General features: G+C 67.6%; 59 protein-coding genes and 1 riboswitch (2 of these 60 cut by a window edge). Of the genes, 29 read left to right on the top strand and 30 right to left on the bottom strand.

The annotated features are described in order from the left end of the window. Both Rhe02_RS06415 and Rhe02_RS06410 read right to left on the bottom strand, forming a co-directional pair. On the bottom strand, positions 1-412 hold the 5' portion of the coding sequence (locus Rhe02_RS06415) for a hypothetical protein (protein ID WP_203907144.1). Its footprint begins 152 nt before the window's first position; 412 of the gene's 564 nt are visible here — the first part of the coding sequence; the start codon lies at positions 410-412; its stop codon lies off the left edge, out of view. Positions 413-485: 73 nt separating this feature from the next. After that, positions 486-1,667 carry an ROK family transcriptional regulator gene (locus Rhe02_RS06410; RefSeq protein WP_203907143.1) on the bottom strand — a complete coding sequence of 394 codons (1,182 nt, stop codon included), beginning with the start codon at positions 1,665-1,667 and terminating at the stop codon, positions 486-488. 180 nt (positions 1,668-1,847) lie between these two features. Between Rhe02_RS06410 and Rhe02_RS06405 the strand changes: the two genes are divergently transcribed. Next, positions 1,848-2,582: a lytic polysaccharide monooxygenase gene (locus Rhe02_RS06405; RefSeq protein ID WP_203907142.1), complete on the top strand. Its 735-nt coding sequence runs from the start codon at positions 1,848-1,850 to the stop codon at positions 2,580-2,582. A 183-nt stretch (positions 2,583-2,765) separates the two neighbouring features. Continuing rightward, complete coding sequence (locus Rhe02_RS06400; protein ID WP_203907141.1) at positions 2,766-3,338, top strand: DUF305 domain-containing protein; 573 nt, start codon at positions 2,766-2,768, stop codon at positions 3,336-3,338. Between the two features lie 51 nt (positions 3,339-3,389). Here the strand turns inward: Rhe02_RS06400 and Rhe02_RS06395 are convergent, their stop codons facing one another. Further along, entirely contained in the window at positions 3,390-4,787 is a 1,398-nt protein-coding gene (locus Rhe02_RS06395; protein ID WP_203907140.1) for a glycosyl hydrolase family 18 protein, read from the bottom strand. A 266-nt stretch (positions 4,788-5,053) separates the two neighbouring features. Between Rhe02_RS06395 and Rhe02_RS06390 the strand changes: the two genes are divergently transcribed. From Rhe02_RS06390 to dusB, 4 genes are all read left to right on the top strand, one after another. Continuing rightward, positions 5,054-7,546 (top strand): glycoside hydrolase family 3 N-terminal domain-containing protein, encoded by a 2,493-nt coding sequence (locus Rhe02_RS06390; RefSeq protein WP_203907139.1) that lies wholly within the window; start codon positions 5,054-5,056, stop codon positions 7,544-7,546. A 2-nt stretch (positions 7,547-7,548) separates the two neighbouring features. Further along, positions 7,549-8,775, top strand: a complete 1,227-nt coding sequence (locus Rhe02_RS06385) for a glycoside hydrolase family 16 protein (RefSeq protein WP_203907138.1) — start codon at positions 7,549-7,551, stop codon at positions 8,773-8,775. A 286-nt stretch (positions 8,776-9,061) separates the two neighbouring features. Next, positions 9,062-10,651, top strand: coding sequence for a sialidase family protein (locus Rhe02_RS06380; RefSeq protein WP_203907137.1), 1,590 nt, complete (start codon positions 9,062-9,064; stop codon positions 10,649-10,651). Positions 10,652-10,707: 56 nt separating this feature from the next. Continuing rightward, positions 10,708-11,829 (top strand): tRNA dihydrouridine synthase DusB, encoded by a 1,122-nt coding sequence (gene dusB / locus Rhe02_RS06375; protein WP_275412595.1) that lies wholly within the window; start codon positions 10,708-10,710, stop codon positions 11,827-11,829. Positions 11,830-11,841: 12 nt separating this feature from the next. Here the strand turns inward: dusB and Rhe02_RS06370 are convergent, their stop codons facing one another. Together Rhe02_RS06370 and Rhe02_RS06365 are read right to left on the bottom strand one after the other, a co-directional pair. Further along, positions 11,842-13,092 (bottom strand): ATP-binding protein, encoded by a 1,251-nt coding sequence (locus Rhe02_RS06370; RefSeq protein WP_203907135.1) that lies wholly within the window; start codon positions 13,090-13,092, stop codon positions 11,842-11,844. 121 nt (positions 13,093-13,213) lie between these two features. After that, positions 13,214-13,918 carry an SDR family oxidoreductase gene (locus tag Rhe02_RS06365; RefSeq protein ID WP_203907134.1) on the bottom strand — a complete coding sequence of 235 codons (705 nt, stop codon included), beginning with the start codon at positions 13,916-13,918 and terminating at the stop codon, positions 13,214-13,216. A gap of 100 nt (positions 13,919-14,018) precedes the next feature. Between Rhe02_RS06365 and Rhe02_RS06360 the strand changes: the two genes are divergently transcribed. After that, a complete protein-coding gene (locus tag Rhe02_RS06360) occupies positions 14,019-14,873 on the top strand; it encodes a helix-turn-helix transcriptional regulator (RefSeq protein ID WP_203907133.1) in 855 nt (284 codons plus the stop codon). On the opposite strand, the gene Rhe02_RS06355 is transcribed toward Rhe02_RS06360, so the two are convergent. Further along, on the bottom strand, positions 14,819-16,012 hold the full coding sequence (locus tag Rhe02_RS06355; protein WP_203907235.1) for an FAD-binding protein: 1,194 nt from the start codon (positions 16,010-16,012) through the stop codon (positions 14,819-14,821). The two genes, Rhe02_RS06360 and Rhe02_RS06355, sit on opposite strands and share 55 nt — an antisense overlap. A gap of 91 nt (positions 16,013-16,103) precedes the next feature. Between Rhe02_RS06355 and Rhe02_RS06350 the strand changes: the two genes are divergently transcribed. Both Rhe02_RS06350 and Rhe02_RS06345 read left to right on the top strand, forming a co-directional pair. Next, positions 16,104-17,234 carry a cytochrome P450 gene (locus tag Rhe02_RS06350; protein ID WP_203907132.1) on the top strand — a complete coding sequence of 377 codons (1,131 nt, stop codon included), beginning with the start codon at positions 16,104-16,106 and terminating at the stop codon, positions 17,232-17,234. Positions 17,235-17,384: 150 nt separating this feature from the next. Next, the gene (locus tag Rhe02_RS06345; protein ID WP_203907131.1) at positions 17,385-18,596 is read left to right on the top strand and encodes a cytochrome P450; all 1,212 of its coding nucleotides are present in this window, start codon (positions 17,385-17,387) and stop codon (positions 18,594-18,596) included. Here the strand turns inward: Rhe02_RS06345 and Rhe02_RS06340 are convergent. The 3 genes from Rhe02_RS06340 to Rhe02_RS06330 all read right to left on the bottom strand — a co-directional run bounded on the left by Rhe02_RS06340 (position 18,583) and on the right by Rhe02_RS06330 (position 20,872). Further along, complete coding sequence (locus tag Rhe02_RS06340; protein WP_203907130.1) at positions 18,583-19,059, bottom strand: hypothetical protein; 477 nt, start codon at positions 19,057-19,059, stop codon at positions 18,583-18,585. The genes Rhe02_RS06345 and Rhe02_RS06340 overlap by 14 nt on opposite strands. A gap of 64 nt (positions 19,060-19,123) precedes the next feature. After that, positions 19,124-20,314 carry an MFS transporter gene (locus Rhe02_RS06335; RefSeq protein ID WP_203907129.1) on the bottom strand — a complete coding sequence of 397 codons (1,191 nt, stop codon included), beginning with the start codon at positions 20,312-20,314 and terminating at the stop codon, positions 19,124-19,126. 30 nt (positions 20,315-20,344) lie between these two features. Continuing rightward, positions 20,345-20,872, bottom strand: a complete 528-nt coding sequence (locus Rhe02_RS06330; RefSeq protein ID WP_203907128.1) for a hypothetical protein — start codon at positions 20,870-20,872, stop codon at positions 20,345-20,347. Positions 20,873-20,931: 59 nt separating this feature from the next. On the opposite strand from Rhe02_RS06330, the gene Rhe02_RS06325 reads away from it, so the two are divergent. Both Rhe02_RS06325 and Rhe02_RS06320 read left to right on the top strand, forming a co-directional pair. Next, positions 20,932-21,537 carry a hypothetical protein gene (locus Rhe02_RS06325; RefSeq protein WP_203907127.1) on the top strand — a complete coding sequence of 202 codons (606 nt, stop codon included), beginning with the start codon at positions 20,932-20,934 and terminating at the stop codon, positions 21,535-21,537. Between the two features lie 64 nt (positions 21,538-21,601). Next, on the top strand, positions 21,602-22,210 hold the full coding sequence (locus Rhe02_RS06320; RefSeq protein ID WP_203907126.1) for a hypothetical protein: 609 nt from the start codon (positions 21,602-21,604) through the stop codon (positions 22,208-22,210). Here Rhe02_RS06320 and Rhe02_RS06315 read toward each other — a convergent pair. From Rhe02_RS06315 to Rhe02_RS06305, 3 genes are read right to left on the bottom strand one after another with little or no spacing between them, the layout of a single operon-like run. Continuing rightward, the gene (locus Rhe02_RS06315; RefSeq protein WP_203907125.1) at positions 22,207-22,950 is read right to left on the bottom strand and encodes an MBL fold metallo-hydrolase; all 744 of its coding nucleotides are present in this window, start codon (positions 22,948-22,950) and stop codon (positions 22,207-22,209) included. The two genes, Rhe02_RS06320 and Rhe02_RS06315, sit on opposite strands and share 4 nt — an antisense overlap. Positions 22,951-22,966: 16 nt before the next feature. Then, the gene (locus tag Rhe02_RS06310; protein WP_203907124.1) at positions 22,967-24,163 is read right to left on the bottom strand and encodes an MFS transporter; all 1,197 of its coding nucleotides are present in this window, start codon (positions 24,161-24,163) and stop codon (positions 22,967-22,969) included. Continuing rightward, the gene (locus Rhe02_RS06305; protein WP_203907123.1) at positions 24,156-24,593 is read right to left on the bottom strand and encodes a carboxymuconolactone decarboxylase family protein; all 438 of its coding nucleotides are present in this window, start codon (positions 24,591-24,593) and stop codon (positions 24,156-24,158) included. The genes Rhe02_RS06310 and Rhe02_RS06305 overlap by 8 nt, the downstream gene beginning before the upstream one ends. 45 nt (positions 24,594-24,638) lie before the next feature. Here Rhe02_RS06305 and pdxR point away from each other — a divergent pair, with 45 nt between their 5' ends. Next, positions 24,639-26,036, top strand: a complete 1,398-nt coding sequence (pdxR, locus tag Rhe02_RS06300) for a MocR-like pyridoxine biosynthesis transcription factor PdxR (protein WP_203907122.1) — start codon at positions 24,639-24,641, stop codon at positions 26,034-26,036. Here the strand turns inward: pdxR and Rhe02_RS06295 are convergent. Genes Rhe02_RS06295 through Rhe02_RS06285 form a run of 3 tightly spaced genes read right to left on the bottom strand, consistent with a single transcriptional unit; the run spans position 26,026 to position 28,109 of the window. Then, positions 26,026-26,859, bottom strand: coding sequence for a carbon-nitrogen hydrolase family protein (locus tag Rhe02_RS06295; RefSeq protein ID WP_239123453.1), 834 nt, complete (start codon positions 26,857-26,859; stop codon positions 26,026-26,028). The genes pdxR and Rhe02_RS06295 overlap by 11 nt on opposite strands. 10 nt (positions 26,860-26,869) lie before the next feature. Next, the gene (locus tag Rhe02_RS06290; protein WP_203907121.1) at positions 26,870-27,382 is read right to left on the bottom strand and encodes a GNAT family N-acetyltransferase; all 513 of its coding nucleotides are present in this window, start codon (positions 27,380-27,382) and stop codon (positions 26,870-26,872) included. Positions 27,383-27,410: 28 nt separating this feature from the next. Continuing rightward, complete coding sequence (locus Rhe02_RS06285; RefSeq protein ID WP_203907120.1) at positions 27,411-28,109, bottom strand: hypothetical protein; 699 nt, start codon at positions 28,107-28,109, stop codon at positions 27,411-27,413. A 113-nt stretch (positions 28,110-28,222) separates the two neighbouring features. Here Rhe02_RS06285 and Rhe02_RS06280 point away from each other — a divergent pair, with 113 nt between their 5' ends. After that, positions 28,223-30,313 carry a RecQ family ATP-dependent DNA helicase gene (locus Rhe02_RS06280; RefSeq protein WP_239123451.1) on the top strand — a complete coding sequence of 697 codons (2,091 nt, stop codon included), beginning with the start codon at positions 28,223-28,225 and terminating at the stop codon, positions 30,311-30,313. Positions 30,314-30,350: 37 nt separating this feature from the next. On the opposite strand, the gene Rhe02_RS06275 is transcribed toward Rhe02_RS06280, so the two are convergent. Together Rhe02_RS06275 and Rhe02_RS06270 are read right to left on the bottom strand one after the other, a co-directional pair. After that, positions 30,351-30,671 (bottom strand): VOC family protein, encoded by a 321-nt coding sequence (locus Rhe02_RS06275; protein ID WP_308441983.1) that lies wholly within the window; start codon positions 30,669-30,671, stop codon positions 30,351-30,353. Next, positions 30,565-31,635, bottom strand: a complete 1,071-nt coding sequence (locus Rhe02_RS06270; RefSeq protein WP_239123450.1) for a DMT family transporter — start codon at positions 31,633-31,635, stop codon at positions 30,565-30,567. Before Rhe02_RS06270 ends, Rhe02_RS06275 begins: the two co-directional genes overlap by 107 nt. 70 nt (positions 31,636-31,705) lie before the next feature. On the opposite strand from Rhe02_RS06270, the gene Rhe02_RS06265 reads away from it, so the two are divergent. Further along, positions 31,706-32,596, top strand: a complete 891-nt coding sequence (locus Rhe02_RS06265) for a LysR family transcriptional regulator (RefSeq protein WP_203907118.1) — start codon at positions 31,706-31,708, stop codon at positions 32,594-32,596. On the opposite strand, the gene Rhe02_RS06260 is transcribed toward Rhe02_RS06265, so the two are convergent. After that, entirely contained in the window at positions 32,571-33,752 is a 1,182-nt protein-coding gene (locus tag Rhe02_RS06260; RefSeq protein ID WP_203907117.1) for a trans-sulfuration enzyme family protein, read from the bottom strand. The genes Rhe02_RS06265 and Rhe02_RS06260 overlap by 26 nt on opposite strands. Positions 33,753-33,821: 69 nt before the next feature. Here Rhe02_RS06260 and Rhe02_RS06255 point away from each other — a divergent pair, with 69 nt between their 5' ends. The 3 genes from Rhe02_RS06255 to Rhe02_RS06245 are packed head-to-tail and all read left to right on the top strand — an operon-like array spanning position 33,822 to position 35,277. Beyond that, positions 33,822-34,454, top strand: a complete 633-nt coding sequence (locus tag Rhe02_RS06255) for a hypothetical protein (protein ID WP_203907116.1) — start codon at positions 33,822-33,824, stop codon at positions 34,452-34,454. Positions 34,455-34,486: 32 nt separating this feature from the next. Then, entirely contained in the window at positions 34,487-34,717 is a 231-nt protein-coding gene (locus tag Rhe02_RS06250) for an HTH domain-containing protein (RefSeq protein ID WP_203907115.1), read from the top strand. After that, entirely contained in the window at positions 34,717-35,277 is a 561-nt protein-coding gene (locus Rhe02_RS06245; RefSeq protein WP_203907114.1) for a Clp protease N-terminal domain-containing protein, read from the top strand. The genes Rhe02_RS06250 and Rhe02_RS06245 overlap by 1 nt, the downstream gene beginning before the upstream one ends. Here Rhe02_RS06245 and Rhe02_RS06240 read toward each other — a convergent pair. The 5 genes from Rhe02_RS06240 to Rhe02_RS06220 all read right to left on the bottom strand — a co-directional run bounded on the left by Rhe02_RS06240 (position 35,161) and on the right by Rhe02_RS06220 (position 38,628). Beyond that, a complete protein-coding gene (locus tag Rhe02_RS06240) occupies positions 35,161-35,649 on the bottom strand; it encodes a potassium channel family protein (protein WP_203907113.1) in 489 nt (162 codons plus the stop codon). The two genes, Rhe02_RS06245 and Rhe02_RS06240, sit on opposite strands and share 117 nt — an antisense overlap. Before the next feature lie 66 nt (positions 35,650-35,715). Beyond that, positions 35,716-36,204 (bottom strand): hypothetical protein, encoded by a 489-nt coding sequence (locus tag Rhe02_RS06235; RefSeq protein ID WP_203907112.1) that lies wholly within the window; start codon positions 36,202-36,204, stop codon positions 35,716-35,718. A 95-nt stretch (positions 36,205-36,299) separates the two neighbouring features. Continuing rightward, entirely contained in the window at positions 36,300-37,679 is a 1,380-nt protein-coding gene (locus Rhe02_RS06230) for a glycine--tRNA ligase (RefSeq protein WP_203907111.1), read from the bottom strand. Positions 37,680-37,765: 86 nt separating this feature from the next. Beyond that, positions 37,766-38,263, bottom strand: a complete 498-nt coding sequence (locus Rhe02_RS06225) for an Rv0361 family membrane protein (RefSeq protein ID WP_203907110.1) — start codon at positions 38,261-38,263, stop codon at positions 37,766-37,768. Between the two features lie 35 nt (positions 38,264-38,298). Then, positions 38,299-38,628, bottom strand: coding sequence for an antibiotic biosynthesis monooxygenase family protein (locus Rhe02_RS06220; protein WP_203907232.1), 330 nt, complete (start codon positions 38,626-38,628; stop codon positions 38,299-38,301). Between the two features lie 36 nt (positions 38,629-38,664). Here Rhe02_RS06220 and Rhe02_RS06215 point away from each other — a divergent pair, with 36 nt between their 5' ends. The 6 genes from Rhe02_RS06215 to Rhe02_RS06190 all read left to right on the top strand — a co-directional run bounded on the left by Rhe02_RS06215 (position 38,665) and on the right by Rhe02_RS06190 (position 42,498). Next, complete coding sequence (locus tag Rhe02_RS06215) at positions 38,665-38,907, top strand: hypothetical protein (protein WP_239123449.1); 243 nt, start codon at positions 38,665-38,667, stop codon at positions 38,905-38,907. 57 nt (positions 38,908-38,964) lie between these two features. Continuing rightward, positions 38,965-39,837 carry a metal ABC transporter substrate-binding protein gene (locus Rhe02_RS06210; RefSeq protein ID WP_203907108.1) on the top strand — a complete coding sequence of 291 codons (873 nt, stop codon included), beginning with the start codon at positions 38,965-38,967 and terminating at the stop codon, positions 39,835-39,837. Beyond that, on the top strand, positions 39,834-40,601 hold the full coding sequence (locus Rhe02_RS06205) for a metal ABC transporter ATP-binding protein (RefSeq protein ID WP_203907107.1): 768 nt from the start codon (positions 39,834-39,836) through the stop codon (positions 40,599-40,601). Before Rhe02_RS06210 ends, Rhe02_RS06205 begins: the two co-directional genes overlap by 4 nt. Then, positions 40,601-41,467, top strand: a complete 867-nt coding sequence (locus Rhe02_RS06200; RefSeq protein WP_203907231.1) for a metal ABC transporter permease — start codon at positions 40,601-40,603, stop codon at positions 41,465-41,467. Before Rhe02_RS06205 ends, Rhe02_RS06200 begins: the two co-directional genes overlap by 1 nt. Next, complete coding sequence (locus tag Rhe02_RS06195; RefSeq protein ID WP_203907106.1) at positions 41,464-41,811, top strand: ArsR/SmtB family transcription factor; 348 nt, start codon at positions 41,464-41,466, stop codon at positions 41,809-41,811. The genes Rhe02_RS06200 and Rhe02_RS06195 overlap by 4 nt, the downstream gene beginning before the upstream one ends. Positions 41,812-41,877: 66 nt before the next feature. After that, positions 41,878-42,498, top strand: coding sequence for a hypothetical protein (locus Rhe02_RS06190; protein WP_203907105.1), 621 nt, complete (start codon positions 41,878-41,880; stop codon positions 42,496-42,498). On the opposite strand, the gene Rhe02_RS06185 is transcribed toward Rhe02_RS06190, so the two are convergent. From Rhe02_RS06185 to Rhe02_RS06175, 3 genes are read right to left on the bottom strand one after another with little or no spacing between them, the layout of a single operon-like run. Beyond that, the gene (locus Rhe02_RS06185) at positions 42,491-44,383 is read right to left on the bottom strand and encodes an acyl-CoA dehydrogenase family protein (protein ID WP_203907104.1); all 1,893 of its coding nucleotides are present in this window, start codon (positions 44,381-44,383) and stop codon (positions 42,491-42,493) included. The genes Rhe02_RS06190 and Rhe02_RS06185 overlap by 8 nt on opposite strands. Before the next feature lie 39 nt (positions 44,384-44,422). After that, a complete protein-coding gene (locus tag Rhe02_RS06180; RefSeq protein WP_203907103.1) occupies positions 44,423-45,151 on the bottom strand; it encodes a TIGR03943 family putative permease subunit in 729 nt (242 codons plus the stop codon). Further along, a complete protein-coding gene (locus Rhe02_RS06175; RefSeq protein WP_203907102.1) occupies positions 45,148-46,170 on the bottom strand; it encodes a permease in 1,023 nt (340 codons plus the stop codon). The genes Rhe02_RS06180 and Rhe02_RS06175 overlap by 4 nt, the downstream gene beginning before the upstream one ends. Positions 46,171-46,208: 38 nt before the next feature. Next, positions 46,209-46,314, top strand: a riboswitch (TPP riboswitch). On the opposite strand from Rhe02_RS06175, the gene Rhe02_RS49660 reads away from it, so the two are divergent. The 3 genes from Rhe02_RS49660 to Rhe02_RS06165 all read left to right on the top strand — a co-directional run bounded on the left by Rhe02_RS49660 (position 46,314) and on the right by Rhe02_RS06165 (position 48,945). Beyond that, positions 46,314-46,898: an ECF transporter S component gene (locus Rhe02_RS49660; RefSeq protein ID WP_239123448.1), complete on the top strand. Its 585-nt coding sequence runs from the start codon at positions 46,314-46,316 to the stop codon at positions 46,896-46,898. (Overlaps the previous riboswitch by 1 nt.) Next, the gene (locus Rhe02_RS06170; RefSeq protein WP_239123447.1) at positions 46,895-48,229 is read left to right on the top strand and encodes an ABC transporter ATP-binding protein; all 1,335 of its coding nucleotides are present in this window, start codon (positions 46,895-46,897) and stop codon (positions 48,227-48,229) included. Before Rhe02_RS49660 ends, Rhe02_RS06170 begins: the two co-directional genes overlap by 4 nt. Then, positions 48,226-48,945 (top strand): energy-coupling factor transporter transmembrane component T family protein, encoded by a 720-nt coding sequence (locus tag Rhe02_RS06165; RefSeq protein WP_203907100.1) that lies wholly within the window; start codon positions 48,226-48,228, stop codon positions 48,943-48,945. The genes Rhe02_RS06170 and Rhe02_RS06165 overlap by 4 nt, the downstream gene beginning before the upstream one ends. On the opposite strand, the gene Rhe02_RS06160 is transcribed toward Rhe02_RS06165, so the two are convergent. Further along, positions 48,940-49,350 carry an NUDIX domain-containing protein gene (locus tag Rhe02_RS06160; RefSeq protein ID WP_203907099.1) on the bottom strand — a complete coding sequence of 137 codons (411 nt, stop codon included), beginning with the start codon at positions 49,348-49,350 and terminating at the stop codon, positions 48,940-48,942. The genes Rhe02_RS06165 and Rhe02_RS06160 overlap by 6 nt on opposite strands. 112 nt (positions 49,351-49,462) lie before the next feature. Here Rhe02_RS06160 and Rhe02_RS06155 point away from each other — a divergent pair, with 112 nt between their 5' ends. Next, on the top strand, positions 49,463-50,809 hold the full coding sequence (locus Rhe02_RS06155; protein WP_239123443.1) for an HNH endonuclease signature motif containing protein: 1,347 nt from the start codon (positions 49,463-49,465) through the stop codon (positions 50,807-50,809). A 331-nt stretch (positions 50,810-51,140) separates the two neighbouring features. On the opposite strand, the gene Rhe02_RS06150 is transcribed toward Rhe02_RS06155, so the two are convergent. The 3 genes from Rhe02_RS06150 to era are packed head-to-tail and all read right to left on the bottom strand — an operon-like array spanning position 51,141 to position 53,561. Further along, positions 51,141-51,932, bottom strand: a complete 792-nt coding sequence (locus Rhe02_RS06150; protein ID WP_203907098.1) for an isoprenyl transferase — start codon at positions 51,930-51,932, stop codon at positions 51,141-51,143. After that, a complete protein-coding gene (gene recO / locus Rhe02_RS06145; RefSeq protein ID WP_203907097.1) occupies positions 51,929-52,678 on the bottom strand; it encodes a DNA repair protein RecO in 750 nt (249 codons plus the stop codon). Before recO ends, Rhe02_RS06150 begins: the two co-directional genes overlap by 4 nt. A 1-nt stretch (position 52,679) precedes the next feature. Continuing rightward, positions 52,680-53,561, bottom strand: a complete 882-nt coding sequence (era, locus tag Rhe02_RS06140; RefSeq protein ID WP_203907096.1) for a GTPase Era — start codon at positions 53,559-53,561, stop codon at positions 52,680-52,682. 22 nt (positions 53,562-53,583) lie between these two features. On the opposite strand from era, the gene Rhe02_RS06135 reads away from it, so the two are divergent. Both Rhe02_RS06135 and Rhe02_RS06130 read left to right on the top strand, forming a co-directional pair. Further along, the gene (locus Rhe02_RS06135; protein WP_203907095.1) at positions 53,584-54,414 is read left to right on the top strand and encodes a phosphoribosylaminoimidazolesuccinocarboxamide synthase; all 831 of its coding nucleotides are present in this window, start codon (positions 53,584-53,586) and stop codon (positions 54,412-54,414) included. Continuing rightward, positions 54,411-55,186: the 5' portion of a hypothetical protein gene (locus Rhe02_RS06130; protein WP_203907094.1), read on the top strand. It continues 259 nt past the right edge of the window; 776 of the gene's 1,035 nt are visible here — the first part of the coding sequence; its start codon is at positions 54,411-54,413; its stop codon lies beyond the right edge, outside the window. Before Rhe02_RS06135 ends, Rhe02_RS06130 begins: the two co-directional genes overlap by 4 nt.

Raw genomic sequence — 55,186 nt, 5'->3', positions numbered from 1 at the left:
ACTTGGCTTTCCCGCCGCGCCCACCTTGGTCGGGCAGCACGGTGTCGGTCAGCTCACCTTTTTGAGGCCACCCGGCGACATCGGCAAGGATCAGCTCGAACTCGTCGTAGGTGAAGACGCGCTTCGCCACGTGCACGTGCAGACGCATCCTGTCACCGCCCGGATCAGCTGTTCCGTAGTAAGCGTGCGTGGTGACAATTTCAAAAGGGCTCTCCACGGAGACAGGGGTGTCCCAGGGAGGGGCAGCTTCGGTTCGGATAGACCGCTCGCCGAGCCGCGCGGGCACCTGAACCCCTTTCACCGTGGGGAAGGGGGTTGTCGATACCTCTGAGGGCCGGGCCTTGCTCGCGCAGCCGGCCATCGCCAGGGCAGTCACCACCGTCACCGCGAAGCGCACCCATCTGCTTGTCATTGCTTCCCCCGAGTCGATTCCACAAAGGAGGCAGTCTGCCCGGCGCGTAATCCCGGCGCAAGCACGGTGCTCGCTACCGCTGGGGACGGCCACCGTTGGCGAGGAGCTTGGCGACGGGCAGGGTGGCCGCGCCGAGAGCGACCGCGTCCGGGCCGAGGCGGCACAGCTCGATGGAGACCTGTTCGAAGGGCCGCCGCAACGCATGCTCGGCCGCGGCGGCGCGGATCTGCGGCAGGTGCCGCCCGCCCAGGGCGAGACCGGCCCAGCCGCCGAGGATGATGCGCTCAGGGTTGAACAGGTTGATGAGGGTGGCTATGCCGGCCCCGAGATAGCCGGCGGTTTCGGTGAGCACCACCTGCGCCGCCCGCGAGGACCCGGCGTCGGCCTCGGCCAGCAGGTTGCCGATCGCCGACTCTTCGTCCACTCCGGACGCTGCCCGGCCGCGGTTGGCCTCGCGGAACCGATCGAGGATGCCCTCGGCGCCCACATAGGCTTCCAGACAGCCGCGCGCTCCGCACCGGCACAGCCTTCCGCCGTAGACGATGGTGGTGTGGCCCCACTCCCCCGCACTGCTGCGGGCGCCCAAATAGCTCACGCCATCGGCGACCACGGAAGCGCCAACGCCGGAACCGACCAACGCGATCACCGCGTGCTGCGCGCCACGGCCGGCCCCGAACCACATTTCGGCCTGCCCCAACGTTTTCGCGCCGTTGTCGATGTGAATCGGCATCGAGATCTCCTCCCGCAGCATGGCCCGCAACGGAAGTCCTTCCCAGCCCAGGGACTGGGCGTGGACCAGCCCGTCCTCGCCCTGGTCCACCACGCCCGGCACGGCCACCCCGATGCCCAGCACCCGGGCCGCGTCGACCCCGGCCTGCGCTACCACCGCGCCGATTCCGGCCAGCACGTGAGCGGTCATCCGATCCGGGGTGAGGGTGGCCCGCTCGATCGGATATTCCGCCTTGGCCAGTGCGGCCATGGCCATGTCGAAAAGCTCCACCGACACCCGCGTCTCCCCCACGTCGACGCCGATGACGTGGCCGAAGCCGGGGCTCTGGCGCAGCAGCACGCGCGGGCGGCCACCGTCGGACTCGACCGAGCCGGCCTCCTCGACGAGGCCCTCTTCCAGAAACTCGGCGACGAGGGTGCTGACGCTGGCCGGCGACAGCGAGGTCAGCTGGGTCAGCTCATGGCGGCTGAGCGGACCATCCAAATAGATCCGTGACAGCACCATGGCGCGATTGCTCCGGCGCATGTCGCGAACAGTCGCCCGTCTTGCTCCTGACTGCCGATCCATCTATTTAGATTACAAAATAAGTCCCGAAAAAGGTGCCACCTGAAGCTTTCGTTAAGACTATTTACTGTAACGACTACTTACTTTAATATTCGTCTACATCCATCACTACATCCCGCGTCGAGAAGCGAGGAGTAGCCCATGCGAAGACGGGTAACCATTCCCATCGTGTCGGTGGCAGCAATCCTGGGTTCGTTCCTGGTGGCCACCGAAGCCCAGGCGCACGGATACATCTCATCGCCGCCCAGCAGGCAGGCGATGTGTGCGCAGGGCCGGGTCGCCAACTGTGGCGACATCATCTACGAGCCCCAAAGCGTGGAGGCGCCAAAGGGTTCCATGCAGTGCAATGGCAGCGGAAGCCGATTCGCCGTGCTGAACGACGAATCCAAGGGCTGGCCGGCCACCTCGGTCGGCAACAACGTCAGCTTCAACTGGGTGCTCACCGCCCGGCATCGCACCCTGAACTGGGAGTACTTTGTCGGCAGCACCCGCATCGCCGTGTTCAACGACAACGGCGCCCAGCCCGGGGCCACGGTGTCGCACAATGTCAGCCTGGGCGGCCGTACCGGCCGGATCAAAGTGCTGGCGCGGTGGAACATCTACGACACGGCAATGGCGTTCTACTCCTGCGTCGACCTGCAGGTAGGCGGGGGCGGAACACCTCCCACCACGCCGCCGCCGAGCAGCCCGCCGCCCAACAGCCCGCCGCCGCCGAGCAGCCCGCCGCCAGCCGGTGGGACGTGGGCGCCTAACACGGCCTACTCGGTCGGCAGCACGGTCACCTATGGTGGCGCAAGCTATCGGTGCATCCAGGCCCACACCTCCCTGCCGGGTTGGGAACCGCCCAACGTTCCGGCGTTGTGGACCAGGATCTAACACCAAACCCGGGTCCGCGCCTTGGCGCATTGGACCAAGGACCTCACCCGGCGGCCCGCCAACACCGCGGATCCGCCAAGGGAGAGCTCCAAGGTCCAGGCGCGGACCCGCCTCCTGTCCGCCAAGGACCTCACCGGCGGCCACCCGCACCGCGGATCCGCCTTGTCCGCAAGGAGATACGCGATGTTGCGACGCTCGATGCTGGCCGCGGCCGTGCTGCTGGCCCTCGCCGGGTGTGACAGCCGGGGCCCGACCGGCCAGCCCGCCGTGGTGAGCCCGGCTGTCGACAATGGACAGTTCAACGCCACCGACGTGATGTTCGTGCAGATGATGGTGGAACACAACGCCCCCGCCACCGCGATGCTGCGCCTGGTCCAGGAGCGCACGGCGAGCAAGGAGCTCAAGACCCTGGCCGCGGCGGTCGAGGTGACCCAGGCCGATGAGGTCAAGTCCATGCTCGACTGGCTGCGCAACTGGGATCAGCCCACGGTCGCGCCCAGCATGCCCGAGGCCCACTCCGAACACGCCGGCATGCCCGCCACGGGCGAAGCGGAACTCAAGGCGCTCAAGGATTCGCCCGCCACGACCTTTGACAAGACATTCCTGAACCTGTTCATCGGCCACCAGCATCAGGCGGTGGAGTTCGCCCGGATGGAGATCCGTGGTGGGGTCAGCCCGGCCGCGGTCCAGCTGGCCCATCGCGTAGACCAGTCGCGGCGCGCGCAGATAGAGATGATGCTGAAGATGGCCGCCTAACCGGCCGGGCCCCTTCCCATGGGAGAGGGCCCGGCCGGCCTGATGCGGTCGTCAGGCGGGAAGCGTCCATTGCTGGTTGGCGCTGCCGGCACAGTCCCAGATCTGCAGGCGGGTACCGTCTGCGCTACTGGGCCCGGTCGCGTCCAGACACCTACCGGAAAGCGGGTTTCGCAGGGTGCGGTTGCTTTGGTACTGCCAGACCTGGGCTCCGGTCCCATTGCAGTCCCATAGCTGAATCTTGGTGCCGTTGGCGGTGCCGGCGCTGGTGATGTCCATGCACTTGCCCAGCGCGCGGATGGTGCCGTCGGTGCCCACCGTCCAGCTCTGAGCGGTGGTGCCGTTGCAGGTCCACAACTGGATCGCGGTGCCGTTGGCAGTGCTGGCCGCCGACACGTCGATGCACTTGCCGCCGTAGCCGGTGATGGCGCCGGCACCCGGGCCGGGCCCAGGGCCGCCGCCGCCCATCACGGTCTCGAAAATGGCGCTGACGAGCGACGTGGACGTGTTGGTGTCGTTGGACAACTCCCAGTTCATCATGCCGCCGGCGTTGGCCTTGGCCCACGTCGTCTTGGACCTGATGGTGGGCAGCCCGTTGTAGCACTGCTGTGCGCCCTGGTAGGTGGTGCAGTCACGGTTGGCGTTGGCCGGGTCGGCCGCGACCAGGGTGGCGTAGGGAACGCCGCCGGGACGGCTGTAGAACGGCACACCCACCACAGCCTTGCTGGCCGGCAACCCGCGGCTCTTCCAGAAGTTGATGTTGTCGATCGTCCACTGGTAGTTGGCGTGCGGGCTGCCGCCGTCGTAGGTCATGATGTTCAGCCAGTCCACGGCGGAGAAGACCGCGGGCTGGATGCCGTTCGCCGTCCCGCCACCGGAGACGACAGCGGCCGTGAGCAGCTTGCCCCGGCTGTGCATGGCGGTGCTGAGCTGCTGCATCATGGCGGTGTAGTTGTTGCCTGACGTGCCTGGGTCCGGGTACTCCCAGTCGATGTCGACACCGTCCAACCCGTACTGGTTCACGAGGTTGACCAATGCGTTGACGAACGTGGTGCGGGCGGTGGCGTTGCCGGCCAACGCTTCGAAGGCCGAGTCGTTGCCGTCGTTCCAGCCGCCGACCGCGATCAGCACGCGCACGTTGTTGGCGTGGCCCAGCGAGACCAGCGACGAGAGCTTGGACGGGTTGTCCAGGCCCTGCAGTGTGCCGTTGGCGTTGGGCAGGATGAACGAGTAGTTGATGTGGGTGACTTTGCTGTACTGGATGCTGTTGACGCTGCCCGCCCAGGACGGCATGTAGCCAACGTTCTTGAAGCCGTTGGGAAGCACGACGGCCTGGGCGGGGGTGGCTGTAGCGAGGGCTGCTACCGAGCCGGTGGTGGCGGTGATCAGAGCCAGCACGGCGGTAGCCCAGCGGGGACGCCGCTGACGCGGCTGAGCGGGGCTTGCTGACATTGAGGGATCCTTCCAGTGGGATATTTCCATGGATGGTAAAGTTTAAGAAACCTTATTATTAGAGTCAATAAAAGTCTTGAAGGGAGCGCTCTCTCCTTTGACCTGCAAGCCTTTACCTGGCATTACTTTTTCTGCGCCTTACATTGACTTATGTACGAACTTGACAATAGGTTGGGATCGATTCCTTGCGGATGGGCGCTGACCTTATGCTCCCGCGCGCTCCGCACGCAGCCGCCCCATCCGCGCTACGACAGGAGGACTCTGCAATGGATATCCGCACTGCGAGCCACGGGTGGCGGACGCCGCGCGTGCTGGCCGGCGTCTGCGCCGGCGCGCTCGTCGCCGCGCTGTTACCGGGGCAGGCGTCTGCGGCTCAACCTGAGATCACGGTGGCTACCAACCAAGTCACCTACTTTGGCACCGAGGGTGGCTCGGCCCGCGTCGGAGTCACCGTCACCACCGGGGACGGCCAGGCGCTGGCCGTCGCCGAAACCGTTGCCTATGCGACCGGCGACGGCAGCGCGGTCTCCGGCGCCGACTACACGCCGGCCTCGGGCCAGCTGACCTTCGCCGCCGGAACACCATCGGGCACCACGAAATGGTTCGAGGTCGCGCTGCGCCGGGACGGCCAGATCGAGACGGCCGAAACAATTCCGCTCACCTTCACCCCGGCCACCGCCAAACCGGCCTCGGTCGTCATCAACGCCAACGGCATGGCCTATCTCAACTCTCGCCTTCCCGTCGAGTGGCGGGTGGCCGACCTGGTGCGCCGGATGACGCTGCAGGAGAAGATCGGCCAGATGACACAGGCCGAGCGGGGCATGGTCTTCGACAACCCCGACCTCATCGAGCAGTGGATGCTGGGCTCGGTGCTCTCCGGCGGCGGCTCCACCCCGCCCACCAACACCCCCGAAGCCTGGCTGACTATGGTCAACCGGTTCCAGGCCGAGGCGATGAGCACCCGGCTGCAGATCCCGATGATCTATGGCATCGACGCCGTACACGGGCATGGAAACGTATACGGCGCAACGATTTTCCCGCACAACATCGGCCTGGGCGCAACCCGCGACCCGAAACTGATGGAGCAGATCGGCGAGGCGACCGCGGCCGAGGTGCGCGCCACCGGAATTCCTTGGGACTTCTCGCCCTGCATCTGCATCTCGCGCGACGAACGCTGGGGCCGCACCTATGAGAGCCTGAGCGAGGATCCGTCGGTGGCCATCAAGCTGGCATCCATCATCGACGGAATGCAGGGCCGCCTGGGCGACCCGAGCCGCGTCCTGGCCACCGCCAAGCACTACGCGGGCGACGGCGACACCGAGTTCGACACCGCCGCGGCAGAGTTCAACGTCGGCCGGCCATGGTACGAGCAGCGCTACACCATCGATCAGGGCATCACCGTGACGAGCCGTCAGGACTTCGCTCGCCTGGACTTCTCGCCCTACCCGCCGGCCATCAAGGAGCACAAGGTGGGCAGCGTCATGCCCTCCTTCTCCAGCATCGACTGGACCGAGGACGGCGTGGGCAACCCCACCAAGATGCACGCCAACCGTGAGCTCATCACCGATCTGCTCAAGGACCGCACCAACTTCCGCGGCTTCGTCATCTCCGACTGGGAGGGCATCCACCAGATCCCCGACCCGGCCGAGCCCACCAACGGTGGCCTGACCGCTTACAAGGTAAGGGTGGGCGTGAACGCCGGCACCGACATGTTCATGGAGCCCAACACCGCCAAGCAGTTCGAGGATCTGCTCCTGGCCGAGGTGCAGGCGGGCCGGGTGAGCCAGTCGCGTATCGACGACGCGGTGCGCCGGATCCTGCGCAAGAAGTTCGAACTGGGCCTGTTCGAGCGGCCGTTCGCGCCGACGGACAAGGTGGGCGAGGTCGGCAGCGCCGCGCATCGCGCCCTGGCCCGCGAAGCGGTCGCCAAATCACAGGTGCTGCTGAAGAACAGCGGCGGGCTGCTTCCGTTGTCGCGCAACGCCCATCTCTACGTGGCCGGCCGCAACGCCGACAACCTGGGCAACCAGACCGGCGGCTGGACCATCCAGTGGCAGGGTGTCTCCGGGGACCCCACTGTCGGTACCACCATATTGGAAGGTATTAGGCAGGTGGCCCCAAGTGCGACCGTGACCTACAGCGCGGACGCCTCGGCCCCGATATCGGCCGGCGACATCGGCGTGGTGGTGGTCGGTGAGACGCCATACGCCGAGGGCTTCGGCGACGTTTCCGGCCCCGAATGCGGCTTCTGCACGCCGGAGCAACTGGAGGAGAAGTCGTTGTCGCTTCAGGCCGGCGACAAGGCGGTCATCGATCGGGTGTGCGGCGCGGTGAGCAGGTGCGTGGTGCTCGTGGTCTCCGGCCGCCCGCAGGTGCTGACCGACCAAATTGGACAGATTGACGCGCTCGTGGCCTCATGGCTTCCGGGCAGCGAGGGCGCCGGCGTGGCCGACGTGCTCTTCGGCCGGCGTCCGTTGACCGGCCGGCTTTCCATGACCTGGCCTCGTTCCGTGGCCCAGGTTCCCATCAACGTCGGCGACGCGTCCTACGATCCGCTGTTCCCCTTCGGGTGGGGGTTGCGGACGGGAGGACACCACGCCGTGGGCGACGACGCCCGCGACGCTGCTGAGCAAGCCGTGCTGTCCGGCCAGGCGCCCTCTGGCTGGGCAAAGCTCTTCGCCGAAGCCGATCGCGCTTCGCTCAGCGATGATCCCGCAACCGCCGTCACGCTCCTGGCGCGGGTGGCAGGAAAGGAATAACCATGAAAATCCGCTCCCTCCTCGGGGTGCTGGTGCTCGCGATACCGCTCGCGGTGACGCAGGCAGCAGCCCCGGCGGCCGCGGCGATCGGCGGACTCACCTGGTCCGACGAGTTCAACGCGGGCGCCGGGACCCCACCCAACTCCGGACGCTGGGCTTACGACGTCGGCGGCGGGGGCTGGGGTAATCAGCAGCTGGAGTACGACACGTCCAGCACCAACAACGTCGCCCACGATGGCGCGGGCAACCTCGTCATCACCGCCCGCCGCGAAAACGCCGGCTTGAACTGCTGGTACGGCCCGTGCCAGTACACGTCGGCACGCATCAAGACCCAGGGCAAGTTCACGCAACGCTACGGCCGCTTCGAAGCGCGGATGCGAATCCCGCGCGGGCAAGGCATCTGGCCCGCGTTCTGGATGCTGGGCGACAACATCGGTTCGGTCGGCTGGCCCAACAGCGGCGAGATCGACATCATGGAGAACATCGGCCGCGAGCCGAACACGGTGCACGGCAGCCTGCACGGGCCGGGCTATTCCGGCGGCAACCCGCTGACGGGCCAGTACGGCATCGGCAGCCCGTTCGCCAACGGGTTCCACACCTTCGCCGTCGACTGGGGCCCAACCTTCGTCACCTGGTACGTCGATGGCGTGGCCTACCAGACGAAGACCTCCGCACAGACCAACGGCAACCCGTGGGTCTTCGACCACCCGTTCTTCATCATCCTGAACGTGGCGGTCGGCGGGACCTGGCCCGGTTCGCCCGACGGCTCGTCGACCTACCCGCAGACGATGGCCATCGACTATCTGCGCGTCTACGCGTGGACCGATGGCGGCGGAGGCGGCGGCCGGGTCGGCCCGATCGTGGGTCTGGCCAACAAGTGTGTCGACGTCTCGGGATCCGGTACGGCCAACGGCACGGCCATCCAGCTGTGGACGTGCAACGGCACCGGCGCCCAAAACTGGACGATCGGCACCGACGGCACCATCCGCGCCCTGGGCAAGTGCATGGACATCACCAGCGGCGGCACGGCCAACGGCACGAAAGTTCAGCTGTGGGACTGCAATGGGACCGGCGCGCAGGTATGGCAATACCAAGCGAACCGAACCCTGCGGAACCCGCAGTCCGGCAGATGCCTTGACGCCACCGGCAACAGCTCAGCAGACGGCACGCGCCTGCAGATCTGGGACTGCGCCGGCAGCGCCAACCAGCAGTTCAACCTTCCGGCCTAATGGTCTGAGGTGGAGGCCGGGCTCAGGCTCGGCCTCCACATGACAGAACTGTCATCTATCAGAAAGTGATCTTCATCGAATTCTAGGGTTGGCCTGATCCCATCTCTGAGAGGAGTAGGCCTTGCCTATCGGGAGGAAGCTGGGTCCGCTGGCTCTGATCGCGGCATTGACCCTGTTATCCGGACAAGCAGTGACGGCCGCACCCGTGTCGGCCACCCCCAACGCCAAACACCAAAGGCCCGCGCCGGTCGATCCGGCCGCCCGGTCGTCGCAGCACCGTCAAGCGGTGGCTGAGGCTCCGGCGCGCAACGTGCCGAACGAACTGCTCTATGACCTGCTGCAGGAAGGCGAGGACGAGGGCAACGGCGAGGAGCCCAACCTGACCGCGCTGTGCGTGGACTATCTGGGCCATCCCAACCCCTACGGCAATCCCGCCCCCAACGTCGACATGATCCACGGTGACACCACCGTGCCCGTCGGCACCCAAACCGGGTGCCAGACCGCACAGAACGAGACATCTATAGCAGTCAACCCGTTCAATCCGCGGAACCTCGTCGCGGGCGCCAACGACTACCGGGGATTCAACTCGCGCGAGAACCGCAACGACGGCACCGGCGTGGCGTACACCACCATGGACGGCGGCAGAACGTGGACCAATGTCGTCCTGCCACATCTGACCTTCCAGACTGGCTCCTCCGGCCAGCTGGCGCTGATGGACTCGGCGGGAGACCCGGCCCTGGCGATCGGCCCGCTCAACACGGTCTACTACGCCAATATCGTGTTCAGCCGGCTTGAGGACGCCAACGGCCTGACCGTCTCCGTCTCCCACGACGGCGGCCTGCACTTCGACGAGCCTGTCATCGTGCAGCTCGACGGCGTGGCCGCGGATGGCAGCCCGGTCGACACCGACATCTTCAACGACAAGGAATGGATCGCCGCCGACCCGTTCTCCGGCACCGTCTACCTGACGTGGACCCGGTTCGACGGCAACGTCGAGTCACCGATCATGATGAAGAAGTCCACCGACTTCGGGCGCACCTGGGGACCCGCGGTGCGGGTGGCCCCCTCGCTGACCGGATTCCATGGCGGGATAACGCCTTTCAATCAGGGCTCCATCCCGTTGGTAGGCAACGACGGCACCCTCTACATCGCTTACGAGGCGTCGGTTTGCGCCACCCTCAACTGTGACAACCCGGCCGACCACGATGCGATCGTGGTGGCGACCTCCAAGAACGGCGGAAAGACCTTCAAGAATGTCGAAGTCGCGCTCGACTTCGACTTCCCGCCCAACGAGGATGTCGGCCGGTCCACGCTGACCGGGCAGAACTTCCGGATCAACAGCTTCCCGCAGATGGCCTACGACCGGGTCACCGGGCGCCTCTGGGTCACCTGGGCCGACGACCGCAATGGCACCTACTCGGGCGGCTCCTCGGTGAAGACCAACGGCGACAACTTCGTGGTCAGCTCCACCGACGGCAGGAACTGGAGCGCGCCGGTCAAGGTCGGCACCGCTGCCGACGAGGTCTACCCGGCCGTCGCCGCGTTCGCCGGACGCGTCGCGGTCTCCTACTACACCCGCGTTTACGACCCCAACGGGATCGGCCTGGACTACGCGATGAACGTGGGCTGGGGCAACGCCGTCGCCAGCGCGCCTATCCAGCGCATCACCACGGCCACGCAGAACCCGCAGGTGCAGTTCGTCGGGGTCGGCCTGGAGACCGGGAACACCCTTCAGGGCGTGTTCACCGGCGACTACACCGCCATCGCCATGGGCGCCGACTTCCAGCTGCACCCATGCTGGACGGACTTCCGCGGCAACCCCGGCCTCAACACCCCCAACCAAGACGCTTACACCCAATCGATATCGGCGTTCTGACGCACCACCACCTCGGGCGGGCGTCCCGGCCCGCCCGATGTGTCATCCTTGCTTGCGTGACTTTGACGCTGGGAACCTTCGCGGTGGATCCGCCCGTGGTGCTCGCACCCATGGCCGGCATCACCAATGTCGCGTTCCGCCAGCTCTGTCGCGAGCAGGGCGCAGGCATCTACGTCTGCGAGATGATCACCACGGTCGCCCTTGCTGTGCGCAACCCGAAAACCGACAAAATGATCGAGTTCGCGCCCGACGAGAACCCCCGCAGCATGCAGCTCTACGGCGTCGACCCGGCGATCACCGCCAAAGCGGTGCGGCGGGTGGTCGACGAGAATCTCGCCGACCACATCGACCTCAATTTCGGTTGCAGCGTAAGGAAAATCACCAGCAAGGGCGGCGGCTCTGCCATCCCGTGGAAGCGCAACCTGTTCGGCGCCATCGTCAAGGCCGCCGTCGACACGGCCGCGCCGGCCGGGATCCCGGTCACCGTCAAGATGCGCAAGGGCATCGACGACGATCACCTCACCTACCTCGACGCCGGGCGGGTCGCCCAGGAAGCCGGGGCCAAGTGGGTCGCCCTGCACGCCCGCACCGCCGCCCAGCGCTACTCCGGCGAGGCCGACTGGGAGGCCATCGCCCTGCTCAAGCAGGCCCTCGACATCCCCGTGCTGGGCAACGGGGACATCTGGGAGGCCGATGACGCTCTTCGCATGGTGCGCGAAACCGGATGCGACGGGGTCGTGGTCGGCCGCGGCTGCCTCGGGCGCCCGTGGCTTTTCGCCGACCTGCAGGCCGCCTTCGCCGGCCGCCCCTCCCGGGCGATGCCCAACCTCGGCGAGGTGGCCGCCGTCATGCGCCGCCACGCCACGCTGCTGTCGCAGTGGTGGAACGCGGAACGCGAGGGCGTCACCGATTTTCGCAAGCATGTGGCCTGGTACCTGAAGGGCTTCCCGGTCGGATCCGAGCTGCGCCGCGCCATGGCCATGGCCTCCTCACTGTCCGAATTGGACGATCTGCTCGGCAAGCTCGACCACGACGCGCCCTTCCCCCTGGCCAACCTGGGCCAGCCGCGCGGCCGTACCAACTCCCCCGGAAAAGTCTTCCTCCCCCACAACTGGCTGGAGGACCGCGACGACTGCACCGTCCCCCAAGACGCCGAACACGACGACTCCGGCGGCTAGATCGTTGGCCGCTCAGGCGCGGGCATCGGTGGTCCAGAGTGCCGATATTGGAAGGCATGCCAGGCCGTCCCCGAAACTGAGGGAATCGCTTCCGCAGTATAGGACGTAGCCGGCTCGGAAGTGCGCGCCGAGCCTTCGCTGTAGATGCCTTAGCCCATTGAAGTCCTCAGCTCTAATGGTTTCGGACGCCTTCACCTCAATGCCTATTACGTACCCAGCGTTGTCCTCCAGGATGGCGTCCACTTCGTACTGATCGCGATCGCGGTAGTGGTAGAGACGGGCTTTGGCGTTGGACCACGTCAGCTGACGGGCGAGTTCGCTTAACACGAAACCCTCCAGCAGTCCCCCAACCGGCGGCTCCGCCACAGCACCTGTGGCAACACTGGCGGCAAGCCCGGAGTCGACAAAGATGAGCTTCGGTGCACCGATGGCTCTGGCCGTGGCGCCTGAAGACCACGCAGGAATTAGGCGAACCAGATAGATGGTCTCCAAGATTTCCACATAGCTCCGCACGGTAGGTGCGGTAATACTCAAATCATTGGCCAGGCGAGAGAAGTTCACGAGGCCACCGGTTTGCGCTGCCAGAAGCGCAATCAGGCGGCGCATGTCGCCAGCCCGCTCAATATCGGCGACCTGCTGCACGTCGCGGGTAATCACGTCGGCCAGATAGGCCTCAAAGAACCTCTCACGTCGTCGCGGCGTCGCCCGCCGCACAGCGTCTGGGAAGCCCCCACGCATGAGTCGCTGCAAGTAATCCGCACGCCGGAGTTCGTGCGGATCCGCTCTCAGGTCACCACCTATTGCGAAAGCCGCGTCCACGAATCCATCTGGGCCTCCGTCGATCTCTCCTTGAGATAGTGGCCACAGCTCGATGGTCTCCGATCGGCCCGGCAGCGCATCTGGCAAACTTCGCAGACTCAGCAGCCGCGCTGAGCCAGTTAAGAGGAAGCGGCCAGGTCTAGGCTCCCGGTCGACAAGGTTTTTGATGGCCAGCCAGAGGTCGGGTACCCGCTGCACCTCGTCGATCAGCATGAGATCGTCGTGGCGGATAAAACGAACTGGGTCCGCCGCTGCTGCGGCGCGGGTACCTGGATCATCGAGGAATCGCGCTTGTCCACCGTTTGACTGGCGCAGGACGACCTCTGCCAGGGTGCTTTTGCCCACCTGACGAGCGCCATTTACGACGACAACCCGTGTGTCCGTGAGCGCCTCCATCACCAGGTCTGAAGCGCGCCGGGGCACGTATTCTAGGCCCTTTCGCATGCCCAAACGATAACAGATACTTTAGATCTGCCGAGACAGTCGCTTTAGATCTGCCGACCTCATGCTTTAGATCTGCCGGCATGAGGCCGGTCACGACACCGCGCACCACGCTGACGCTGTGTTACCAGGGCAGGGTTCCGGTGTCGTCGACGAAGGCGCCGGTGGGGCCGTCCGGGCCCAGGTTGGCCATCTGGACGGCGATTTGGGCGCCCTGTTCAGGCGTGCGGTAGCCGCTGTTGTTGTTGAGGTCGGTGGCGCAATAGCCGGGGCTGACCGCGTTCACTTTGATCGGGGTGTCCTTGAGTTCCTTGGCGTATTGCATGGTGGCCATGTTGAGCGCCGACTTCGAGGCGGGGTAGGCCACCCCGTTGAGCATGTACAGCGGATTGGCCGGGTCGGTCATCAGGGCGATGGAGCCGACGTCGCTGGAGACGTTGACTATTCGCCCGGCCGAGGATCGGCGCAGCAGCGGCAGCAAGGCATTGGTCAATGCGACGATGCCGAAGAGGTTGGTCTCAAACGTGGTTCTCAGCGCGTCGAGGGTGGATTGGCTGGCCGGCCCGTCCCAGACACCGATGGCGGCGTTGTTGACAAGGATGTCCAGTACCCCCCAAGTGTCGTCAATCTCCTTGGCCGCCGCCGAGATGGACGCCGCGTCGGTGACGTCGAGCTGCAGAAACCTCGCGTTGATCCGTTCTGCGGCGGCCCGGCCGCGCCCCTCGTCACGGGCCCCCACCAGCACCGTGTGGCCCTGATCCGCGAGCAGTCGCGCCGTCTCGAATCCGATGCCCTTGTTGGCACCGGTCACCAAAGCAATTTTTGTCATACGGGTACGGTGCCCGCCCCGCCCTCGCCCCGGAAGGCCCGGTTCATCCTGGGACTGCCGATCCCTGTCAGAAACGACCGGCTTCGGCAATGCTATGGGCATGGATCGTCGCGAGCTAGCGGACTTCCTCCGCACCCGCCGGGCTCGGGTGAGCCCGATCGAGGTAGGTCTGCCAGGCAATTCGCGCCGCCGGGTGCCGGGGCTGCGCCGCGAGGAGGTGGCCCAGCTGGCCGGCATGTCCGTCGACTACTACACGCGCCTTGAGCAGGGCCGCGGCCCGCACCCGTCACGCCAGATTCTCAACGCGCTGGGGCGGGCCCTGATGCTGACCACCGATGAGCGGGCTCACCTGTTTCATCTGACCGGCCAGGCCCCGGCGCTTTCGCAAGGGCCGCGCCGCGATGTGCCCGAGGGGGTGCTGCATCTGCTCGAGGGGCTCGACGGGACACCGGCCTATGTGCTCGACGCCAAATACGACATGCTGGCCTGGAACGACACCTGCGCGGCCCTGTTCGGGTGGCCGTACGAGTCCGGACCCAAACAGGGCAACGTGATCCGCTGGATCTTCGCCGCGCCGAACCTGCGGGAGCACCTCTGCGACGAGGAGAAGAGCCGCTTCGCCTGGGGTTCGGTGGCCGATCTGCGCGCGGCGGCCGCCCGCTATCCCGAGGACCGCGGGATTCGCGAGCTGGTGGCCGAGATGCTCGCGTTGAGCCCGGAGTTCGCGCAGATGTGGGCCACCCACGACGTCGAGGTGCGCCGCGACCAACGCAAGGTCATCTCGCATCCCGAGCTGGGCGAGATCGCCATCGAATGCCAGGTGCTGCACATCCCCGACCGCGATCAGCGGCTGATCATCTACACGGCCGCGCCCGGCTCACCCGCGCAGCTGAAGCTCTGTCAGCTCAGGGCCCTGTCCAAGAACGGGTTGCGGAATTTGCCGGCCGGGTCGTAAAGCTCGATCAGGCCGGCAAAGCCGGGGTGAACGGCCGGGCGCATGGTGAACACCTTGCCCCAGTGCGGTCGCGGCTCGAAGGGCGCGAGCTCCTCCTCGAGGGCCTGCACCACCGGCAGCACGGCGGCCGGGTCTTTGATCCAGGTGAAGTGGAAGGCGACGCTTTCCCTTTGGTAGCAAGGACTCATCCACAGCTCATCGGCGGCGATGGTGCGGATCTCGCTGATCTGCAGCACGGCGGCGACCCGCTCGCGGATCCCGTTTATCGCCTGGAACGCCTGCACCGCCTGGGAACGCGGCACGAAGAACTCCGATTGCAGCTCGTCACCGGCGCTGGGGGTGTGCTCGAGCCGGAAGTGCGGAAGCCTTTCGTACCAAGGGCCCGGCTCGCCCAGCTGCGGGGTGCAGCTGTCGGCGGGCATCCCCGCGATCGGGTGCATGGGGGCCATCGCCGGCTGTTTCCCCTGCCATGCTTGGGTTTGCGCCCCGACACGTTCCTTGACCCAGACCTGGTCGAGGCTCTCGCCTCGCCATTGGGTGAACATGCTGACGCTGTAGGCGCTGGCGAAGATGTCCAGATCCAGCTCGGGCAGGTTGCGGTAGACGCGCTGGCTGATCTGGAAGGCCGGCTCGATGTCGAGCGTCACGGCGACGGCGATGCCAAGCGCGCCAAGGTTTACGACGGCTCCGCTGGCGCGGTCAAGGGTCACCGTGTCGCCTTGCGCGGTCACCAGGTCCAGGGAGGCGACCGACGTGGCCAGGTTGCCGTTGCGGTCGCCGGAGCCGTGGGTCGCGGTCGCGGTCGCCCCGGCCACCGACAGGTGGGGAAGGGATCCCAGGTTGGCCAGCGCATAGCCGTGGCTGTGCAGAAATGGCGCCAGCTCGCCGTAGCGCACCCCGGCTGCGACCTTTACCGTCATCGCCGCCGAATCGATCTCCATGAGGGGCGGCAGCTGACGCAACGAGACCAGATCGCCCTGCGTGTCGGCGATGAGGCTGAAGGAGTGCCCGCTGCCCACCGCCTTGATCCTTTCGCTGCGAGCGACCAGCGCCCGAACTTCGTCCACAGTGGACGGCTGGTGGAACTCGCGCGCCCCGAAGATCACATTTCCGGCCCAGTTGGTCAGCACGGCTATCAGTATCGCCCATCAGCTACCGGCTATGCCCCGCGCGTGCAGTCGGCCGAACTACTGATTGCCTTATTCATATATATCGGTGTCCAATGCTTGGGTGCCTCCCCTCGACGACCGGCTGCTGGAGCTACTGGAAACAAGGTTCGCCGAAGATGGCGACCTGTTCACGGTGGCGAGCGGGGGGCTGTATGTGGCCGATCCGTGGCATGCCAAGCAGATCCTGGCCAACGCCGAGGGACATTACGTCGAGCACTCGGACTTCTTCCACACCTCCGCGGGAGTGCTCGGGCCGCGCGAAATCCAGCAGCGCATCGGCCGGGAGGCCCGGGAGCTGCTCGCCGGGTTCATCCAGAGCAGCGCGGGCCGTCTCGACGGGCTCGTCGAATCCCACCTGTGGCCCAGCAGCCGGCTGCCCGATGCCGCCAACCATCTGCTGGCGGACTATTTCCGGCCCGCGCTGCTCGCCACCCACACCTCGTCCCGGCTGCCGGCCGCCCTGACCGACGTGGTGAAACACGCAGTGCTGGCCGGTGCCCGGGAAAGGCGCAGGCGATGGCAGCGCGCGCTGCTGCGGCGCCGAGCCCACGGCCTGCTGGCGGCCGAGATCGTGGCGCGCCGCCGGGAATCGGGCCCGGCCGCCGACCTGCTCGGCGTGGTGGCCCTGGCGACGGCGCCGACGCATCCACCGGAGCAGGCCGGTGAGGTGTTCCTGAGCCTGCTTTTCGCCACCACCGGCTCGGTGGGATTCCTGCTGGCGTGGTCGCTTTTCCTGCTGGGTCAGCATGAGCCGCCCGGGCAGATCCCGCTGTCCGCCACCGTGCGCGAGGCGCTTCGGCTGTGGCCGGTCGCCTGGCTCTTCGGACGGGTGGCGGCCCGCAGACACCGCATCGGGCCAGCCGTCGTCGAGCCGGGAGAAACCGTTTCGGTGTGCACCTACCTTGTGCACCGCCATCCGGCCCACTGGCCCGAGCCCAACACCTTCCAGCCGCAGCGGTGGGGAGGCGCGAACCCAGCGGCGTTCCTGCCCTTCGGCTGGGGCCCGCACGCCTGCACCGGGGCGGCGCTCTCGCTCGGCCTGGTCGAGGAGCTGCTGCGCGTGATCACTGACCGTTATCACCTGTCGGTGGCGGTCGACGATCCCCGCCCCCACACCGGTCCCGCCCTCGCCCCGCCCGAGTTTGTCCTGTCCCTGTCCACCCGCGCCCAGAGGGGAGGTGAAGAAAGATGAGGAACCTGCTTCAGTCGATCAAGCTGGCCCTGCACATCCGCGCCCGGAGGCACCCGACCGACGGATCCCACGCTTACTGGGTTATCTACCACCACATCTGATCCGCCGCGGGGAGCACACCTCCCCGCCCCACGGCAAGGGCCTCCCAGCGTGACTCAGACACCGGACCGGCTGCGTGAGCTTCGGCGGCGCCGAGCCATCGAGGGCAACATCTTCCGCATTTCCCCGGACACCATCGCAGTGTTCGACGCGGACATCGCCGCGCGCATCAACGCGATCAACTTCCGGGACCAGGAGGTGCCCGACCCGATCGGTGACCTGCTGGCCGGGCGCCGTGAACCGGTGTCGTGGAAGCAGATCCGCGCCGCGTGGGGGCCCGTGCTGCGGCGGCTGACCGGGGCCGAGGCGGTCACCGCCCTGTACGAGCGGATGGACGCACTGCTCGCGCAGCGCGCCGGCGCGCAGTTGGACCTGGCTCAGCTGGCCCAGGAGGTGTGCACCTATTCCCTGCTGCCGATCGTCATCGACGGTCTGTCCGATGTGGACGATGCACGGATCCGCCGGGACGTGACGTTCGGCTTCACCGACCTGGCGACGCTGCAGCCAAAGCACAGCCGCTGGAGCAGGCTGCGCACGACCGCCACCGAGATACGCGCCGGATTCGTCGTGCGCGCCGAGTTGCGCGGCCGGGCCCGAGGCCGCCGTGACCGCCGGGCAGACCTGACCGATCCGCTGGTGGACCTGCTGCCGACCGTCGGTTATGGCAGGGCGGTCGACGCGGTGACGGCGTTGCTCACCGCGATCGCCGGCCCGCCCGGCGCGATCGGCGCCTGCCTTCTTTTCGCGATGCACCGCCACCGTGAGTGGACCGAGCACCTGCAAGCCGAGCTGGCCCAGGTGCCGCAGACCGGCCTGCACGCCCCTGCGGCCACTCCGATCACCACGCGTTTCGTCAAGGAGGCGCTGCGGATGTGGAGCCCGCCGCTGCTGCTGGCCCGCACGGCGCGGATCAGCATCTCGGTGCCGCCGGTCGAGCTGTCCGCCGGGCAGACCTATGTGGTCAGCCCGCATCTGATCCATCGCGATCCGGCCCGCTGGGAACGGCCCGAGCAATTCGACCCGCAGCGCTGGCTGGCCCGCAGCCCCGGCCTGTCCGCCGGTTACCTGCCGTTCGGTTTGCCGCCCAAAACCTGTCCGGGTGCCGCGTTGGGCACGGTTCAGCTGATCGCGCTCTGCCATCTGCTGTGTACCAGGTACCGCATAGATTGGGCCGATTCTGCCCGGCCGCCCGAGATAGCCCTCGGCGCTGTCGCCGTCCCGGTCAACCTTTTCGGCACGGTCCGGCCGGTCACACGTACTTGACCTCGGATACCGCGTGCGCCTGGCCCACCTTCTCGTTGAGCACGCGCACGGTGACCTTGTGGCCGTCGGTGTTGGTGAACTGGCAGTAACTCGATCCCATGGCGCCGTCACACATCAGGTAGGTCCAGTCCATGTTGGGCGGTCCCGGGATCTCCATCAGCTGCTCCTGAATCTGAGCGCTGGCTAGATCGGCCAATCTGGCCAGGTTCTTGGCCTTCCATGCCGCGATGACCGCTTCCGCGTAGGCCTTGGCCTCGCTCGGATAGGTGACCGGAGCGGGCGTGCTCGGCTTCGGCGAAGCCTTGGTGGGGCTCGGCGATGCTGTCGGCGGCAGCGCCTGCTCGCCCAGCGTGGTAACTGCGGTCGGCGCGGCGGAGGGTGTGGCCTGCCCCCCGCAACCGGTGAGAAGCAATGCCGCGCAAAGCAGCGGCAGCGGGAGATAGCGACGGGCAGCGATCGGCATGGCTCACTGTAGGCCCGGCCTGGCCACCGAGTCACCTTTGGGCAACAACTCGACTTCCTAACGATCACGCGGCGCTCTGCACCGCGGGGACTTCGGTCCGGACCAGGTTCAGGGCGACCACACCCACAGCGAGACAGGCGATCCCGGTGAGCACCAGCGGCGGATGGTGGCCGAGCACCGGAACGGCGGCGGCCCCGGCCGGGATGGCCAACGCGGTCGGGGCGAAGGTGAGCGAGCCCGCGGTGGCCGCCACCCGGCCGAGGAGGGCTTGCGGGGTGTGCCGCTGCACGGCGGTCATCGCCGCCACGACCGTCCACAGTAGACCGACGCCGGCCAGGACGCTGCAGACGATGGCGAAGGGAACGACCGGAATGAGGCGCAGCAGCGGGCTCGCCGCGAAGATCACCGCACCGGCACCGCCCAGGAACGCCTCGCCCCGCCAGGCGATGAGCCGACCGGCGAGCAGCCCGCCGGCGATGGAGCCCGCGCCCTGCGCCGACGCGAGGAACCCGGCGAAGGCCGGCGGCTGATGCAGGTCGTCGATGATGACCGAATACGAGGCGGCCAGAGCGAACCCGGACATCGGCACCGCCACGGCCGCGGTGGCGACCACCACGCGAAGCCACCGATGCGACCACAGGTAGCGAACACCGTCGCGCATGTCATGCAGCACCCGGCCACCGGCGGCGGCCGGAACCGCATGGGCGGGGCGGATCAGCGAATACAGCCACGCGGTCATGGCAAGCGTCGCCGCCACCACCACAGCGACAGCGTTGCCGCCCATCCAGGTGAACAGGCCCGCACCCGCCGCGGGCGCCAGCAGCTTCATGCCTTCCCGGGCGCTCATCCGCAGGCCGTTGAGCTGACCGAGGGCGGCATCGGCCAATGCCGCCGGAAGCAGGGCGGCCTCCGCCGCGTCGAGCACGACGTGACACACGCCGTAGCCGAACATCACGGTGAACAGGATCCACAGCTGACCCTCCGAACGCAGCGTCAGCAGGGTGAGCATGAGGGCGGCGGTGGCCAGCGTGGTCCAGACGAGCAGCCGCTGACGCGGCAGGCGGTCGACGGCCGTGCCGACGAGCGGGCCGAAGACCGACGGGAGGTAGAGGCAGAAGCCGATCAGCGCGGCCAGGCTGCTGGACCCGGTCAAGCTGAGCACCCAGATCGAGGCGACCAGTGACATCGCGTTGCCGCCGAAACCGGCGACCAGGGAAATGCCGAGAAAGAGGGCCGAGTTTCGCTCCCTGAGCATGAGCCCTCCCCATAGTTGAGTCGTCAGGACTCATATCTTTGGGGTTGCTGCCTCCAGTGTCAACGCCAGCTTCCGGATCGCTTCCCCGGCCGCGGGCGGCACCTCAGCCACCGGCAGCTGGGTGCTGTCCTCGATCGCTTGCCGCGCGAGCTCATAGAGCCCACTTGGTGGGGCCGAGACGGCCAGCTCAAGCGAGCGGCGAATCAGGCCGGCGCGAGGATGAAGGGCATCCCAGCCATCGACGATCGCGACCTGGATCTGGGCCGCGCGGGCAGCCGAACGAAGCTCGGCAATGCTCGGGCCGAAGGGGTTGTCAACGATTCGTTGCTTCGCTCGCTTGGCGCGAGCCTGGACCGGATCGCGCGTGCTGCCCGCCGACAACCGCAGCAGACGCTGCTCCGCCGCTTGGCGTGACGCGAGGCCCAGCGCCGAGGCGATCTGCGCCCAGCCCAGCCCGGCCTCCCGCGCCTGCTCGATGAGCGCGCGTTCGGCAAGGTCCAGCTCGGCCCGCTGGTCGCGAAGGCGGGCCAGAGCGTTCTGGATTTCGGAGGCATCCACCAGCTCAGGGTAGGTGTCAACGAATCGTTGTCAAGCGACTTGGGATAGCATCCGTCGCCATGGCACTCAGCACCAACGATTGCGCGCTCTGCAACCACCGCCCGGCTGCCGAGGTGACCTTTCGTGGGCATCGGGGCTTCATCATCTACACCCAGTTCTATAGCAAGCAGGGCCCTTTCTGCCGCGACTGCGGCGTGGCCACCTTCCGCGACCTCACCTCCCTGACGCTGGCTTTCGGGTGGTGGAGCTTATTCTCGATCTTTATCGCCCCGGTGGTGTTGGTACGCAACCTGATCGGCCTGACCAAGGTCGCCAAGCTGGCCGCGCCCGAGGGCGGCTCGGACTTCATCGCCCCCAACATGCGGCCGCTGCCACCGGCGAAACCGGTCTTCGCCCGCCCGCTGTCCTGGATCGTCCCAGCAGTCCTCGCGGTCCTCGTGGCGCTGGCCCTGTCCTATACCCCCGGCCCAGGGACGGACCCGCAGCTGCAGGGCTGCCTGACCAGAACCCGGTTCGGCGGCGACAAGCTGGTCAGCTGCACGCAACGCCACCAATTCCGGGTTACCGCCGTGGTGTCGGACTGGTCGATGTGCCCGGCCGGAACCCAGGAACACGTCGAGCTGCTGGGCAAGTTCCGCTGCCTGGTAGCCGACCCACCCCGCTGAGGAACCCGCTGGCCCGGGGCGCAAGCCCCCACCGCGAATGGCATCTGCGCTAGCATCCCGGGCCGTGAGCACCGTTAGCTCCAGCCTTTGCGCAGTGTGCAATCACCAGCCGGCGGCCAAGGTGACCTTCCGCGCCCATCGAGGAATGGTGATCTTTCTTGAGATCATCACTCGCCGCGGACCGTTCTGCCGTGATTGCGGCATGACCACGTTCCGCGACCTCACCGCCGAAACACTGGTGGCCGGCTGGTGGAGTGTGCTGTCGTTCTTCACCACGCCATTTGTCTTGCTGCTCAACCTATGGGGCCGCTACAAGGTCACCAAGCTGGCCGCGCCACAGGCCGACCCGGTCTATGTGGCACCCAACATGCGCCCGCTGGACCCGGTGAAGCCGGTGTTCGCCCGCCCGCAATCGTGGCTGGGAGTGGCGTTCATCATCGCGCTGGTGACGCTCGGCGTCATATACCGGCCCGGCCCGACCGATGAGGCTTCGCGCGGCTGCATCCTCGCCGACCGCTACGGCTACGACGACGAATTCGTCAACTGCGACATGCCCCACGACGCCAGGGTGATCGCGGTGGTGTCGGACTGGTCATTGTGTCCTGATCGGACAGAGCACCACTTCGAATATCTCGCCAAGTTCTATTGCATCGTCGAGGAACACCAGCGCTAGCCGAGAGTCACCGCGACTTCGGGCAGGGCGACCTCGATCGCTCCGGTGTAGGCGTGGCTCGCCGCGGCCACGGCGCTGTGTGCCTCGCTGCCGGGCCACAGGTGCGTGAGCATGAGCCGCGCAACTCCGGCTCGGGCCGCGCTTTCCCCGGCCTGGCGCGCGGTGGAGAGGTAGGGCGCGTTGTCGGCCGGCAGCACGTGTTCCGGGAAGGTGGCCTCGGCCAGTAGCAGGTCGGCGTTTCGGGCCAGCGCCACGATGTCCGGACTCGGGCCGGTGTCGCCGGTATAGGCCAGCACCGCGCCACCCGCGGAGAAGCGAAGGCCCGCGTTGGGCACGAAGTGGGGCAAGGCCCAGGTGTCCACTCGGAACGGCCCTATCTCGAAAGGCCGCCCCACCGAGATTTCATGACAGGCATAGGAACCGTCAAGCATCCGGCCGTCGAGCGCGAGCACGGCATCCAATGCGCCAGGCAAGGCGAAGACGGGCAACGCCTCGGGCGGGTTGTCGCCCAGCGCGCGAGCCCGCAGCAACGGATTCAGGTCGGCACAGTGGTCCGGATGCCCGTGGCTGACCACCACCGCGTCAACGTCGCGAGCCTCCTGATGCCGCAACAGCTGGGGCAGAGTCGCATAACCCGGATCGACCAGCACCCGAAACCCTTCGTGCTCCACGAGATATCCGCTGCACGCCCGCGTCGCCGTCGGCCACGCCCCACCCCCACCAAGCACAGTCAGCCGCACCTCACCCTCCTTCTGTCTAAAGCGCTGGGGCGAGGAGGGGGGCGGTGTGGCGGGAGGAGGCCCAGCGGACGGCTGGGGTCATCGCCAGTGAGGCAGTGAGGAAGAGCAGGCCCAGGATCACCCAGCCGATGGTGCCCCAGGTGATGATCAGCGTGGTCAGCAGGACGGGGCCTAGCATTCTGGCGATCGCCGTCCCGGTACCGAAGAAACCTTGGTATTGCCCTTGTTTGTCGGCCGGGGCCAGACCGAAGCTGATTTCCCAGGCCCCGGAGGCTTGCATCATCTCGCCCAGGACCTGAAGCGCCGCGGCGGCCAGCAGGATCAGGCCGGCCGCCCAGGCCGAGGTGCCGATCGAGCTGAGCGCGAAGACGGTGCAGGACGCCAGCATGACCAGGCCCGACAGGCGCACCAGGCGCGCGGCGCTGGCCAGGCCCGAGACGCGGCCGGCGATGCGCACTTGGAAGAGCACCACGCTCACCGTGTTGAGCACCAGCAGGGCGGAGACCATCCAATGTGGAGCGGTGGTGCGCTGGACTATCCACAGCGGCACCACCAGGCTCAGCAACGGCATATACAGCATGAGAACGGTGTTCAGTAATGTGATCACGGCGTAGGGCCGATCGCGCAGCACGGCCATTTGCGGGCCGCGTGAAACGGTGGCGGTGACCGGGGCGGCGAGGCGCGACAACAGCAGCGCGGCCACCAGAAAGCAGACCGCGTCCACGGCGAAGACCCACAAGAAGGCTTTCTGGGTACCCAGAAAAAGCGCCACGCCACCCAAAGCCGCCCCGATGGCGAGCCCGGCATTCGCCATCGCCTGTAGGTGGGCCCGGACCCTGGTGCGTTCCTGCGGTCCGACCAGCCCGGCCAGCAGCGCCTGACGCGACGCGGCCAGCCCGGCCTGCCCGCAGGCGTAGCAGATCACCGAGATCACGAAGGGCAGAAACGCTCGTACGAAAAGGAAAGAGCCCACGGCCGAAGCGGTCACCACGGCCAGCAGGATCGCGGTGCCGCGCGGCCCCCGGCGGTCGGCCAGGTGCCCCAACGGGACACCTGCCGCCGCACCGACCGCCCAGCCCAAAGTCAGGCCGAGGCCGATCTGGGCGGGCGAAAGCCCCACAATCAGGGTGAAGTAGAGCACCGAGCAGACCACGTAGGCACCGTCCCCGATGGAGCTGGTCAGCTGCGCCAGGGAAAGGAACCTTCTAGGCATTGGCGGGGGTCATTCTGGTGGTGACGCAGATCCGGTTCCAGGCGTTGATCACCGTGATCACCATGACCAGCGCGGCCAGATCGGCCTCGCCGTAGTGCTTCTGGGCCAGCTGCCAGACGCTGTCGGGAACCCGGTCGCCCAGCTGGGTCATGGATTCGGTCAGGGTCAGCGCGGCCCGCTCGGCCTCGCTGAAGTAGGGCGCGTCCTGCCACACGCTGACGCCGTGCAGGCGCACGTCGGTCTCGCCGGCGGCCTTGGCGTCGGTGGCGTGCATGTCCACACAGTAAACGCATCCGTTGATCTGGCTCGCCCGCAGCTTGACCAGCTCGATGAGCGGCTTGGGCAGCTCGTGCTGGCCGACGTGCTTGTCCAGGACCAGCATCGCCTTGTACATCTCGGGCTGCAGTTTTCCGATATCCATTCGTTCCATGTCCACGACTTTAGGCAGCCAATTGGTATGGAGTAAGGTCCAATCGTGCGCGAATCAATTGGGCCAATCCACGTGGCGCTGGAAGGTCGTGGCGATCTTGCTACGAGCATCTACCGGCAGCTTCTCGACGCGATTGTCGACGGCCGGCTGCGAGCGGGTGAGAAGCTGCCGCCCAGCCGCGAGCTGGCCCAGCGCCTGGAGGTCGCGCGCAACACCGTCTCGGTGGCCTACGAGCGGCTGATCGCCGAGGGCTTTCTCACTGCCCGCGTCGGCTCGGGCACCTTCGTCGGCGCGGTCGGCTCGTCGGGCAAACGGCGGGCGCCATCGGGTCGCGATGTCCAACCACGACAGTTGTGGCGCACCCTGCGGGCCACGCCACCGGTCGGCTCCTCGGTCTACGACTTCCGCGTCGGAGTGCCGGATTGGAAGCTGTTCCCGCTGGAAACGTGGCGGCGGCTGGTTTCCAGCGAGCTGCGCCCCTCGATCATCCGCGACTCCCACTACCGCGACCCGGCCGGGCACCCCCGGCTGCGCGAGGCCATCGCGCGCTACATAGGCATTTCGCGGTCGGTGCGCGCCGATGCCTCCGACGTCGTGGTGACCCAGGGCGCTCAGCAGGCGCTCGACCTGATCGCCCGGGTGCTGATCGAGCCCGGAGACCATGTGGCCGTGGAGGATCCCGGCTATCCCCCGGCGCGCCAGCTCTTCGCCATCAACGGAGCACATGTCGACGCCGTGCCCGTCGACTCGGAAGGGATCGTCGTCGACGCCATCCCACGCTCGGTGAAACTGGTCTATGTCACGCCGTCGCACCAGTTTCCGCTCGGCATCGCGATGTCGGCGGCGCGCCGGGCCACCCTGCTCGACTGGGCGCAGCGGCGGGGCGCGGTCATCATCGAGGACGACTACGACAGCGAGTTCCGTTTCGCCGACCGCCCGCTGGAACCGTTGCAGAGTCTCGATCGCAGCGGCCGGGTCATCTACGTCGGGTCGTTCTCCAAGACGATGCTGCCCATGCTGCGCATCGGTTTTCTCGTCGCCCCGGCATCGCTACAGCCCGCGCTGCACATCGCCAAGCAGCTCGCCGACTGGCGCGGCGATCTGAGCACCCAGGGCGCGCTGGCCCGCTTCCTCGACGAGGGCATGCTGGCGCGGCACATTCGCAAAGCCAGCCGGGTCTACGCCGCGCGCCACGAGCTGATCACGACCATCCTGCGGCGCGACTTCGCCGATGTCCTCGAGGTCGTGCCCTCCGCGGCCGGCCTGCACCTGTGCGCGCGGTTGCGGCCGGCAGCCGGCTATGTTCCGGTGCCGTGGGTGGAAACCCTTGACAGATATTGCTTCCAGACTGTCCAAGATGGACTTGTCCTCGGCTACGGCGGCATCCCGCTGGAGCAGATCACCCCGGCCCTGCGCCGCCTCGCCCGCGCCTTCACGCGGTGAGCTGCCGCCGCGCCCCGCCCAGGTCGACATGCCGGTCCAGCAGCATGGTGTGCGCCGCCCGGGTGCGATCCAGCTCGTCTTTTTCCATCGTCGCCACCACCACGGTCTCGGACTCGTCGTCGCCGCGGGTCAGGCACCGGCCCTGCGGATCGTAGATCGCCGCTCCGCCGTTGAAAATCCACGGTTTCTCGCCGCCGACCGCGTTGGCGAAGGCCACGTACATCGTGTTGTCCAGCGCCCGCGCGGCATAGTAGAGATCGCGGCGATGCTGGGAGCCGTCCAGGTAGCCACTCGGGACGAGGTAGCCGTCCACGTCATCGCCGGCCGCGGCCCGGCCGTGCTCGGGAAAGCAGCCGTCATAACAGATGCCGAGGCCGAAACGCCAGCCATCGACGATCAGCGTGGCGCCGCGGGTGCCCGGGGTGAACAGCGCATTCTCGTCGGGGCCCCACAGATGCTGCTTGTCATAGGCCACGCTGATCTCACCGGCCCGGTCGACGACCAGGCTGGAACAGGTCCGGCGACCGTCCGGATGGGACACGCTCGCCCCGACGATGGTGACGACTCCGCTGGAGCGCAAGGGATCCAGCCGCCCATCGGCGACCCGGCCGGACTCGTCGGCCTGCACGGCCGTCCCCAGCGGATCGGCGTAGAGCGCCGGCGGATGGTAGGCGGGAAGGAACAGCTCGGGCAAAACCACCACCTGAGCGCCCATTTCCGCGCCGACCCGGGCCAGCCTGGCCGCCGCGATCGCGTTCTGGGCCACTTTTCCCGGCGCCGGCTGGGCCTGCACCGCCCCCACCATCAACGATGACGCGTCCACTCACCGCTCCTCAATCGGTGACCAGCTCCTCGGCGAGCAGGTCCATCAACAGCCCATCGTGCCACGCGCCGTCGCCGCCCCGCTCGTAGCGGCGCATGACCCCCACCGCCTGGAAACCGGCCTTGCCGTAGCAGCGGATAGCCGCCAGGTTGTCCGCTGCCGGATCGATGACGAGCCGATGGTGGCCAAGCTCTTCGATCAGGTACCGGGCCAGCGTGCGCACCGCGTCGGTGCAGATGCCGCGCCCGTGCGCGGAAGGATCGAGGAAAAGGTCCATGCCCGCATGCCTGTACTGCGGCTCGTCCTCCTCGGACCACTGGATCATCCCGACCACGTGTCCCTCGACCTCGATGGTCAGCATCTCGAGGTCGGGATCCTCCAGATCCTCGGCGATCTCGGCCGCCAGGTCGTCACCCAGCCAGCGCTCGTACACCTCCGGCGTCGCCCGGATCGCCGCGAGCGTGTCGATGTCAGCCGCTGTGGTCGACCGCAGCGTCACCGCCTTGCCCCGCAAGAGCGTCACAATAACCACCCTACGTCCTGCCACGTCATCAGCGTTTGGCCCGTTTGACCTGGGCGGCGCAGTCGGCGGCGGCTATCCGGGCCAGCTCGGCGCGGCGGGCGGCTTCGGCCGCTTCCTCGGTGAGCGTGCGGGAGGCGACCTCGGCCAGCTCAGCGGCCCGCCGAGCGGTGTTTTCGGCGAAGGTCGCCGCGTGGTACTGACGCCAGGCCTCGGCCTCCTCGGCGCGCAGCCTGGACAGCTCGTGCGCCCTGTCCTCGCGCTCCTGGTCCCAGCCGTCGACCTTCTGCCAGACCGCGCGCAGCTCCTCGACGGTGATCTCGCCACGGCGGTAGGCGGCGCGGGCGGCGCTGGAGATCTCACGCTGCAGCGGATCGGGAATCGTCTGCTCGATGGGCCGGCCGGCGTGGGCTTCGCTCGCGGCGGCGTGAGCGGCGGCCGCGGCGCTGTGGGCCTGCCAGGCCGCCTCCCGCTCCGCTTCGACCATGGCGAGATCGAGGGCGATCTGCTCGTAGGTGGTCGCGGCGCGCTGCGCCGCCTCAAGCCGGGCTGCGGCGTATTCATCGAGCGCCAGCGCCTCGGAGACCAGGCGGGCGCAGTCTTGGGCGGTCGGCCGCCTGGCATATCCCCCCTCCTGGCGGCGCTGCAAGCGCGCCAACAGTCCAATCAGGAGGATCATCAGCACGGTCGAGGCCAGCCCAATCCACATGACCATGGCAACCGGCGACACGCATCGACCCTAATGGGGCCTCTGCTAAATGGATAGAGGCTGACCCACCCCCGGGCGACAAATGGGGACCGGCTCGCCGGATCTGTCGGGGGTCAGGCCTAGGCTGCCTGGACGTGGGGATAGCACGTGAGGACGCCGAGGCGGTCCTGCGCCGGCTCGCCGGCGACCAGGCCAGGCTCAGAGATGATCAATGGACCGCGATCGAGGCCCTGGTCGCGCAGGCCAGGCGGGTGCTGTGTGTGCAGCGCACCGGGTGGGGCAAGTCTGCGGTCTATTTCATCGCCACCGCGCTGCTGCGCGCGCGGGGCGCCGGCCCGACCGTCATCGTGTCGCCGCTGCTGGCCCTGATGCGCAACCAGGTGGAGGCGGCGGCGCGGGCGGGCATTCACGCGCGCACCATCAACTCGGCCAACCTCGAAGAGTGGGAGGGCGTCGCCGCGGAGATCGCCGCGGGCGAGGTCGACGTCCTGCTGATCAGCCCGGAGCGCTTGAACAATCCCGATTTTCGTGAGTCGGTGCTGCCCAAGCTGGCGTCGACCACCGGGCTGCTCGTGGTCGACGAGGCTCATTGCGTCTCCGACTGGGGCCACGACTTCAGGCCCGACTACCGGCGGCTGCGCACCCTGCTCAGCGAGCTGACTCCGGGCACACCCGTGCTCGCCACCACGGCGACAGCCAACGCCCGGGTCAGTGCCGACGTGGCCGAGCAGCTGGGCGACGCGCTGGTGCTGCGCGGGTCGCTTGACCGCGAGTCGCTGCGGCTCAGTGTGGTCGATCTGCCGACCGCCGCGCACCGCCTGGGCTGGCTGGCCGAGCAGCTCGACCGCTTCGACGGGTCGGGCATCGTCTACACGCTGACCGTGGCGGCCGCTCACGAGACCGCCGACTTTTTGCGTTCGCGCGGGTTCGCCGTGCAGGCCTATACGGGCCAGTCCGAAGACGCCGACCGGCGGGTCGCCGAGCAGGGGCTGCTGGAGAACAAGCTCAAGGCTCTGGTCGCCACCTCGGCGCTGGGCATGGGCTTCGACAAGCCCGATCTGGGTTTCGTGGTCCATCTCGGGGCGCCCTCCTCGCCGATCGCCTACTACCAGCAGGTCGGGCGGGCCGGGCGCGCGGTCGACAGCGCCGATGTGGTGCTGCTCGCGGGCGCGGAAGATGAGGCGATCTGGCGCTATTTCGCCTCGCTGGCGTTCCCGCCCGAGGAGCAGGTGCGCCGGGTCCTGCACGAGCTCGACGTCAGCGACCGTCCACTTTCGACACAGGCGCTGGAGGTCCGGGTCGAGTTGCGCCGCGCCCGGCTGGAGCTGATGCTCAAGGTCCTCGACGTCGATGGCGCGGTGCAACGGGTCAAGGGCGGCTGGCAGGCCACCGGCCAGCCGTGGGCCTACGACACCCAGCGCCACGAACGCATCGCGGCGGCGAGATCTGAAGAACAGCAAGCCATGCGGGGGTACCAGACGAGCCAAGACTGCCGCATGCAGTTCCTGCGCCGCTGCCTCGACGACCCCGACGCTGTCGCATGTGGACGGTGCGACCGCTGTGCCCCGCCTCGCTTTGCGCAAGAGATCTCGGCCGAGGCGCTCGCTGCCGCTCACACCTTCCTCGGCCGCCCGGGCCTGTCGATAGAGCCACGGCGCATGTGGCCGACCGGGTTGAAGGCGGCCGGCGTCCCGCTGGCGGGCAAGATTGCCCCCGAGGAGCAGGCGCTGCCGGGCCGCGCCGTGGGCCGGCTGACCGACCTGGGCTGGGGCGGCAGGCTGCGCACCCTGCTGGCCGAGCAGACCGCTGACGGGCCCGCGCCGGCCGACCTGCTCAATGCCGTGGTGCAGGTGCTCAAGTCGTGGGCCACCGGGCCGGAAGCGTGGCCGCAACGCCCGGTCGCGGTGGCGGCCATGGGTTCCAGCCGCCGCGCGCAGCTGATCGCCAGTGTGGCGCAGCACATCGCCACGGTCGGGCGGCTGCCCCTGCTCGGCACGGTCGGCACCCGGTCAACAATGGACGCCGGGCGGGCCAACAGCGCCCACCGGGTCAAGGCGCTGCACGGCACGTTCACCGTCCCCGGCGAGCTGACCGCAGTCGACGGCCCGGTGCTCCTGGTCGACGACTGCGTCGATTCCGGCTGGACCATGGCGCTCGCAGCGCGCGAGCTGCGCCTGGCCGGAGTTCCTGCCGTGCTCCCCTTCGCCCTGGCAGTCACCTCCTAGGCCCACGCCGGCCCACCACCGCTCCGGCCGTCGCCTCCTAACTAAGGGCGGCGACCAGCTCGACCTCGAAGCCGTCCTCGTTTTCCAGGTAGGCGGCGTAGTGGTCGTCGCCGCCGGCGTAGGGATGCAGATCGGGGTAGAGCACGCGCCACCCGTGCTGGCCCGCTTCTTGCACCAGGGCTTCGACTTGCGCCTGCGGCCCGGCGTGGAAGGCGAGATGGTTCAGGCCGGGCCGCATCCGGTCGTGGTCCTCAGCGCTCAGCGCCCGCGACTGTTCCAGCACGATGTAGGTGGAGCCCAGCAGCCAGCTGCGGCCCGTCTTGAAGCTCTGGAACAGCTTGTACCCCATCGCCTCCAGCAGCCAGCCCAGGCTGCCGATGGCCCGGGACAGGTTCGGGACCCAGATCTCGACGTGGTGCAGCGTTCCCGCTCGCGGCTGACTCATCGGGCGAGACTAGCGGCGCGGCCCGCCGGGTGGAAAGCCAGGATCCGGTGAGGATGAGCCCGAAACCGAGCAGGGTCACCGGCGTCAGCGGTTCGCTTAGCACCATGACGCCGAGCAGGACGGCCACCGCCGGGCTGGTGTAGGAAACCAGCGCCGCGGAGCCCGCTCCGGCCATGGCAATCATGCGGTAGAACAGCACCAGGGCCAGGGCGGTGCTGAAGAGACCAAGCACCACAACGGAAATGGCCGCCTTCGCGGTGGGCATCGCGACCGGGGCGGTCAGCAGGGCGACGGGGGCGAGCAAAACCGTGGTGATGCTCATCGTTCCGGCCGCGACTCCCAGCGGGGCGACGCCGGAAAGCTTGTGCCGCACCAGGAAGGTGGCACAGGCGTAGCCGACCCCGGCCAGCAGGACCATGCCCGCGCCCAGCAGCCCGTTGCGGTTGTCGGCGCCGATGTCGAAGCCGACCACGGCGGCCACGCCGACCAGGCCGATGCCCAGGCCCAGGAGCCGCCGCCCGCCGACGCGTTCGCTCGGGTCGAAGCGCAGCGCAAGCGCGGCGATGATGAGCGGCTGGGTGGCCAGCAGCAGGGCGGTCAGCCCGGAGGCGATGTAGACCTCGCCGTAGGTGATGAGCAGGAACGGGCCGACCACGTGGACGAGCGCGAGCACCGAGATGACGCCAAGCCGTCCGCGGAGCTGGCGCAGCGCGCCGGAGCCGATGGCGAGGGGCAGCAGGACAAGTGCCGCGATCGCGGTGCGCCCGGCGACGATGACGGGCGGCGACAGCTCGGCGACGGCGAACTTGATGAACAGGTAGGGGATGCCCCACAGGATGGACAGTGCGGCCAGCAGCACCCAGGCTCGTCGACTCATGCCCCAAGCCTGCCCGGGTAAGCTCGTAAGCAGAAGTAACAACCTGCTTAATCAGCTGTAAGGAACACTAATGATCGACATGCAGCGGCTCCGGGTGCTCCGCGAGGTCGCCGAGCACGGCAGCTTCAGCAAGGCCGCGGCCGCGTTGCTGCTCACCCCCTCGGCGGTGTCGCAGCAGATCGCCGCGCTGGAAAGGTCGCTCGGCACCACGGTTGTGCAGCGCGGGCCGCGCGGCGCGGTGCTGACCGAGCCGGGCAGGATGCTCGTCGAGACCGCAGACGTGATCATGGCCGAGCTGCTGAGCACCCAGGAGCAGATCGGCCGCCTCGCCGCCCGCGGCACCCAACGGCTCAGCGTGGCGACCTTCGCCAGCGCGGGTCAGACGCTGCTTCCGGCCGCGGTGAGCGCGCTCGCCGCGCGGCACCCGGGCTTGGAGTGGAAGGTTTCCGAGCATGAGCCCGAGCAGGCGATAACCCTGGTGCGCGAAGGGAAAGCCGATCTGGCGCTGGTCTTTCACTTCGACGGCCAGCCACCGGTCAGCCCCGGTGACCGGTCGGGCCTGCACTGGACACAGCTGATGGACGACCCGATGTCGATCGTGTTGCCGGCCGGCCATCGCCTCGCCGGCCGCAGCTCGATCGCGCTCGGCGAGCTGGCCGGCGAGACCTGGGTGGAGGGTTGCCTGAGCGTCGGCGATCGGCTGAAGAAATACGCCGCGCTCGCCGGTTTCGAGCCGCAGTTCGCCTGCCGCACCACCGACTACAACTTCGCCCAGGCGCTCATCGCGGCCGGGGTCGGGGTGGGTCTCGTGCCACGCATCGCCCAGCTCGCGCCATCGGAGAAGCTGGCAGTGGTGGCGCTCGACCCGCCCCACCCCACCCGCTACATCGGCATCGTCACCGCCCGGCGGCGCGCGCAGCCCCTTGTCGCCGAGCTCATGGAAGCGCTGCTGCCCGGTTGAGCGCCTGCTCCAGATCGGCCCACAGGTCTTGCGGATGCTCGATTCCCACCGAGATGCGGATAGTGCCTTCGCCTATCCCGGCGGCCTTGAGCTCCTCGGCGTTGAGCTTGCGGTGCGAGATGCTCGCCGAGTGCATCACCACCGTCTCGATGCCGCCCAGCGACGGGGCCAGGTGAGCCAGCTGCAGCGCGGTGACGAAAGCCCGGCCCGCGGCACGGCCACCGGCCAGGTCGAAGCTGAACGTGCCGCCGTACCCAGAAAGAAGCTTTGAAGCACGCTCATGACTGGGATGGCTGGCGAAGCCGGGCCATGACACGGCCGTCACGGCCGGGTGATCGATCAGGCGGGTGGCGATGAATTCGGCGTTCTCGCAGTGGCGACGCATCCGCAGCGGCAGGGTTTGCAAGCCGCGCAGGGTGAGCCAGGCGGCGAACGGATCGGCGGTGACCCCCAGCTCGGAAGCGGTGTGCCAGACGTGTTTGTGCACCGCGGCATCGGCGAAGACGGCCACGCCACCGATCACGTCGGAGTGCCCGCCAAGGTATTTGGTGACCGAGTGGATCGATATATCGGCGCCGTGTTCCAGCGGCTGGAACAGCATCGGGGTGGCGAAGGTGTTGTCCACCACCGTAATCACGCCGTGGGCACGGGCCATCGCGGCCAGAGCCGGGATGTCGCTGACATAGGCGCTGGGGTTGGACATCGTCTCCAGGTAAAGCAGCTTGGTCTCGGGACGCAGCGCCTCTCGCAGCTCATCGACATCGTCGCCAGAGATGAGGGTGAGTCCGACGCCGAACCGATCCGACAGCTCATGCAGCGCGGCGTGAGCACCGCCGTAGAGCCGGCGTTGCGCGACGATGTGATCGCCACTGCGCACATGTGCTTGCAGGACAGCGTTTATCGCCCCCATGCCCGACGAGGTGGCAAGCCCGGCCGCGCCCGCCTCCAGATCGGCCACGGCCAGCTCAAGGCTGCGCACGGTCGGGTTGTTGTGGCGGGTATAGACGAACGAAGCGTCCGGAGTGGACATACTGTCGGCAAAGACGTCGGGATCTTTGAAGACGAAGCCGGAGGTCTGATACAGCGGGACGGCCATCGGCCTGCTGCCCTCGAGCTCGATCTGACGATGGTGGACCGCTCGCGTGTCTTGATGCACGTTTCGATGGTGCTGCGCGGTGCGACCCGGGCGACAGTGCCAATCGGCAGGCTCTGGCATGCTCTGCCCATGGCCGTTGAGTTGGTGCTTTGGCACGAGCCCGCCCGGATAAGTCACGCCGACGCCCTGGTGAAGGCGCGCACGCTGCGGGAACTGTCGCCCCATCCCGCCATCGCCGCCTTCGCGGACGAGCTGATGGCCCAGCTGCCGGACGTGGACCGCAAGTGGGACAAGAAGTCCTACCTGAAGTTGTCGATCAAGAGTTCGGCGGCCAGGTCTGCCGTGCCGCGAGTGCGCTATCTGGCCGCCAAGCACCGGCTGGTCTGTTTCGACCTGGACACCGAGGCCGTGGTCAATCCACCCCTGCTGCGCCGCAACGATGGCTACGAACTGGCTACCGACAAGGGTTTCCCGATCGAGGATCCCACCGCGGAACACCTCGCCCGCGCCGCCCAGAGCCTCAGCGACGACAACTGGTTCATGGTGCTGGAGGGGCATGACGACAACTTCGTCCAATGCGGGTACGGGGCCCGCGCCGCCGTCCCCGAAGGCCACTACATGCTCGAGGTACGCGACGAGAAGCACCTGCAGGCCGAGGTCGCCAGCCTGGACGAGGTCATCGCCGCCTTCCAGGCCGAAGCCGCGGGCGACAGGAGCTGGCGGGACAGCTTCACCTGGCAGCCCGTCGTCAACCTGAGTTGACAACCACCCTCCCGTCAACGTAAGTTGACGACATGTCAGAGGCGAAAGATCTAGCGGCCGCGGCCGGTAGCCCCGACCCCCGGGTCGGGCTAAGAGCCGTGCTGGCCCTGCGCAGGCTGCTCGAAACGCTGGAGATCCTCCAGGTGGGCAACGCCCGTAAGCAGGGCTGGTCTTGGCAGGAGATCGCCGAAGCGCTTCAGGTCAGCAAGCAGGCCGTGCACAAGAAGCACGCCGAGCGCGACCGCGAACGACGGGAGAAGTGATGTTCGAGCGGTTCACCGACCGCGCGCGCCAGGTGGTACGCGGCGCGGTCAGCGCGTCCGAGCAGATGGGTCATCGCCACGTCGGCACCGAGCATCTCCTGCTCGGCATGCTGGCCGGCGACGGCGGCGTCGCCCACACCGTGCTCAACCGCGCGGGCGTGCGGGCGGAAGAGGTCAAGGTCCAGATCGAACGGTTCCTGGGCCAGGACGCCGAGGCGCTCGAGGCCATCGGCATCGACCTGGAGGCGGTGAAGGCGAAGATCGAGGAGACCTTCGGCCCGGGGGCGATGGACGCATTGGACCGTCCGCCCAGGCGAGGCTGGTTCCGCCGCCGTGCAGTCGGCGAAGGCCACCGCCCGTTCACTCCCCGGGCCAAGAAGGTTCTCGAGTTGTCACTGCGCGAAGCGCTCGCGCTCAAGAACAACTACATCGGCACCGAGCACCTACTTCTCGGTTTGATTCGGGAGGGAAAGGGGCTGGCTGCCAAAATCCTTGCCGACACGGGCCTCGACCTCGTCGAGCTCCGCGAGCAGACCATCGCGGCTGTCCCGCGCAAGTGACTGGTTGAGCGACTCGACCATCGTGCGGATGTGGCGCAGCTGGTTCTTGATCTCTTCCTGCTCCTCATGCTTGAAGGCGTCATTGTCGACGATCAGCTTGCTGGCGAAGTGCGCAGTGATCAGCGGAATGACGAACAACACCATCACCGAGATCAGGAAACCGGCCAGCACCCGCCCTTGCCAGGTGGTCGGGTAGGTGTCGCCGTAGCCGACCGTGGAGGCGGTCACCACCGCCCACCACACCGCGTCGCCGACGCCAATCTCCTTCTCCTGCTCGAACAGCCAGTAAAGCCCGCCCGACAACACGATCAGCAGCAGGTAGCTGCCCACCAGCGCCTTCGGGGAGTTCGTGAAGCGCCGAAGAAAGTTCATCACCCGACCATGATGCAGCCCGGGAGAGCACCTCCTCCCGGGCTGCATGGTCACATTTTGATCCGACTAACTGCCAGCGCCCTTGGCCCCGGCCGTCACCGCACCGACTATCCAGCCCGTAAACAGGCCATAGGCCGAGCCCGCACCGGCAACCTGCAATGCGCCCAGCAACGAGGGATTGGAGATGATAAACGAAGTTAGGAAGGCGGCCAGCGCCGAGGCGAAGATCACGGCGGACCAGCCTAGGAGAAATCCACCGGCGCCCCCCGTGACAGCTTTGGATACCCAGGCGAGGATCAGTGCGACGAACGCAATTAGCAGGATCGCCCGCAGGTCGTCGGCCAGCAATCGCCGCATGGCTTCGCTGGAGTTGTCGGCGGGGCCAAATGCCCAGCGCGGCCAGGTGAGGGTGCGAAGGAAGAACTCCCATGCGGTGTCGGGCGTGTCCAGCGCCCGGCGGTCCACCCACTCGGTGAACGGCTGATTTCCAAAAAGAGCGACGAGCGCAGCCGTGGCGATTGTTCCGGCTCCGGCTACGGTACGGGTCTTTGCCATGTCCACAAAGTACAGTCGGCAATGGCTTATGTCGATACCGCTCTAGGTCATTTGGGCAGGCTGAGAAAGCCTTCCAGCCTGCCCAAACGGGTGGTTTAAACTCCGGGAAGTCGCTCGATCAGGTAGCTTTCGATGCGATCGAGCGAAACCCGCTCTTGGGCCATCGTGTCCCGATCCCTTACCGTCACGGCGTTATCGTCCAGAGTGTCGAAATCGACCGTCACCGCGAACGGTGTCCCGATCTCGTCCTGGCGGCGGTAACGGCGGCCGATCGCCCCGGCGTCGTCGAAGTCGACGATCCAGCGCTTGCGCAGATCCTTGGCCAGGCCCTGTGCCTTGGGGCTGAGCTTTTCGTTGCGCGACAACGGAAGCACCGCCACCTTTACCGGCGCGAGGCGGTAGTCGAAACGCATCACCGTGCGCTTGTCCACGCCGCCCTTGGTGTTGGGCGCCTCGTCCTCGTCGTAGGCCTCCAGCAGGAAGGCCAGCACCGCGCGGGTGAGACCGGCCGCGGGCTCGATGACATACGGAACCCAGCGTTCCTGCTTCTCCTGGTCGAAATAGGACAGATCGGTGCCAGAGTGTTTGCCGTGGGTACTGAGGTCAAAGTCGGTCCGGTTGGCTATGCCCTCGAGCTCGGAGAATTCGGTGCCGCCGAACTGGAAGCGGTACTCGATGTCGACCGTCCGCTTCGAATAGTGCGACAGCTTCTCCTTCGGGTGCTCGAAGAAGCGCATGTTCTCCGCCTTGAGCCCGAGGTCGAGGTACCAGTCCCAGCGCTGCTGCAGCCAATAGTCGTGCCACTGCTCGTCGGTGCCGGGCTCGACGAAGAACTCCATCTCCATCTGCTCGAACTCACGCGTGCGGAAGATGAAGTTTCCCGGCGTGATCTCGTTGCGGAAGCTCTTGCCGACCTGCGCGATGCCGAAAGGCGGCTTCTTACGGGCCGTGGTGGCGACGTTGGCGTAGTTGACGAAGATGCCCTGGGCGGTCTCGGGCCGCAGGTAGTGCAGGCCCTCTTCGCTCTCCACCGGGCCAAGGTAGGTCTTCATCAGGCCGTTGAACATCTTCGGCTCGGTGAAGGTGCCCTTGTTGCCACAGTTGGGGCAATTCAGCTCCTTCAGCGAAAACTCGCCGTCTGGCTTCTTCGCCAGGAAAGCCTCTTCCAGATGATCTGCACGGAAGCGTTTGTGGCACTTGGTGCATTCGGTGAGCGGGTCGACGAACGCGTCGATGTGGCCGGAGGCCTCCCAGACCTGGCGGGCCAGGATGACCGCCGAGTCCAAGCCGACGATGTCATCGCGCTGCTGCACCATGGTGCGCCACCATTGGCGGCGGACGTTGTCCTTCAGCTCGACGCCGAGTGGGCCATAGTCCCAGGCTGACCTGGTGCCGCCATAGATCTCACTCGACGGATAGACGAAGCCCCGGCGTTTGGCCAGGCTGACAACGGAGTCGATACGGTCCGCGGGCATTGCTATTGGTGTCCCTTCCATGGGGATAGCCGCCGGCTGGATGTCGGCGGAGTCTTTGTTGACACAACGTTACCGGCCGGGCTTCGTCACTCTCGACCGCATATTTCGAGCTGCGCCGTCTGGGAGTCGGGCTCGAGGTAATAGGTCACGACGTCGGTGCTGCCGTCGGCGTAGCGCTCGGTGACCGGCAACCGGCTGTTGTTGATGTCGAACTCGCCCAGGTCATAGCCCCGGATTTGGGGCCTGTCCTCCTGCTGGGCGGCGAACGCCTCCCTGGACTGGCGGGCCTGCTGGCTGTCGCACAGCAGCTTGTAGGCGTCGTCGAACTTGTCCTCGCGAAGCGCGTCCAGGTATTCCGAGACGACCACCCGGGACTGCTCGTTGAGCGCGGCCACCTGGGTCACGCCGAAACCGAGGAAGGCGACGAACCCGCCGCCGCAGCAGAGCACGACCGCGGCGCCGGCTATGCCCAGCGCCCAGCCGAGCCTGGTCCCGCTGCCCTCGTTGGGCGGCGCCGGGAACGGTGCCTGAATGCCCTGCTCCTGCAGGCCAGGACCGGCCGGAACGGGAGGCGGAACGCTCATTCACCAGCCTCCCAACGTCTCGCGGTCATCCCGGATCATACGGCCCTATCGCCAGCGATGACTTCGAGTGCTCCGCCCGGGGCCGCGAGCGCGAGGGTCTCGTAGGCGCTCGGTTCCATCAGCGACCTGGCCAGCAGCGGAGTCGCGTTGACCTTCACGTCGAACCGGCCCAGCGCGCGCCGGTAGCTGCCCACGTTCTGCCACTCGGTGACCAGACACCAGTGCTCAGGCTCGTCCAGCGACCTGGTCAACTCGCCGCGCAGGTATCCGGGCGCCTCGGCCAGCGCGGTCAGCGCAGCGTGGGCCTGGGACACGAAGCCATCGGCGTCCTGCGACGCCACGACGAACCGATTGAGCACCAGCACTGTCCAACGACCCTTCACTGCGGTTGAATGCTCGCCATGCCTCTACTGGAAAGGCTGGCGCGGCTCAACCGTACAGCCGTCTTCGTCGCCGCCTTAGTGGTGGTGCTGTTTGGGCTCTTCCTGCCGAAGCCGGTCGGCGGATTGATCCTGCTCGCCGTAGCGGGGTTCCTGATCGCGATCATGTCGACCACATGGAGGGTGCAACCCAGCAGCACGCGCGTTCTCCGGACGTTCGTCCTGGTGTTCTTGGTTCTTACGGGCCTTACCAGGACGTTCTAGCCGGATGTGACCCATGCGATTTTGACAATCATTCTCATTATGGGGGAGAGTGATGTCATGCGTCATCGGGTCCTCGTCGGCGGCCTCGCCGCGGCGCTAGCGCTCAGCGGCCTCGCCGCTTGCGGCAACGACAAGGAGCCTGCCCCCGCATCAAAAGTTGATGTGGTGGCAGGCTTCTATCCGCTGCAGTTCGTCGCCGAGCGCGTCGGCGGCCCGCACGTGGCGGTGGCCAACCTCGCCCAGCCTGGCGCCGAGCCGCACGACATGGAGCTCAAGCCGTCACAGATCATCCACATCGCCGACGCCGACCTGGTCATCTATCTGAAGCACTTCCAGCCCGAGGTCGACCTGGCCGTCGCTCAAAACGCGGGCGACAAGTCCCTCGACGTGGCGACGATCACCCCGCTGGTGGGCCAGGACCCGCACGTGTGGCTCGATCCGACCCGGCTGGCCGCCATCGGCGACGCGACCGCGGCCAAGCTCGCCGAGACCGACCCGGCCAACGCGGCCGCCTATACCGAGGCCGCTGCGGCGTTGCGGGCCGACCTGCTTGAGCTCGACCAGGAGTTCGCCAGCGGGCTGCAAACCTGCGATCGCCGCGAAATCGTGACCAGTCACGCCGCGTTCGGCTACCTCGCGCGCAGGTACCAGCTCACCCAGATCGGGCTGACCGGCCTGAGCCCGGAGGAGGAGCCCACGCCCAAACGGCTCACCGAGGTCGCGGCGCAGGCCAAAGCGGCCGGCGCCACCACCATCTTCTTCGAGAGCCTGGTGTCGCCCCGGGTGGCGCAGACCCTTGCCGACGAGGCCGGGGCGAAGACCGCCGTGCTCGACCCGATCGAGGGGCTCGCGGCGGGCAGCACCGAAGATTACTTTTCGGTCATGCGGGCCAATCTCAAGGCCCTTCGCGAAGCGTTGGGATGTCGATGAGCACAGACACAGTCCTTCGGATCTCCCATGGCGCGGTCGCTTTCGGTGACCGTGCGGTGCTCCGCGATCTGAACCTCACCGTCCAAAGCGGAGAGGTGGTCGCCATCCTGGGCGCCAACGGCTCCGGCAAGTCCACCCTGATCCGCGCGGCGCTGGGGTTGCTGCCGCTGCGGTCGGGAAGCGTCGAACTGTTCGGCCGGCCGCTGGCCAAGGTACGGCAGTGGAAGCGGATCGGCTATGTCCCGCAACGGCTCGGGGCCGGCAGCGGGGTGCCCGCCACCGTGCGGGAGGTCGTGTCCGCGGGCAGGCTGGCGCGGCGCGGCTTCCTGCGCCCAGCCGGCCGGGCGGACAGGGCCGCCGTAACCGAAGCGATCGAAGCGGTTGGCCTGGGCGACCGGGCCGGCGACCCGGTGTCCACCCTGTCCGGCGGGCAGCAACAGCGCACGCTGATCGCCCGCGCCCTCGCCGGCGGGCCGGAGCTGCTGGTGCTCGATGAGCCCACGGCCGGGGTCGACGCCGCCTCGCAGGAGGCTTTCGCCGGCGCCCTGCGCGCGTTTGTCGACCGGGGCGGCACGGTCATCCTGGTGGCACACGAGCTCGGCCCGCTGCAGTCGGTCGTGACCCGGGCCGTGGTCATCCACGACGGAGTGATCGCCCACGACGGAGCCGTGCCGCGGCCGGCCGGTCACCACGCCGAGCCCGGACACGATCACGTCCACCCCCACGCGCCTGGGGACGAGCCGGACATCTGGGGGACCCGATGATTGACGTCCTGGACTCACCGATCGTGCAGCGCGCCCTGATCGGCGTCTTGATCACCGGGCTTATCGCGCCGTCGCTCGGTATCTACCTCGTGCAGCGCCGCATGTCGCTGATCGGTGACGGCATCGGTCACATCGCCCTCACCGGCGTCGGCCTTGGCCTGCTCACCGGCAACCAGCCGGTGTTCACCGCGGTCATCGTCGCGATCATCGGCTCGATCGCGGTCGAGCTGGTCCGCTCCCGCGGCCGTACCTCGGGTGACCAGGCGCTGGCGATCCTGTTCTACGGAGGCATCTCGGGCGGCGTCTTCCTGGTCGGCTTGGCGCCGAACAAGACCAACGCCAGCCTGATGACCTACCTTTTCGGATCGCCGCTGACCACCACCTGGGACGACCTGGTGGTCATGGCCGTGCTTGGCGCGGTGGTGCTCGCCGTCACCCTCGGCCTGCGGCCGTGGCTCTTCGCGATCTGCCAGGACGAGGAATATGCCAAAGTGGCCGGTCTGCCGGTGCGTTTTCTCAACCTCCTGCTGGCGGTGATGGCCGCCGTCACCGTGACCGTCGCCATGCGCGCGGTCGGGCTGCTGCTGGTCAGCGCGCTGATGGTGGTGCCGGTGGCGATGGCGCAGCAGCTGGCGCGCGGCTTTTCCTCCACGATGGCCATATCCATGCTCGGCGGTCTGATCGCCGGTTTGATCGGCTCCGATATGTCGATCCGTCTGGACACCGGAACCGGCGCCACCGTGGTGCTCAGCGCGATCGCCCTCTTCGTGGTAGTTGCCCTGGTCAGCCCACTATTGCGGCGCGGACGGCAGCGGGGTGGCCCGGCCGGCGGCGACAGTGCACCGGAGTGGGTTGTCGACCAATGAGTCGTCGGGGTACGACGACACATCTACATCAGGCTAAGTTTGTATATGTGAGCGATTCCGACCCATATCAACGCGCGAGCGAACTTCTCCGGGCATTGGCGGCAACCGTGCGTGTGGCCATCATTACCGAGCTTGCCGAGCACGGCGAACGCTACGTGCATGAGCTGGTGGAGGCGTTGAACGTGCCGCAACCGCTAGTCTCCCAACACCTTCGGGTGCTCCGCGGTTCCTCGGTGGTCAGAGCTGAGCGCCGAGGCCGCGAGATCGCCTACTCCCTTGTGGATCAACACATCGCCCACATCGTGGCCGACGCCGTCGCCCACGTCAGCGAGCGAGTGGTCTGACGGCAATCCGAACGCGGCGCGGTGTGGGACGCATGAATTTTGCCCGCACCGGGCAAAGTAGGCGCCATGAAGGTGTATGCGGAGCGGCCACTGCGGTTCACCAGGCAGGTCGTGGCGGACTTGGCGATGGCGGCGTGGACCGTCCTGTGGGTCTGGGCAGCGATCAATCTCTATGACTTTATTCAGAAACTGGCCATCCCGGGCGAGAAGCTGGAGGGCTCCGGCGACCGGCTGGCCCAGAACCTGGCCGACGCGCAGTCGAAGGCGGGGTCGGTGCCGCTGATCGGCGACAAGCTCTCCGCGCCCTTCGGCAACGCGGCCGAGGCGGCGCGCGGCATAGCCGACGCGGGCCGCACCCAGCAGGAGGCGGTCGGCGACCTGGCGACCACCCTGGCCTGGTTCACCGCCGCCGCCCCGATCATCGTGGCGCTCGCGCTGTGGATTCCCTTCCGTGCCATGTGGATCCGCGCGGCCACCTCCGCGGTCGCGGTGCGCCGCCGCACCGGCGGCGCGGAGCTGCTGGCCCTGCGGGCGCTGGCCACCGCCCCGCTACGCCGCCTGCAAGCCATCGACAGCGATGTGGTGGCCGGCTGGCGCGATGGCGACCCAGAGCTGATCGACCTTCTGGCCCGCATGGAGTTGCGGCGGCTGGGTCTCAAGCAGCGCAAGCTGAAACCGGTCAGTTGAGCTTACGCATCAGGTTCGGCTCGGTGGACGCACCTGGCTTCCAGGTGCTGACCCACTCCCCCTCGTCGGGCGGCATGACTATGCCCTCTTCGAGGAACTCGTAGCGTCCGGATAGGACGTTACGGGTCAACTCGACGTCATTGGCGTCGGTGTTGTGCCACAGCGCGTGCTCCAGCACGATGATCCGCTGACGGGCCTGGCGGCAGAACAGATCGGCAAGCTCCATCTCTTCGGCCTTGCCGCTGGCCTTGGCTCGCGAGCAGACCGCGGCGATGGCGAACAGCTCCGCACCGATGTCAACCACGCGGCCCAGGAACGCCTGGCGATGTTCCATCTTGCCCTGCCAGGTGGCCATGCCCCGGAACGTGTGGCGGGCCAGGCGGCGCGCGGCCCGCTCGGAGTAGCGAAGGTGCTGGGCTAGGCGGCCGAATTTCCGGTACCCCCCAAAGGTGCCGGGACCGGCCAGAAGCGTTGGCAGCCAACGGGCATAGAAACCCCCGGCGTGCAGCATGGCTTTGGCTTTGCGCTTCGGCGAAGCCTTCGGGTCGATGATGTCCCCGGCCACCGACAGATGCTGGTCGACCGCCTCCCGGGCGATCAGCAGGTGCATGATTTCGGTGGAGCCTTCGAAGATGCGGTTGATGCGCAGATCACGCAGCAGCTGCTCGGCGCCCAGCGCCTTCTCACCGCGCGCGGCGAGGGAGTCGGCGGTCTCGTAACCGCGCCCCCCGCGCACCTGGATCAGCTCGTCGGCGACCAGCCACGCCTTCTCCGAGCCGAACAGCTTGATCAGCGCGGCCTCGATGCGGATGTCGTTGCGATCGTCGTCGGCCAGCATGCAGCACAGGTCGAGCATCGCCTCCATGCCGTAGGTGGTGGCGGCGATGAAGGCGAGCTTGGTGGCCACCGCCTCGTGCTCGCCGACCTTGCGCCCCCACTGCACCCGGTTGTTGGCCCAGCCGCGCCCGACGTTGAGGCACCACTTCGCCGCCGACACGCACATGGCGGGAAGCGAGAGCCGGCCGGTGTTGAGCGTGGTCAATGCGATCTTCAGGCCCTGGCCTTCTTTGCCGATGACATTTTCGGCCGGTACGAAGACATCGTGGAACCGCGTGACGCTGTTCTCCAGCCCGCGCAGGCCCAGGAACGCGTTACGGCGCTCGACGGTCACCCCTTCGGAGGCGCCCTCCACCACGAAGGCGGTGATTCCGCCACGGTGCCCCTCGCTGCGCGGGACGAGCGCCATCACCACCAGCAGCGTGGCCACGGAACCGTTGGTGGCCCACAGTTTCACGCCGTTGAGGTGGTAGCCGCCGTCCACCGGGGTGGCCGTGACCGACATGCGCGCCGGGTCGGAGCCGACGTCGGGCTCGGTGAGCAGGAAGGCGGAGACCTCCCCCGCGGCCAGGCGCGGCAGGAACTTCTGCTTCTGCGCGTCGGTGCCGAAAAGCTTGAGCGGCTGCGGAACACCGATCGACTGGTGGGCGCTGAGCAGCGCCCCGATCGACGGATTGGCCGAGCCGGCGAGGGTCAGGGCGTGGCAATAGTCCAGATTGGACAGACCCAGGCCGCCATATTTGGTATCGATTTTCATGCCGAAGCAGCCCAGCTCGGCGAGCCCCCGGAACACCTCATCGGGGATCTTGGCATCGCGCTCGATCTGCGCGCCGTCGACGTGGTTGGTCACGTAGTCGCGCAACGATTCCATGAACCGCTGCGAGTCCTCGTCGGTCTTGGGCTGCGGCCACGGATCGATCAGATCCATCCGCAGCTTGCCCAGGAACAGCTGCTTGCCAAAGCTCGGTTTGTGCCACTCGGTCTCCCGAGCCGCCTCGGCCACGTTTCGGGCCTGCTCCGCTGTCACATCACGCTGAGTCGCCGTCACCAGTCCACGTTATCGCGACGCGTTACCCGTGGGTAGGTTCTATTCGTATTGGTTGCGGGGCGGCGCGATCTGCTTCCATTGGATCACTTCGATAAACGGGATGTCCTGTCCGTTGACCGGGTCCTTCGCCGTCTTGGTGGTGTAGACGCCGGTCACCTCCAGCCACTGATCGTCGGGCAGGCCGACCGGCGCGTCACCGGACATACCGACCTTGATCGGGCGGGCGTCGGCCGCGCAGCACGACAGCATCATCCGCGTCAGCACCTTGCCCTCCGGACCGCCGGAGAGGAACCCGGAGATCAGCACCTTGCGGTTGCCGCCCTTGGCGTCCTTCATCGACCTGCCCTTGTCGAAGACGGCGCGGGTGGCATAGTCGAGCACGCTGATGGTGGCCGGATCACCCTCGGGCAGCGGCGCGTAGAGCTCCGACCCCTGCAGCACGGCCGACCCGCTCTGCCCCGCGGCGAAGGCGCCCAGCGCGGGCGGCGCGACGAGCAGCAGCCCGAGCACCGGCGCGATCAGCATCCACCCGATGCGGGGTTCGTGATGCGGTTTGTCGTCACCATGGTCATGGTCGTTTGTGGAGGGTGCGCGCAGGTCATTGACTATCGCCATGATGCCCGCCGCGACGAGCAAAGCCCCCGCCCCGATCAGGAAGGGCTGCAACGATTCCTTCACGTACCGCAGGTATATGTCGGAAAAGACCGTCGCCTTGAGCAGCGCGCCGCCCAAAAGCAGCAAAACAACGCCTTGCGCCTGCCTGTTCATGAAAAAATCAGCGCTCCTGTCAGGGCAGCGAGGGCGGTGGCGACCACCAGGGTGGTGGGGGCGAAGCGGAAGGCGAAACGCCGCCCGAACACGCCGGTCTGCATCGAGATGAGTTTGAGGTCGACCATCGGGCCGACCACGAGGAAGACCAGGCGGGAGGTGAGCGAGAACTGGCTCAGCGACGCGGCCACGAAAGCGTCGGCCTCCGAACAGATCGACAGCAGGACAGCCAGGATCGCCAGCGCGAAGACCGACAGCACCGGGTTGTCGGCCAGGGACTGCAGCCACGCGTCGGGAACGATCACGTTGATGGTGGCCGCGGCCATCGCGCCCAGCACCAGGAACCCGCCGGCGTGGATGATGTCGTGGCGGCACGATGCCCAGAAGGCCCGCCCCTTGGACAGGTCGTCCAGCTCGGGCCGATGCGGCATGCGGATCCACTCCAGCTTGCCCAGGCGCAGCCACATCCAGCCCATCACCATCGCCACCACCAGGCTGGCCACGCCCCGCCCGACCACCATCTCCGGGTTGTTGGGGAAGGCCACCGCGGTGGCGGTCAGCACGATCGGGTTGATGGCCGGCGCGGCGAGCAGGAAGGCCAGCGCCGCCGCCGGGGTGACCCCGCGGCGCATCAGCGACCCCGCGATCGGCACCGAACCGCACTCACAGCCGGGCAGCACCACCCCGGCGCAGCTGGCCACCGGCACCGCCAGCGCCGGGTGCTTGGGCAGCGCCTTGGCCCAGAACGAGCGCGGCACGTAGACCGCGATCACCGCGGACAGCGCGACCCCGAAGACCAGGAAAGGCATCGCCTGCACCATCACCGAGACGAAAACCGTGGTCCACGTCTGCAACAGCGGCAGCTGGGCGATCTTCGCCGCGATCGGGCCGCGGAAGATCACCAGCAGGATGAGAATGACAGCGAGGACCTCAACCGAGCCGAAGCGGTCCCACCAGCGATTCGGGGCAGGAGGCGCATCGTGGACATGCCGGTGAGCGGGCCGATCTGTGACGGTCACCGCAACAGGTTATCGGCTGCCGCGGTGTTAATGTCTAGGCCACACGACAGGGGAGCACGCGAGTGCTGAGAGTGCGGCAAAGGGCCGCAGACCCTCGAACCTGATCTGGGTAATGCCAGCGCAGGGAGTCTGGAGTTGATTGTATGAATGGTTTCCGCTGGCGCACCGTCGACATCGTCGTGGCCTCCACGATCGCTGTCGCGTTCGGCGTCATCTTCTGGGCCTGGGGTCTGCTGTGGTTCGGCCCCTTCTCAGTGGCCTTCAGCGGCTTCCCCCCGGCCGCTGGAATCGTCAACGGTGTCTGGTTCATCCCCGCGGTGCTCGCACCGCTGATCATCCGTAAACCGGGCGCGGCGCTGTTCGCCGAGCTCGTGGCGGCCATCATCTCCATGCTGCTCGGTTCGGGCTGGGGCTGGCTGCTCTTCTGGTACGGGGCGGTGCAAGGCCTCGGCGGCGAGCTGGCCTTCGCTCCGATCGGGCCAGCGCGTTTCGGTCTGGCACGCGCCACGCTCGCCGGCGCTCTGGCCGGGGCGGGCGCGACCGCGCTCGACCTGACCACGTCCTCCCTCGGCGATATGCAGACCTCGTGGCAAATCGCTTACGGCGCATGCCAGATCGCCAGCGGCGCCCTCATCGCGGGCGTCGGCTCCTACCTGCTGGCCAAAGGGCTTGCCCGGACAGGGGTTCTGGACAGGTTCCCGATCGGCCGGGTCCGCGAGCTGGTGTGATCCAGCTCAACGGCTTCGGCTGGCGGCACGCGGGCAGGCGCGCCTGGGCCATCCGCGGTGTCGATCTGCGCCTCGAGCGGGGCGAGCGGGTGCTCCTGCTCGGCCCCTCGGGCGCAGGCAAGTCAACCTTGCTGGCGGCTCTGGCCGGGCTGCTGGCGCATGACTCGGGGGAGGCCGAAGGCGACCTCAAGGTGGACGGCCGTACCGGCATCGTCTTCCAGGATCCGCAGTCCCAGCTCGTGATGAGCCGCTGCGGGGACGAGGTCGCCTTCGGCCTGGAAAATCTCGGCTGGCCGGCCGAGAAGATCTGGCCGCGGGTGGACGAGGTGCTGCGCCAGGTGGGGTTTGGCTACCCACGCGACCACCGCACCGATCGCCTTTCCGGCGGCGAGCAGCAGCGGCTCGTGCTGGCGGGAGCGCTTGCGCCGCAACCGGATCTGCTGCTGCTCGATGAACCCACCGCCAACCTCGACCCGGCCGGCGCCGCGCTCGTCGTGGAAAGCCTGCGCGGGCTCGGCCGCGAGCAGACCATGGTGCTCGTGGAACACCGCATCGAGGCGGTGCTGCCGCTCATCGACAGGGTCATCGTGCTCGAGCCGGGAGGCGGCGTCCGTGCTCAAGGGCCGCCGCAGATCCTCACCGGCTCACTGGGGGTCGAGCTTTCTTCAAGCGGTGTTTGGGTACCGGGTCATCCCATGCCGGCCCGTAAGGCCATCGCCGAACCGGGCCAGAGTCTGCTCACCACCACCGATCTGGGCGTGCGGGATCTGTCCTATCCCGACATAACGCTGCGCGAGGGTGAAGCGACGGCGGTCACCGGCCCCAACGGCAGCGGAAAATCGACCCTGGCGCTGATGCTCGGCGGCCTGCTCAAACCGGCCCGGGGCGGCGTCGGCACCCGATGGGGCGAGGCCCCGCACCGCTGGCGCCCCAAGACATTGACCGGCCGGATCGGCTCGGTCTTCCAGAACCCCGAGCATCAGTTCGTCACCTCGTCGGTCCGCGACGAGCTGGCCCTCGGCGGCACCTCCCCGCAACGCGTGGACGAGCTGCTGCAACGCCTGCACCTCGAGCCACTGGCCCGGGCGAATCCGTTCACCCTCTCCGGCGGCCAGGCGCGGCGGCTGAGCGTGGCCACGGCGCTGGCGGCGCGACCGCCGGTGCTTCTGCTCGACGAACCCACCTTCGGCCAAGACCGCAAAACCTGGATCGAGGTGGTAAACCTGCTGGCGGATCTGCGCGACGAGGGCCACGCCATCCTCACCGTCACCCACGATCCCCAGGTCGTCGCCGCCCTCGCCGACCGCGCCCTCGAGCTGGCCCCACGATGACCGCCGTGTTGGCGCGCAGAGCGCCCGTGGCCAAGCTCGCCGCCAGCGGCCTGCTTTCCCTAGTGGCTCTCCTGACCCGCGATCCGCTGGCACTCGGCTTCCTCATCGCCGTGTCGTTGGTGTTGGCGCCCGCCTTCGGCGTCGGCTTCGCCGACCTGCTGCGCCGCGCTTGGCCCGTTCTGGCCGCCGCCGTCGGCATCGTGCTCACCCTGGCGCTGTTCTCAGCAGACCGAAGCGGAGACGTGATCCTCCACTTCGGACCGTTCCTCATGACCAGCTCTGTGCTGAACGCTTCCCTGTCGCTCGCGCTGCGCCTGCTCGCCCTGGCCCTGCCCGCCCTGCTCACCTTCGCCTCCACCGACCCCACCGATCTGGCCGATTCCCTTGTGCAGCACGCCAAAGCGCCACCCCGCTTCGCCTTCGGGGCGCTGGCCGCCTTCCGGCTACTCGGCCTCTTCCACGACGAATGGCGCACCATCGCCATGGCCCGCCGCGCCCGCGGCCTGCGCCGCGCGTTCTTCAACACCGCCTTCGTCCTCCTGGTCGGCGCCATCCGCCGCGGCGTGCGCCTGGCCGTAGCGATGGACGCCCGCGGTTTCGACTCCGGCGCGCCACGTACCATCGCCCGCCCACAACACTTCGGCGCCGCCGACTGGGCCCTCATCGCGGGCGCGCTTATCGTTGCGGCGCTTACCTTGTCACTAGCCGGCCTATGAAGACCACCCAAGCTCCGGCCACTCGATAAGCATGGCCGGGACAGCGGCCATCGTCGGCAAAGGAATCCAGTCCAGGCCAATCATGCGAGGACAATCACACGGAAGATCGTCGGCGCCGAGCCGCGGTTCGCCATCGGCGACGGTGACAGCGAAGACCGCGGTTATCCCGGACGGGTAGTGCATGTCGCGGATGTAGGTCGCCGAAATTGCGGTAAGGCCCACCTCCTCGGCCACTTCCCGCCGGACCGCCTGCTCGTCCGTTTCGCCCGGCTGGAGCCCGCCACCGGGAAGCGTCCAATAGCTCTGCCCGTCGTGACGACCGGTGTCGCCGCGGGAGCGCTCCCTGACCATGAGCACCTTGCCGTCGCGAATGATGACAGCGGCCGCGCGCCTTCGTTGTGTCACCAGAGAATTATGCCTGCGCTTTCCGTAACCGTTGCGTGGCAACGGTTTCCGGCCTTCTTTCCAGGTAGACTTGGGGTTTTACTGCTCGAACAACTGTACTAGGATCTCTTGTGTGTCAGTCGATACGGGGATAGTCGTCGCGGATGCGATGCACTGCGATGCAGCGATTGTCGACGAGCTCGTAGCCAGTTGGCGCGAGCTGTCTGAGCGGCAGGCTGTGGTGTTGGCCAAACTCGTGGCCGTCTTCGATACCACCCCGGTGGCAGAGTTCGCTCCGTTCGAGATTGCTGCGGCGCTGGCCTGGACCCGCCAGGCCGCCGCCGCCCAGCTCGATCTCGCCATGGACGTGGTGCGCCGCCTGCCCGATATCCACGCCGCCATGGCCCATGGCGACCTCGACCTACCCAAGGCAAGGGTCATCCGCGACGGCGTCGCCACGCTCGATCTGGGGTTGGCCCGCCGCATCGCCGCCACAGTCCTGCCCGTAGCCCCCTCACTGACCACCGGCCAGCTACGGGCCAGACTGGCCAAACTGGTCATCGAGGCCGACCCCGCCGCCGCGGCCGCACGGCACCGGGCACGGGTCCGCGACCGCCGCGTCGAGCTACAGCCCACCGAAGACAGCTGCGCTAACGTCCTCGGCCTCAACCTTCCCGCCGACGCCGCCCTGGCCGCCGTCAACCGCATCACCGCGATCGCCCGCGCCGTCAAACAAGCCGGCGACCCGCGCAGCCTCGACCAAATCCGCGCCGACACCTTCCTCGACCTCCTGCTCGGCGTCACCACCGACAGCACGCGGGCCGGAGGCAGCGTCGAGCTGGTCGCCACCCTCGACACCCTGGCCAGGCTCGCCAACAAACCAGGCCACCTCAACGGCTACGGCCCCGTCATCGCCGACATCGCCCGCCAGATCGCCCAACAGCAACGCCACACACCCTGGCACTTCACCATCTACGACACCACCACCGGCGAGATCCACACCGGCACCACCCGCGCCCGCCCCCACACCAATCCCACCCCATCCAGCGCAGCGTCCACCGCCGCATCCAGCAGCCCGAACACGCCACGCGGCGGCCACCGCCGCCACACAGCGCACCCGGCACATGGCCCCAACACCAAGCACCCCAACGCTTCTCGCCCCAGCGCAGCGTCCGGCGGTGTCTTCGGCGACCCGGGCCGGCGGTTCCCCAATGCCGCGCTGGCCCGGCACATCCGCGCCCGTGACCGCATGTGCCGCGCACCCGGCTGCCGCAGACCCGCCCTGCAAACAGACCTCGATCACACCATCGCCCACCGGGATGGCGGCCGCACCGAGCCCGGCAATCTTGGCCCCCTATGCCGTTTCCATCACCGCGCCAAGCACCAAGGCCGCTGGCGCCTATGGCAAATCAGCCCCGGCATCTTCGTCTGGCGCAGTCCACTCGGCAAGCTCTACATCGTCGGACCCGAGCCACCGTAGTCATCCTCGACGCGGCGGGACTGTCTGATCAACGGCTCGTTCGATAGCAATGCCACGTGATCGGCTTCTGTCCATATAGGACAGCGGCGGCTCGGTGCAGGCGACCCGGTGGCGTTGGAGTGTCCGGACTGCGGCGCGACGACGACGCGGGTGCACGCCAAGCATCACTGCGGGACGGCATGGTGTTGGCGAAGCCTGGGAGAGTTTGGCGATGATCTAGCGTCTGCGGGGTTCGGCGGCGTAGCCGGCGGGCGCGGCCAAGCACGAAGGTGGCGTTGCCGCCGGGAGATACGGCGAGGGGCCACGACGAAGCGGCGTAAGGGAAAATGCTTTAGACGGTGGCCTTGGCGGGGGCGACCGGGTTGGGGATGGCACCGCCGAAACGGCGGTCGCGCTGGGCGAAAAGCTCGCAGGCGTACCACAGGTGGCGGCGGTCGAAGTCGGGCCAGAGGGTGTCGAGGTAGATGTGTTCGGCGTAGGCCGACTGCCACAGCAGGAAGTTGCTGGTGCGTTGCTCGCCGGATGGGCGCAGGAACAGGTCCACCTCGGGAACCTCGGGGTGGTAGAGATATTTGGCGAAAAGTTTCTCGGTCACCTTGTCGGGCTTGAGGCGGCCGGAGGCGACGTCGTGGGCGATGGCCGCGGCGGCATCGGCGATTTCGGCCTGGCCGCCGTAGTTGACGCAGAACTGGAGGGTGAGCGTGGAGTTGCGGCGGCTCATCAGCTCGGCGGTTTCCAGCTCGTCGATGACGCTTTTCCAGAGCCGGCCACGGCGGCCGGACCAGACGACACGGACGCCGAGCTCAACCAGCTGGTCGCGGCGGCGGCGGATCACGTCGCGGTTGAAGCCCATGAGGAAACGGATTTCCTCGGGCGAGCGTTTCCAGTTCTCGGTGGAGAAGGCGTAGGCCGACAGGTAGGGGATGCCCAGCTCGATGGCGCCCTCGACGGTGTCGAAGAGGGAGTACTCGCCCTGTTTGTGGCCTTCGGTACGGGCCAGCCCGCGCTCCTTGGCCCAGCGGCCATTGCCGTCCATGACGATGGCGATGTGTTTGGGCAGCGCCGCAGCGGGCAGCTTGGGTGGGCGCGCGCCGGAAGGATGCGGCGTGGGCGGCTTCTTCACGTGGTGCTCTCCCGTCGATCAACTAGCGGGAGAGAGCGTAACCCGCGCTCGAGGTGCCATTGCAGATGCGCCGCGACGAGTCCGCTCGACTCCCCCCGAATCTTCACATCTGTGCTTTGCGCTGTCCCCCAATCGCCTTCCAAGAGGGCGTTCATGAGGTTGAGCGCATCGGTGCTCGGGTGGGCGGCGCCGGGCGGACGGCAGTTGGGGCAGACCACTCCCCCGGCCGGGACGGAGAACGCCCGGTGCGGCCCGGCCTCGGCGCACACGGCACACGCGCGAAGGGAAGGCGCCCAGCCCGCGTAGGACATGGCCCGCAGCAGGTAGGCGTCGAGGATCAGGGTGGCCGGGCGTTCCTTCTCCGCCAGCGCGTTGAGCGCGCCGAGGGTGAGCAGGTAGAGCCGCAGCGTGGGTTCCTTCTCGATCGGGGTAAGCCTTTCGGCTGTTTCCGCGATGGCGCTGGCCGTGGTGTAGCGCGGATAGTCCTCCAGCAGGTGACGCCCGAACAGGCTGAGCCCTTCCACCTGCATCACGGTGTCGAGCGAGGAACCCTCGCTGCACTGGACATCGATGTGGCCGAACGGTTCCAGCCGCGCCCCGAAGCGGGAGGTGGTGCGCCGCACGCCCCGCGCGACCGCCCGGACCCGGCCGTGGGTACGGGTCAGCAGGCTGATGATGCGGTCGGCCTCGCCGAGGCGCTGGACTCGCAGCACCAGGGCGTGATCGCGGTAGAGGGGCTTGCGCACGCTAGAAGCCTAGTTTGCGTAACTGTCTCGGGTCTCGCTGCCAATCCTGGGCGACTCGAACATGCAGGTCGAGGTAGACCCTTTTGCCGAGCAGGTCCTCGATCTGGGCCCGCGCGGTCATCCCGACCCGTTTGAGCCGCTCGGCGCGAGCGCCGATGACGATGGCCTTCTGGGATTGTCGTTCCACGTAGATGTCGGCGTAGATCTTGGTGAGGTTGCCCTCGGGGATGATCTCCTCGACCAGTACAGCGATCGAGTGCGGCAGCTCATCGCGCACCCCTTCCAGGGCGGCCTCGCGGATCATCTCGGCGATGAGCACGTGCTCGGGCTCGTCGGTCAGCATGCTGTCCGGGTAGAGCTGCGGCGAGCTGGGCAGATGCGAGATCATCACATCGGTGAGCACGCCGAGCTGGTCGCCGGAGACGGCGCTGCACGGCACGATGTCGGCGAACTCGCCCAGCTGGGAGACGGCCATCAGCTGCTCGGTGAGCTCCTTCTTGCTGACCAGGTCGGTCTTGGTCACCACCGCCACGAGCGAGGCCTTCAGCTCGCCGATCTCGGAGGCGATGAAACTGTCGCCCTTGCCGACCGGTTCGTTGGCCGGGATGCACAGGCCGATCGCGTCGACCTCGCTCCAGGTGGCCCGGACCAGGTCGTTGAGGCGCTGGCCGAGCAGGGTCTTCGGGCGGTGCAGGCCGGGCGTGTCCACGAGCACGAGCTGCGCTTCCGGGCGGTGCAGCACGCCGCGGATGATGTGCCGGGTGGTCTGCGGCTTGTTGGAGGTGATCGCGATCTTTTGACCAACGAGGGCGTTGGTCAAAGTGGATTTTCCGGCGTTCGGGCGGCCTACGAAGCAGGCGAAGCCGGCGCGATACGAGCTCACCTGCTCACGCTATCCTGCCGGGGTGAAACTGCTGCATTCGGGCAAGGTTCGCGATGTCTACCGCGACGGGGACGACATCGTTCTGGTTGCCTCGGACAGGGTCTCCGTCTTCGACGTCATCCTGCCGACGCCCATCCCGGACAAGGGCAAGATCCTCACGGCAATGTCGCTGTGGTGGTTCGAGCAGCTGCGCGACATCGTGCCCAACCATGTCATCTCCACCGATGTTCCGGCCGAGTTCGCCGGGCGGGCCATCCGCTGCCAGCACCTGGCCATGGTTCCCGTGGAGTGTGTGGCGCGTGGCTACCTGACCGGATCGGGGCTGCGCGACTACAAGGCGCACGGCTCGGTTTCGGGAGTGGCCCTGCCACCCGGGCTGGTGGAGTCCTCGCGGTTGCCGGAGGCCATCTTCACCCCATCCACCAAGGCGCCCGTCGGGGAACACGACGAGCCGATGACCTTCGATGAGGTCGTGCACAAGGTGGGGCCGGAGACGGCCGAGGATCTGCGGCAGATCACCCTGGCCGTGTACAGGCGCGGCTTCGAGATAGCACAGGAACGCGGCATCATCATCGCCGATACCAAGATCGAGCTTGGCTGGGATCCGTCGGGGCAGCTTGTTCTCGGCGACGAGGTGCTCACGCCCGACTCTTCGCGCTTCTGGCCGGCCGAGAAGTACGAGCCCGGCCGGGTTCAGCCGAGCTTCGACAAGCAGCCGCTGCGCGACTGGACCGTCAGCACCGGATGGGACAAGACCGCCCCCGGTCCTGTGGTCCCGCCGCACGTGGTCGAGGCCACCCGCGCTCGCTATCTGGCCGGCTATGAACGCCTGACCGGGTCTGCCTGGTCGTGAAGCGACGGCTGCTGCGGATCCTTTGCACCGTAGTGGCTTTGCTCAGTCTGGACAGCGCGATCGGCTCCTGGAGCGCTGGCGCAGCCAGGCCCGAGCTCTTCGTCACCCGGCCCGATTCCGGTGCGGCCCTTCGGCTTTTGGTGGTTTTTCCGGGGTACCGGATGCCAGGCGCGATGCTAAGCGAGGCCTTCGGCGCCCACCTCGGGCCGAGTGACGCCATGATCGTGGTGGGTCACTCCGTCCACGGCGTGGACGTCGAGCTGACCTTCCGCGAGGTGCTGCACGCCATCGAGACGATCGATCCTCCCGTTGGCGCGCTTCGGGTCTACGGCGGGTCGATGGGCGGCATGTCGGCTGTCGACTTCCTTCGCCGGTACCAGCGGGCCGGGGCGGGCTACGGAAGGGTCACCCTGTTTCTGGACACCGCGCCCAGCAGCCCGGCCACTGTCGCCAGGCCGCTGTGGGCGGTCCCCGCGGTCAGCTGGTTTCGCGGCGGGCCAGCGGTAAATGCGTTGGTGCATATGGTTCCTGGCACGGTCGGGCCCGCGGATATGGAGCCGAGCGCCGATCCCGATCTGGTCGCCGCGGCGGGCCGGGCGGGCCGCCGTTACCCGCTGTCGGCGCTCCTGGGCCAGGCCTCCTACATCGCTTCGTTCCAGCCGCCCTCCCCCGCCGAGCTTGCCTGCGTGGACAGGGCCTACTTCCTGCACGGGCGCGACCCGCAGCTGGATCCCATCATCATCATCGATGGCGCGCTGGCCGGGTGGCGGCA

Origin of the sequence: Rhizocola hellebori (genome assembly GCF_016862955.1) — a bacterium.
GTDB classification, from domain to species: Bacteria; Actinomycetota; Actinomycetes; order Mycobacteriales; family Micromonosporaceae; genus Rhizocola; species Rhizocola hellebori.
The sequence above is the reverse complement of the archived record's forward strand: the minus strand, read 5'-3'. Positions and strand labels throughout refer to the sequence as shown.

Coding starts and splice junctions, on each gene's coding strand:
- Rhe02_RS06410 (WP_203907143.1), bottom strand. CDS start 1,667: ATGCGCCGGAGCAATCGCGCCATGGTGCTGTCACGGATCTATTTGGAT.
- Rhe02_RS06405 (WP_203907142.1), top strand. CDS start 1,848: ATGCGAAGACGGGTAACCATTCCCATCGTGTCGGTGGCAGCAATCCTG.
- Rhe02_RS06400 (WP_203907141.1), top strand. CDS start 2,766: ATGTTGCGACGCTCGATGCTGGCCGCGGCCGTGCTGCTGGCCCTCGCC.
- Rhe02_RS06395 (WP_203907140.1), bottom strand. CDS start 4,787: ATGTCAGCAAGCCCCGCTCAGCCGCGTCAGCGGCGTCCCCGCTGGGCT.
- Rhe02_RS06390 (WP_203907139.1), top strand. CDS start 5,054: ATGGATATCCGCACTGCGAGCCACGGGTGGCGGACGCCGCGCGTGCTG.
- Rhe02_RS06385 (WP_203907138.1), top strand. CDS start 7,549: ATGAAAATCCGCTCCCTCCTCGGGGTGCTGGTGCTCGCGATACCGCTC.
- Rhe02_RS06370 (WP_203907135.1), bottom strand. CDS start 13,092: ATGCGAAAGGGCCTAGAATACGTGCCCCGGCGCGCTTCAGACCTGGTG.
- Rhe02_RS06365 (WP_203907134.1), bottom strand. CDS start 13,918: ATGACAAAAATTGCTTTGGTGACCGGTGCCAACAAGGGCATCGGATTC.
- Rhe02_RS06360 (WP_203907133.1), top strand. CDS start 14,019: ATGGATCGTCGCGAGCTAGCGGACTTCCTCCGCACCCGCCGGGCTCGG.
- Rhe02_RS06340 (WP_203907130.1), bottom strand. CDS start 19,059: ATGCCGATCGCTGCCCGTCGCTATCTCCCGCTGCCGCTGCTTTGCGCG.
- Rhe02_RS06335 (WP_203907129.1), bottom strand. CDS start 20,314: ATGCTCAGGGAGCGAAACTCGGCCCTCTTTCTCGGCATTTCCCTGGTC.
- Rhe02_RS06325 (WP_203907127.1), top strand. CDS start 20,932: ATGGCACTCAGCACCAACGATTGCGCGCTCTGCAACCACCGCCCGGCT.
- Rhe02_RS06310 (WP_203907124.1), bottom strand. CDS start 24,163: ATGCCTAGAAGGTTCCTTTCCCTGGCGCAGCTGACCAGCTCCATCGGG.
- Rhe02_RS06305 (WP_203907123.1), bottom strand. CDS start 24,593: ATGGAACGAATGGATATCGGAAAACTGCAGCCCGAGATGTACAAGGCG.
- Rhe02_RS06270 (WP_239123450.1), bottom strand. CDS start 31,635: ATGAGTCGACGAGCCTGGGTGCTGCTGGCCGCACTGTCCATCCTGTGG.
- Rhe02_RS06265 (WP_203907118.1), top strand. CDS start 31,706: ATGATCGACATGCAGCGGCTCCGGGTGCTCCGCGAGGTCGCCGAGCAC.
- Rhe02_RS06255 (WP_203907116.1), top strand. CDS start 33,822: ATGGCCGTTGAGTTGGTGCTTTGGCACGAGCCCGCCCGGATAAGTCAC.
- Rhe02_RS06250 (WP_203907115.1), top strand. CDS start 34,487: ATGTCAGAGGCGAAAGATCTAGCGGCCGCGGCCGGTAGCCCCGACCCC.
- Rhe02_RS06245 (WP_203907114.1), top strand. CDS start 34,717: ATGTTCGAGCGGTTCACCGACCGCGCGCGCCAGGTGGTACGCGGCGCG.
- Rhe02_RS06240 (WP_203907113.1), bottom strand. CDS start 35,649: ATGAACTTTCTTCGGCGCTTCACGAACTCCCCGAAGGCGCTGGTGGGC.
- Rhe02_RS06235 (WP_203907112.1), bottom strand. CDS start 36,204: ATGGCAAAGACCCGTACCGTAGCCGGAGCCGGAACAATCGCCACGGCT.
- Rhe02_RS06230 (WP_203907111.1), bottom strand. CDS start 37,679: ATGCCCGCGGACCGTATCGACTCCGTTGTCAGCCTGGCCAAACGCCGG.
- Rhe02_RS06225 (WP_203907110.1), bottom strand. CDS start 38,263: ATGAGCGTTCCGCCTCCCGTTCCGGCCGGTCCTGGCCTGCAGGAGCAG.
- Rhe02_RS06215 (WP_239123449.1), top strand. CDS start 38,665: ATGCCTCTACTGGAAAGGCTGGCGCGGCTCAACCGTACAGCCGTCTTC.
- Rhe02_RS06210 (WP_203907108.1), top strand. CDS start 38,965: ATGCGTCATCGGGTCCTCGTCGGCGGCCTCGCCGCGGCGCTAGCGCTC.
- Rhe02_RS06205 (WP_203907107.1), top strand. CDS start 39,834: ATGAGCACAGACACAGTCCTTCGGATCTCCCATGGCGCGGTCGCTTTC.
- Rhe02_RS06195 (WP_203907106.1), top strand. CDS start 41,464: ATGAGTCGTCGGGGTACGACGACACATCTACATCAGGCTAAGTTTGTA.
- Rhe02_RS06190 (WP_203907105.1), top strand. CDS start 41,878: ATGAAGGTGTATGCGGAGCGGCCACTGCGGTTCACCAGGCAGGTCGTG.
- Rhe02_RS06180 (WP_203907103.1), bottom strand. CDS start 45,151: ATGAACAGGCAGGCGCAAGGCGTTGTTTTGCTGCTTTTGGGCGGCGCG.
- Rhe02_RS49660 (WP_239123448.1), top strand. CDS start 46,314: ATGAATGGTTTCCGCTGGCGCACCGTCGACATCGTCGTGGCCTCCACG.
- Rhe02_RS06165 (WP_203907100.1), top strand. CDS start 48,226: ATGACCGCCGTGTTGGCGCGCAGAGCGCCCGTGGCCAAGCTCGCCGCC.